Genomic DNA, 56384 nt, shown 5'->3' on the forward strand with positions numbered 1-56384 from the left:
CTGCTGTTCGACAAGGACGGCGCGCTGATCATCAACCTCGAAGACGACATCGTCGCGGCCTGCCTGATGTGCCGTGATGGTCAAGTCGTCCGCAAAAACGGCTAAGGAGCACGACAATGGAAGACATGCTGATTTCCCACGGCATCTATAACCTGATCATTTTCGTGCTGGCCATCTATGTGGGCTACCACGTGGTGTGGAACGTCACCCCGGCGCTGCACACCCCATTGATGGCGGTCACCAATGCCATCTCGGCAATCGTGATCGTCGGCGCCATGCTGGCCGCAGCCCTGACCGTGACCCCGGCCGGCAAGTTGATGGGCACGCTGGCCGTAGCCCTTGCCGCAGTCAACGTGTTCGGTGGCTTCCTGGTCACCCGCCGCATGCTTGAGATGTTCAAGAAGAAAACCAAGAACGAGGCGAAGAAGTAAGCATGAGCATGAATCTGGTAACGCTCCTCTACCTCGTCGCCTCGGTGTGCTTCATCCAGGCGCTCAAGGGCCTGTCGCACCCGACCACCTCGCGGCGCGGCAATTTGTTCGGCATGATCGGCATGGGGCTCGCCATCCTCACTACGGTTGGCCTCATTTATAAACTCGGGGCTGAACTTGCCACCGCCGGTATCGGCTATGTCATCGTCGGCCTGCTGGTCGGCGGCACCGCCGGCTCGATCATGGCCAAGCGCGTCGAGATGACCAAGATGCCCGAACTGGTCGCCTTCATGCACAGCATGATCGGCCTGGCCGCGGTATTCATCGCCATTGCCGCCGTATTGGAGCCGCAGTCGATGGGCATTGTGGCTGCCATCAGCGACCCGATCCCTACCGGTAACCGCCTGGAACTGTTCCTCGGCGCTGCCATCGGTGCCATTACCTTCTCCGGCTCGGTGATCGCCTTTGGCAAGCTGTCGGGCAAGTACAAGTTCCGCCTGTTCCAGGGCGCACCGGTACAGTTCGCTGGCCAGCACAAACTGAACCTGATCCTCGGCCTGACAACCATCGCCCTAGGCTTGCTGTTCACTTTCACTGGCCACTACAGTGCCTTCACTCTGATGCTGGTCCTGGCCTTCATCATGGGTGTGCTGATCATTATTCCGATCGGCGGCGCCGACATGCCAGTGGTGGTGTCGATGCTCAACAGCTACTCGGGCTGGGCAGCGGCCGGCATCGGCTTCTCGCTGAACAACTCGATGCTGATCATCGCCGGCTCCCTGGTAGGTTCGTCCGGTGCCATCCTCTCGTACATCATGTGCAAGGCGATGAACCGTTCGTTCTTCAACGTCATCCTCGGCGGCTTCGGTGGCGATACCGACACTGGCGCGGCGCAAGGTTCGCAAGAACAGCGGCCGGTGAAGTCCGGCTCGGCTGACGATGCCACCTTCCTGCTCAGCAACGCCGACAGCGTGATCATCGTTCCGGGCTACGGCCTGGCGGTGGCCCGCGCCCAGCACGCGCTGAAAGAGCTGACCGAGAAGCTTACCCACAACGGCGTGACCGTGAAGTACGCGATTCACCCGGTGGCGGGCCGTATGCCCGGGCACATGAACGTACTGCTGGCCGAGGCTGAAGTGCCGTACGATCAGGTATTCGAGATGGAAGACATCAACGCCGAGTTCGGCCAGGCCGACGTGGTGCTGGTGCTGGGCGCCAACGACGTGGTCAACCCGGCGGCGAAGAACGATCCCAAGTCGCCAATCGCCGGCATGCCGATCCTCGAAGCGTTCAAGGCCAAGACCATCATCGTCAACAAACGCTCCATGGCCAGTGGCTATGCCGGCCTGGACAACGAACTGTTCTATCTGGACAAGACCATGATGGTGTTCGGTGACGCCAAGAAGGTCATCGAGGACATGGTCAAGGCGGTGGAGTGACAACAGTCGCTACAAACCCGCTGATATAAAGGAAGCCCCGGTCAGAATCTGCCGGGGCTTTTCTTTTGTTGATCCGGATCAACGGCTCAAATACAAGGCTTCTCATACGACCATGGTCGTGGGACGGCAATGGGCGAAATCTCTAGACTGCGCTGCAGTAGTTTCAGTAGCCCGAGATAACAATCCATGTACCGTGATCGTATCCGCTTGTCCTCCCTGCACAGCAAGGTAATGAGTGCGGCTGATGCCGCTGGTCTGATCGAGGACGGCATGACTGTCGGCATGAGCGGCTTCACCCGCGCCGGCGAAGCCAAGGCCGTACCGCATGCACTGGCCGAACGTGCCAAGCAATCGCCACTGAAAATCAGCCTGATGACCGGCGCCAGCCTGGGCAATGACCTGGACAAACAACTGACCGAGGCCGGTGTACTGGCCCGCCGCATGCCGTTCCAGGTCGACAGCACCCTGCGCAAAGCCATCAATGACGGCCAGGTGATGTTCATCGACCAGCACCTGTCGGAAACCGTCGAGCAACTGCGCAACCAGCAGCTGAAGCTGCCGGACATCGCGGTCATCGAAGCCGTGGCCATTACCGAGCAAGGCCACATCGTGCCAACCACTTCGGTGGGCAACTCGGCCAGCTTCGCGATCTTCGCCAAGCAAGTGATTGTGGAGATCAACCTCTCGCACAACACCAACCTCGAAGGCCTGCACGACATCTATATCCCAACCTACCGCCCGACCCGTACGCCAATCCCGCTGGTCAAGGTCGACGACCGCATCGGCAGCACCGCGATCCCGATCGACCCGGCCAAGATCGTCGGTATCGTCATCAGCGATCAGCCGGACTCGCCGTCCACTGTGCTGCCGCCAGATGACGAAACCCAGGGCATCGCCGACCACCTGATCAACTTCCTCAAGAAGGAAGTGGACGCAGGCCGCATGACCAACAAGCTTGGCCCGCTGCAGGCCGGCATTGGCAGCATTGCCAACGCGGTGATGTGCGGCCTGATCGCGTCACCGTTCGAAGACCTGACCATGTACTCCGAAGTACTGCAGGACTCCACCTTCGACCTGATCGACGCCGGCAAGCTGAGCTTCGCCTCGGGCAGCTCGATCACCCTGTCGACGCGCCGCAATGCCGATGTATTCGGTAACCTGGAGCGCTACAAGGACAAGCTGGTACTACGCCCGCAAGAGATCTCCAACCACCCGGAAGTGGTACGTCGCCTGGGCATCATCGGTATCAACACCGCACTGGAGTTCGATATCTACGGCAACGTCAACTCCACCCACGTCTGCGGCACCAGGATGATGAACGGCATCGGTGGCTCCGGCGACTTCGCCCGTAATGCTCACCTGGCGGTCTTCGTCACCAAGTCGATTGCCAAAGGTGGCGCGATTTCCAGCGTGGTACCAATGGTCAGCCATGTCGACCACACCGAGCACGACGTGGACATACTGGTCACCGAGCAGGGGCTGGCGGACCTGCGTGGCCTGGCGCCGCGCGAGCGGGCGCGGGCGATCATCGACAACTGCGTGCACCCAGACTACCGCGCTGCACTGAACGATTACTTCGACCGCGCCTGCCAGCGTGGCGGCCATACCCCGCACATCCTGCGTGAAGCCCTGAGCTGGCACGAAAACCTGGAAGAAACCGGGCGCATGCTGGCTAGCTGATCCAGTCGTAGCAAGAACAGCGGCTTTCCCCCCGCTGTTCCGCTAACGCGACCTGTAGGAGCGGCCGCGTGTCGCGATGGGCTGCACAGCAGCCCCCTGCAATCTCCGCTGTATTGCTGACATTCTCGGTTCCACTTCCGACCTTGTCACGACACGCGACCGGGTCAGCAAATCTGTGCCACGCAGTTAACGTTTAAAACTGTTCTACTGTACTGGTATTTTAACCCTTCCCCGCCTTTCTAAAACCTCAACCGCAGTAAAACGCACCATATGTGTGCAGACCGGTACAGTTGCGCCTATTTCGAGTGCAACAGTAGGGTTACACAGTTAACTGAGCCATCCTCTTTCACCTGAACTGTATCTACTGTTATGGACGACAGAGGAGGATCATTGGCATCAGTTAAATCACTACCTAATCCCGCCATAAGCGGAAGGATGAAGCATCATGGAACGTACCCTCAGTTCCGGTCTGGTTTTTGAAAGCAACGCCCAGCAATCCAACGCCTCGATGCCACTGCGCGCATTGTCGACCCTGCTGCTGTGGCAGCGTCGTATGACCAGCCGTCGTCAACTGGCTCGCCTGGACTCCCGCCTGCTTGCAGATGCCGGTATCAGCGAGTCGCAGCGTTACGAAGAGCTGAGCAAGCCTTTCTGGCGCTAAGCTCCCGGCTTGCCGGCTTCGCCGGCACCGTGAATTCCTCAAACCCGTTGCAGGTGACTGCAGCGGGTTTTTTATTGCCCGACAGACGCGCAGTAGCGTGCTTCAGATTGCGACAGGTACAGTTTTACAGAAACTTAAATAAACCATAACAGTTACCTGGCATTGCGGTCGTTGTCATCTCTAGGCAGCACTGCGTGGTACGCTTGGCCTAACCGTCTGCTAGAACCAGTTGATGAAAACGTACCGTGACGCGCCCTGCAAACGTCCGATACAGCAGAACCAACCTGACCTACCCAGGAGTCCACAATCATGAACCGTAAACACCTGCTTGGCGCCGTCCTGCTGCTAGGCTTGGCCGGCACTGCCAACGCCACCAGTTTCGTTGTCACCACCGACGCGGTAGTGGGCGCCGTTGCTGCCTCCACCGACGCCACTTCCGACGTGAGCTCTTCGTTCCGCGACGACAAGATTGTCCAGGCAGCCCGCGATGACGCTGCCAGCTTCGTCGGCACTCAGGGCGCTATCCGCGGCGCCCGACTGGAAAGCGCCTTTGTACACATCCGTTCGAACATGCCGGCCCTGCAAGCCAGCGATGCACAACTGGCCCAGGCCATCCTGGCACTCTGATACGCGCCATGCACAACAGGTGCGTTGGCTTCGGCCCTCGCACCTGAGGTAGGCTTCGCCGTTCATTTTTCCAGCCTTCAAGAAAGCTCATGCGTTATCTGTTGCCGTTGCTGTTCGCCACCGCAGGCATGGCCAGCGCCCATGCCATGGATACCACCACACAAAGCCTGGTCATCACCGGCTATGTCACCAGCCAGGTCACAACCGCACCGTTCGATCGCAAACTGGTCACCCAGGCCCGCGACGATGCCGCCGCATTCGTTGCCAGCGACGGGCAGATCCGTGGTGCACGCCTGGAAGCCGCCTTGGAATCATTACGCCACAATTGCGCACGACACGCCGTCGGCGATCTGGAACTGGCGCAGGCAATTCTCGTCCAATAACTACACCTGACTCCCTGTATTTTTCGGAGATGCTCCATGCGCAAACCGCTGATTGCCGCTTCCCTCGGCATGCTGCTGCTGGCCGACCTGGCCCAGGCACAGACCCTGGTGGCCACCAGCAACATCATCGTGCGTGCCTTTGGCCGTTCGATCGACTTCACCTCGGACACCACCACATCGATCCGCGACTCCAAAGTGGTGCGCGAAGCCCACGACGACGCTGCAAGCTTCGTCGCCAGCAACGGTGACATCCGCGGCGTCCAACTCGAGGCCGCCTTCAATACCCTGCGCGAGCGCGTACCGGAAGCGCGCAGCGCCAGCGACCAGGTACTGGCTGAAGCCATACTCGCACTGTGAAGCGCGTGCGTGCCTGGCTGCTCGGCTGCGCCCTGACGCTGCTCGGCACGCCCGCCTTGGCCGACCTGCAGCTTGAGCTGCAGGCCTCCGGCCTCGACCCGCAACAAGCACAAGCCTCCCAAGCCCTGCTCGACGAGGCAGTGGGCAAGCTGCCACCGCGTTTCAAGCAGCAGCTGGACCGCCGCGTGCGGGTCAGCTGGAGCGACAGCATGCCGCCCGACACTTACGGGCAGGCATCACTGATATCCACCCTCGAGCTCAACCGCCGCTTGCTGCCCAGCCTCACCGATGGCAGCGCCGCCAGCGAGCGCACCAATCGCCCACATGGCACGGTGCGTGAAGAGCTGCTGGCCACCGTGCTGCACGAGCTCACCCATCTCTACGACCGTGCCCGCCTGTGGCCCAGCGCCGAAAAATCAGTGATTGCACGCTGCAAGCGCCAGCAAGGCACGCTAGGCAAGGTCGGCCTGCCGGAAGAATGCCGCGGCCAGGCCGACCGCCGCTTCACCCTGAGCGACGACCCACGCCTGCTCGACCTGGCCGGGTGGCAGCAGTACGTGGGCCGACGTGGCGAGCGCGAACAGCACAATGGCCAATTCGTGCGCAGCCCCGACAGCTATGAGTTGAGCAGCCCCAAGGAATACATCGCGGTCAACATGGAGTATTTCCTCCTCGACCCGAGCTACAGCTGCCGTCGCCCGGCGCTGTACCAATACCTTCACGAACACTTCGGCTGGGCACCGCAACAGAGCACCTGTGCCAAAGGCTTACCCTTCATCAATGCCGGCAGCGACTTCGCCCGCCAGCCGCTAGGTGAAATCGACCCGGAGCGGGTCTACGAAGTGGACTACCTGCTGGCTGAAGCCAATCAGAACCTGGCCAGCCGTTGGGGGCACAGCATGCTGCGCCTGGTGATCTGCAAGCCGGGCCGCCCACGCGGACCAGATTGCCGCTTGGACCTCGACCAAAGCCTGGTGCTGTCGTACCGCGCCTTCGTCAACGACGTGCAACTGTCCAGCTGGGACGGCCTGGTCGGCAACTACCCGTCGCGGCTATTCGTGCTGCCGCTGGGCCAGGTGATCGACGAATACACCAAGACCGAGCTGCGCAGCCTGGCCTCGGTGCCCTTGAAGCTCAACCGCGACGAAATCGAGAACCTGGTGCGCCAGGCCGCCGAGATGCACTGGAGCTATGACGGCAACTACTGGTTCCTGTCCAACAACTGTGCAGTGGAGTCATTGAAGCTGCTGCGCAGCGGCACCGCCAATCCGCGCCTCAACGACCTGGACAGCATCATGCCCAACGGTTTGCTGGCCGTGCTCAAGGGCAGGGGGCTGGCAGACACCAGCGTGCTTGATAACCCACGCGAAGCGCTACGCCTGGGCTACCGCTTCGATTCTTATCGCGACCGCTACCAGGCGATGTTCGAGGTGCTGAGAAAGCAGTTGCCAATCAAGCAAGCGCTGGTCGAGGACTGGCTGGCCCTCGATGCCGAGCAGCGCCGTAGCTGGTTCACCAAGGCTGACCTGCGCACCAGCGCGGCGCTGCTTCTGCTTGAGCAGGCCAGCTTGCGCCGGCAGCTTCTGCTGGCCCAGGACGAGGTCAAGCAGCGCTACCTGAATGCCGCAGCATTGAAAGATGGCAGCATCAACAAAGCCGATGCCACGCTCAAGCAAATGCTTGCCAACAGCGGTTTTCTAAGCCGCCCGGCAGAGTTGCTCGATTCCAAAGGCTACGGGCTGCCGCAGCCAGAAGAGCGCAAGCACCTCGAGCAGGTGAGCAGAGAGCGGCAGGCACAGCTGTTGCGCTTGAGCACCAGCCTGGACAAAGAGGTGAGGGCGCTGCTGGAGCCGTCGCGAGCCAAGGAAATTGCAGCGGTCGAGGCCAACGTGAAGCAGATCGGCGAGCACTTGCGGGCGTTGCACAAGGCTGCTGGCGGTCTGCAGTTGTGATGCATGCAGGGGCTGGCCCTCTCGCGGGCAAGCCCGTTCCTACAGGCTCTCCTCGTTTTCCGAGGGTAAATCCTCATCCAGATGCAACCAGGGCAACCGGCTGCCCACCCAGATATGCCGGTTGGCTCGCACCCATTCAGGGTGATCCAGCGTCGCCACCGTCACATCGATCGTCTGCGGGCTATGCGTGGTCACCAGCGCCACATGCGCCCCACACTGCCCACAGAAGTAGCGGCTGCAACTGGCTGGCGCCACATAGCAGTTCGGCTCGCCCGTTAACCACTGGAACCCGGAACGGGGCAGGGTAAGCCAGGTGACCACCAGTCCACCGCTGACCCGCCTGCAGATCGAACAATGACAGTGGGCAATGTCCGTCAGGTTGCCCTCCAGCCGATAGCGCACGGCACCACAATGGCAGCCACCTTCGGTTACATCCTGCATCACCTACCTCTCGTCACCTTTGCTTCAGCGAAAGCTGGCTGAAAGCTTGCCCTTTTAGGATAGCGCCCACTACCGGCACAAGACCGGTCAGCCAGGGCACCCGGTCAATACCGCGCCCGGCCCAATCAACAACAACAATGGTGATTCTGATGTATTCCTGTGCCCGCCTTTTCGTAGTCCCCCTCCGCATGCTCCCCGCACAGCGCGCTACGCGCTGATACGCCCGAATCGACTGTCCTTTCGCCGCGCCACGCCTGGAGTATTGCCATGCTGACCTTCCTCGGCTTTGCCATGGTCATCACTTTCATGTACCTGATCATGAGCAAGCGCCTGTCGGCCTTGATCGCGCTGATTCTGGTACCGATCCTGTTCGCCCTGTTCGGTGGTTTTTCCGCCAAGATCGGCCCCATGATGCTAGAGGGCATCAGCAAGCTCGCACCTACCGGCGTGATGCTGATGTTCGCCATCCTCTATTTCGCCCTGATGATCGATTCCGGCCTCTTCGACCCGGCCGTGCGCAAGATCCTCAAGCTGGTCAAGGGCGACCCGCTGAAAGTCTCGGTCGGAACCGCTGTACTGGCCCTGGTGGTTTCGCTGGACGGTGACGGCGCCACCACCTACATGATCTGCTGCGCCGCCATGCTGCCGATGTACAGCCGCCTGGGCATGAGCCCGCGGATCATGGCCGGCCTGATCATCCTAGCCGGCGGTGTGATGAACATGACCCCGTGGGGTGGCCCGACCGCGCGTGCTGCCAGCGCCCTGCACGTAGACCCGTCAGACATCTTCGTGCCGATGATCCCGGCCATGCTGTTCGGTGTGCTGGCGATCCTGGCCATTGCCTACATGTATGGCAAGCGCGAACGTGCCCGCCTGGGCGAACTGCATCTGCCTACCGACGACATCGACCACAGCGAAATCACCGTCTCGCAGTACCCGGACGCACGTCGGCCCAAACTGCTGTACTTCAACGGTGCCCTGACCGCCGCCCTGATGGCCGCACTGATCGCCGGTGTACTGCCGCTGCCAGTGCTGTTCATGATTGCCTTCAGTATCGCCATGATCGTCAACTACCCATGCCTGCAACAACAGAAGGACCGCATTGCTGCCCACGCCGGCAGCGTGCTGGCCGTAACCGGGCTGATCTTCGCCGCCGGCATCTTCACCGGTATCCTGTCCGGCACCGGCATGGTCGACGCCATGTCCAAGAGCCTGCTGGCGGTCATCCCTGAAGCGCTAGGCCCATACCTGGCTGTAATCACCGCGATCGTGAGCATGCCGTTCACCTTCTTCATGTCCAACGACGCGTTCTACTACGGCGTGCTGCCGGTGCTGGCCGAAGCCGCCAGCCACTACGGCATCACCCCCGTGGAAATGGCCCGTGCGTCGATCGTCGGGCAGCCGGTACACCTGCTCAGCCCGCTGGTACCCTCCACCTACCTGCTGGTGGCCCTGGCCGGTATCGAATTCGGCGATCATCAGCGCTTCACGCTCAAGTGGGCAGTGCTGGTATGCCTGTGCATAATGCTCGGCGCACTGCTGATGGGGATTTTCCCGCTGTTCAGTAGTCTTTAATACATCCGTATCACGTACGCGACGCGCCCTGACCGGGGCGCGTTGCCATTACCGCTCGAAGGAAAATACATGGAATGGCTGACCAGCCCGGAAATCTGGGTTGCCTTTTTCACCCTTACCGCGCTTGAGATCGTCCTCGGTATCGACAACATCATCATGATCTCGATTCTGGTCAGCCGCATGCCCAAGCACATGCAGCCACGCACCCGGATCTTCGGCCTGGCCCTGGCCATGGTCACCCGTATCCTGCTGCTGCTGTCGATTACCTGGGTCATGCGCCTTACCGCCGACCTGTTCGTGGTATTCGGCCAAGGCATCTCGGGCCGTGACCTGATTTTGTTCTTCGGTGGCCTGTTCCTGCTGTGGAAGAGCTCGCAGGAGATCTACCACGGCCTGGAAGGCGAGGACGAGAACGCAGAGGAGCCCAAAGGCGCAGGTGGCAAGTTCTTCTACACCATCATCCAGATCGCCATCATCGACATCGTGTTCTCGCTGGACTCGGTGATCACCGCAGTGGGCATGGTGTCCCACGTGCCGGTGATGATCGCCGCCATCGTCGTGGCCGTGCTGGTGATGATGCTGTGCGCCGGCGCCATCAGCAATTTCATCGACAAGCACCCGTCGTTGAAGATGCTCGCGCTGTCGTTCCTGATCGTGGTCGGTACCGTACTGATCGCCGAAGCGTTCGATGTGCATGTGCCGAAGGGCTATGTCTACTTCGCCATGGCCTTCTCGCTGGGGGTGGAAGCCATCAATATACGCATGCGCACCGCCATGGCCCGCAAGGAAGGCAAAGATCATGAACCGGTGAAACTGCGCAAAGACATTCCGGGTCAATAAGGCCAAGGAAGCGCAGTACAGCAAGGGCCCTTCGCGGGGCCCTTTTTCATGCCCGTTTTTTTTCTGTGCGTGATCACTGTGGGGGCTTGCTCGCGAAGCGACCCGCACAGGCAATCATTCATTTCAGATCTGTTTCAAATAAATGACTGCCATGCGAAGCTGGCGACAGCTGGGCAAAACAACTAAAGCTTTGAGTGAGCACTGAAAATTCTTCAAACGCTCACGTTTCATTTCTTGGCCCGATGGGCCTTTGCAACAGGGGGCCTTCGCCATGCTGACCCTGCTCAACCTGCTCTCGGCCGTGACGCTTCTGGTCTGGGGTACCCACATTGTGCGTACCGGCATCCTCCGGGTATTCGGCTCAAACTTGCGGCGCATCATCAGCCAGAACATGGACAAGCGCCCGCTGGCATTCATCGCCGGAATTCTGGTCACGGCCATGGTTCAAAGCAGCAACGCCACGGCCATGTTGGTCACCTCGTTCGTCGGCCAGGGTCTGATGGCCATGACCCCGGCCTTGGCGATCATGCTGGGTGCCGACGTGGGTACCGCACTGATGGCCCGGGTACTGACCTTCGACCTGTCCTGGCTGTCGCCGCTGCTGATCTTCCTTGGCGTGATCTTCTTCCTTTCGCGCAAGCAGACACGGGCCGGCCAACTGGGTCGGGTGGGCATCGGGCTTGGCCTGATCATCCTGGCACTTGAACTTATCGTGCAGGCAGCTGCGCCAATCACCCATGCCCAGGGCGTGAAAGTGCTGTTTGCCTCACTGACCGGCGACATCATGCTCGACGCTCTGGTCGGGGCAATGTTCGCCATGATTTCCTATTCCAGCCTGGCTGCGGTTCTGCTCACCGCAACCCTGGCCGGCGCCGAACTGATCAGCTTGCCGGTAGCCATTGGGCTGGTGGTCGGCGCCAACATCGGCAGCGGGCTGCTGGCTTTCATCAGTACCAGCATGCAGAACGGCGCCGGGCGTCGGGTGGCCTTGGGCAGCTTGCTGTACAAGCTGATCGGCCTGGTGCTGATCATCCCTGTGCTGCACCCGCTGGTGGAATGGATGGACTCGCTGAGTTTCAGCCCTCAGGAACTGGTCATCGGTTTTCACCTGCTCTACAACACGCTGCGCTGTCTGATCATGCTGCCCACCGTCAAACCGATGGGGCGACTGTGCAACGTCCTGCTGCCTGAACGGGAAACCGGCAATGGCCAGATGCGTCCGCGCCACCTCGACGTCTCGGCCTTGGAAACGCCCAGCCTGGCCCTGGCCAACGCCGCCCGCGAGACTTTGCGCCTGGGGGACATCGTCGACAGCCTGCTCGAAGCCATGCTTGGAGCCCTGCGTGGTACCCAGACCGCCTTGCCACAGCAAGTTCGCGCCTTGGGCGAAGACGCCGAAGTCCTGTACAGCGCAATCAAGCTGTACCTGGCGCAGATGTCACGGGAAGACCTCAGCGAGCAGGACAACCGCCGCTGGGCCGAAATCATAGAGCTGGCAATTAACCTCAAACTCGCCTGTGACCTGATCGAACGCATGCTGCGCAAGGTCCAGCAGCAGAAAACCAGCCAGCGCCGGGAATTCTCCCGGGTAGGCCTGGAAGAGCTGTCCGGCCTTCAGGAGCAATTGCTGGCCAACCTGCGCCTGGGCCTGTCAGTGTTCCTCAGTGCAGACCCGGAAAGCGCCCGCTTGCTGCTGCGGGAAAAGCGCCGGTTCCGTGCCCAGGAACGGCGCCTCGCCCACGCCCATGTCAGCCGCCTGCAGCGCAAGGTCGTGCAAAGTATCGAAACCAGTTCGCTACACTTGGAGCTGATCGCCGACATGAAGCGGTTGAACTCTTTGTTCTGTAGCAGTGCCTATGTGGTACTGGGCGGCTCGGACACCGGAGGGCTGATGCTCGACAGTGTGCCCGATGAAGCCCGCCAGCCGTGATTTCTCCTAGCTGAGGACCCTCGCTCGCCCATGCGTTGCCTGATGTTCGTTTGCCTGCTGATCTGCAGCCTGCCCTCGTTCGCCCTCGACCGCTCGCGGGTTGAAGGCTACCTGTTGCCTAATGGTCTGCAGGTCATCCTGAAAAACGGTTACGAACGTGACCATGTGGCGATTCGTCTGGTGGTCGGCGTGGGCCTGGATGATTTCGACTGCGAGCAGAAAGAGCTGCCACACCTGCTTGAGCACCTGTTGTTCAGTGGTATCGACGAAACAGGCGAAGGCGGGCTGGAAGAGCGCTTGCAAGCGCTTGGCGGCGAGTGGAACGCCTATACCAGCAGTGCCGACACCACCTTTGTCATCGAGGCCCCGGCGCGCAACCAGCGTAAGGTCCTCGACCTGCTGTTGGCAGTCATCCGCGATACCCGCATCGACGCCAAGACCTTGGCCACCGCCAAGCGCATCATAGAGCGCGAAGATGGCGGCCACTATGGCCACCTGCAGCGCTGGCTCGATCGCCAGGATATCGGCCACCCCGCCAGCGACCAGTTGGCCACCGAGCTGGGCCTGAAATGCCCGGAGCGCTCCAACCTCGACGACATGACCTTGGCGCAAGTACAGGCTTTGCGTGACCGCTGGTACGCGGCCAACAACATGACCCTGATCATGGTCGGTGGCCTCGACCGCCTGCTTCCGGCCTATCTGGAGCGGTCGTTTGGCGAACTGCCCGCCACTGAACCAGAAGAGCGTCGCAACCTTGAAAGCATCACCCGACAGGCCGAGCAGCGTCGCAACCTGACCCGCGGCTGGCTGGGCGATGGCGTCAAACTGCACTGGCTGTTCATCGAGCCGGTGCTGGACAACGACCACCAAGCCACACTCGACCTGCTGTCGCGCTACCTGGACTGGGCGCTGTACGACCAGCTGCGCCTGCGCAACGAGCTATCCTACGGCCCCTCCGTGCAGCGTGAGAGCTTTGGCGACACCGGCCTGCTCAGCCTCAATGCGGACCTTGAGCGCGATGACATCGACAAGGCCATCAAGGTGATGCAGGGCATGTTCGACCACCTGCGCAAGGAAGGGCTGGACCCGGACACCTTCGCCCGCATCAAGGAAGCCAGCATCGGCAAGGAAAGCTGGAGCACCCAAGGCAACAGTGCCTTGGCCGACTACTACTGGGGGGCGCTGAACGACTATACCGAAGGGCGCTTTGCCAACCCGGTGCGCAAGCTGCGCCAGGTCAGCCTGGAACAGGCCAACGAGGCGCTGAAGGCTCTGCTCAAGGAAGATGGCTATGTGCGCATCGAAAAGCCGTTGCTAGGCTATGACGAGCTTTACGGACTGATGGCCTTGCTTGTAGGGCTGGTCCTGGCGGCGGGGCTGTTGCGCTGGCGGCGGCAAGGGCCTGAACGGCCCAGTGGTGCTACACGGCGGCAGTGAATCGGCGGTATCCTTTTGCCAGTACTTGCCCTTTCGCGGGGTTGCCCGCGCAGAAGCTGGCACAGCCACCTCACTTTTCTGTTGTAGCCCCCAATGCCCCAAATCCCCCATATCGTCCAGCGCATCATCGAACTACTCAAGCGCTACCCCGGCATCATCGCGCTCGGCGGTTTCCTCTCTGGTATCGGCAGCTTCATCCTGGTCGACCGCCAAGCCGGCCTGGCCAGCTGGGTCGCTGTGCTCATGCTGGTCAGCTGGGTCTGGCTGATGCTGGAGAACACCCTCACCGGGCTGTTCGCGCGCACTTTCAACCGCGAGATCCCTCAGCCGCTGTTGCGCTACGCAACGCAGATGATCCACCAGGAAACGCTGTTCTTCGTGCTGCCGTTCTTTTTCATCACAACCACCTGGAACAGCGGTCAGCTGGTCTTCACCGGCTTGCTCGGCGCAGCCGGCCTGGTTTCGATCATCGACCCGCTGTACTACAAGTGGCTGGCACCGCGGCGCTGGCTGTTCCTGGCGCTGCATACCCTGACGTTGTTCGCTGCTCTGCTGACCGCGCTCCCGATCATCCTGCACCTGACCACCGCACAAAGCTTCAAGCTGGCCCTGATCGCGGCCATGGTCCTGTCGTTCCCCAGCCTGGCCAGCAGCTTCCCGATCAACAATTGGCGCCGCGCGGTGGCACTGGTGCTGGTTACCCTGTCGGTCGGTGCCGGGGGCTGGCTGCTGCGCTCTTGGGTACCGCCGGCAACCCTGTGGATGACCGAGGTGGCGGTGAGTACCGAAGTGCTGAACCGCCAACCCGGCGACTCACTGGACGAAATTGCTGCCAGCCGCATCCGCAGCAGTGGCCTGTATGCCTATACCGCCATCAACGCACCACGCGGCCTGAACGAACGGATCTACCATGTGTGGCAAAAGGACGGCAAGGAGGTCGACCGCATTGCCCTGGACATCCACGGCGGGCGCAAGGAAGGCTATCGGGCCTGGACCCACAAGCAGAACTTCCCACCCAACCCGGTAGGCAAGTGGCAGGTGAGGGTGCTGACCGAGGATGGGCAAGTGATCGGTGTGCTGCGCTTCAAGGTGGTCAATGATGCACCAGCGGGTAATTGACACCCTGCCTAGCGCCGGAGCAGCCTTGTGCTGCGAAAGGGTCGGTACAGCACGCCACTTCCGTGCGCGCTCACGACCGCTTCGCAACTCGAGGCTGCTCCAGGTCACGGTTGCCAAGCGTGCACACAGCACATAATCACCAAACAGCCCCTGCCCCCTGCGCTATGATCAGCCCCTAAGCCTTAGCGCCGAGTCAATTGCATGGAGCCTATGACCACCCCCTGCGCCACCCTGGACACCAGCAGCCAACCGGCCTGCCTGCGTATTACCGGTGACTGGACCTTGGCACACTACGCCAACCTCAAGCGCGAGAGCGAGCGCCTGCGCACGCAGTGCGCTGCCGACACCGTCGCCGATCTCAGCCAGTTGGGCCGCCTGGACACCGCCGGCGCTTCGCTGCTGGCCGAACTGCTAGGCTCCGAGCGCCTGTCGCGCTGCACCCACGAACTGCCTGAGGCCAGCCGGGCGCTGCTGAAGAATGTCTACTGCTCGGTCCAGGATTACTGCATCCCGGTCAAGGAGGCCGAGCGCAATGTGCTGTTGCAGCTGCTGGAGCGTATCGGTTGCGCCGTCGGCACGCTCTGGCAGGACAGCATGCAATTGCTTGGTTTCGTCGGTGTGATTCTCGAAACCTTGCTGCGCCGCGCTTTCCAGCCACATCGCTGGCGCTTCACTCCTGTAGTGGCACACATTGAACAGACTGGGCTGGATGCCGCGCCCATCGTTGCGTTGCTGACATTCCTGGTGGGCGCCGTAGTCGCTTTCCTTGGCGCCACGGTGCTGGCTGACTTCGGCGCGACCATTTTTACCGTCGACCTGGTTGCGTTCTCGTTCCTGCGCGAGTTCGCCGTGCTGCTGACAGCCATTCTCATGGCCGGCCGCACTGCCAGCGCGTTCACCGCGCAAATCGGCTCGATGAAGGCCAATGAAGAAATTGACGCCATCCGCACGCTGGGCCTCAACCCCATGGAGCTGCTGGTGGTGCCGCGGGTACTGGCCCTGCTGATTTCGCTACCGTTGCTCACCTTTGTCGCGATGATCTGCGGCATCGTTGGGGGTGCGGTGGTATGCGCCCTGACACTGGATATTTCACCGGCCATGTTCCTGTCGCTGCTGCAAAGCGACATTGGCGTGCAGCACTTCCTGGTAGGCCTGGCCAAGGCACCGTTCTTCGCCTTCCTGATCGCCGCCATCGGCTGCCTGGAAGGCTTCAAGGTCAGCGGCAGCGCCGAGTCGGTGGGGGCACACACGACCTCGGCAGTGGTGCAGTCGATTTTTGTGGTCATCGTGCTGGATGCGGTGGCAGCACTGTTCTTCATGGAGATGGGCTGGTGAGTGGCCAGGATTGCGTAATCGAAGCCCGCGGCATCTGCAACCGCTTCGGCCGCCAGGTGGTACATGAAAACCTTGACCTTGACCTGTACCGTGGCGAAATCCTCGCCGTGGTAGGGGGCTCAGGCAGCGGCAAGTCGGTGCTTCTGCGCAGCATCATTGGCCTGCGCCGCCCCAATCAAGGGCAGATCAAGGTGCTCGGCCAGGACCTGGCCGGCTTGCGCGAAGAACAGCGTTCACTGGTCGAACGGCGCTTTGGCGTGTTGTTCCAGAAGGGCGCGCTGTTCTCTTCGCTGACGGTGACCGAAAACGTGGCCTTGCCGCTGATCGAGCACGCCGGGCTGTCTCGTAGTGATGCCGAGCACCTGGCCGGGGTGAAACTGGCCCTTGCCGGGTTGCCGATCTCGGCTGCCGACAAGTACCCGGCCTCGCTGTCGGGGGGCATGATCAAGCGCGCAGCGCTGGCCCGTGCCTTGGCCCTGGATCCGGACATCCTGTTCCTCGACGAACCCACAGCTGGCCTGGACCCGATCGGTGCGGCAGCATTTGACCAGTTGATCCTTACCCTGCGCGATGCGCTGGGCCTATCGGTGTTCCTGATCACCCACGACCTCGACACCCTGTACACCATCACCGACCGCATCGCGGTGCTGTCGCAAAAGAAGGTCCTGGTGGCCGGCCCGCTGGCCGAGGTCGAGAAGACCAACGACACCTGGATCCAAGAATACTTTCACGGCCCACGCGGGCGCGCAGCCGAACAGGCTGCCACCCGTGCCGGGCAGGAGCGCTGAGCAATGGAAACCCGAGCCCATCACGTCCTCATCGGCCTGATCACCGTTCTGGTGGTGACCGGGGCCATGCTGTTCGGCCTGTGGCTGGCCAAATCCAGTGTCGACGACGCCTTCAAGGATTACGAAGTGGTGTTCAACGAAGCCGTGTCCGGCCTTTCCCCCGGCAGCACGGTGCAGTACAACGGCATCAAGGTGGGCGACGTGTCCACCCTGCGACTGGACCCGAAAGACCCGCGTCGGGTATTGGCACGGGTGCGCCTGAGCGCCGATACCCCCGTGAAGGAAGACACCCAGGCCAAACTGACCCTGGCCGGCGTCACCGGCAACTCGTTCATCCAGCTCAGCGGTGGCACCCCGCAAAGCCCCGAGCTTAAAGGCAAGGATGGCAAGCTGCCGGTGATCATCGCGTCGCCATCGCCAATTTCGCGCCTGCTCAACGACAGCAGCGACCTGGTGACCAACATCAACCTGTTGCTACACAACGCCAACCAGATGTTCTCCGAGGACAACATAGGCCACCTCAGTAACACCCTGGCCAACCTCGACAAGACCACCGGCGCCTTTGCCGGGCAGCACGGCAGCATCGCCGAGGCCATCGCACAGCTGGTGCAGGTGGGCAAGCAGGCCGGCGCCACTCTGGCCGAAACCCAGGCGCTGATGCGCAATGCCAACGGCCTGCTGGCTAGCGAAGGCAAACAGGCGATCGGCAGTGCCGAACAGGCCATGCAGTCACTGGCCCAAAGCACGGCAACCATCAATAACCTGCTCCAGAACAACAGCGAGGCTATTGGTGACGGCGCCCAGAGCCTGAACCAGCTTGCCCCGGCCATTCGTGAACTGCGCGAAACCCTTAACGCACTCAAAGGCATTTCCCGGCAACTGGAGGCCGACCCAAGCGGCTACCTGCTTGGCCGCGACAACAACAAGGAGTTCCAGCCATGAATCCGTCGCTGCGCCTGCTGACCCTGGCGGCCTCGCTGAGCCTGGCCAGTGCCTGCTCGATCCTGCCGAAGAGCGAACCTGTGGACCTTTATCGCCTGCCGGTAAATCAACCTAGCCGCACGGCACCGGCGCTGGACTGGTCATTGCGCCTGAACAAGCCACTGGCCAGTGAAGTGTTGGCGGGGCCAAGGATTGCCGTGATTCCCCAAGGCAATGTGGTGAGCAGCTACAAGGGCGCGCGCTGGAGCGATGCGGCCCCGGTACTGCTGCGCAACCGCTTGCTCGATGGGTTCCAGCGAGAGGGCCAGGTACAGCGCCTGAGCGCCGACGACAGCAACCTGCAGGCTGACTACGAGTTGGCCGGCGAGCTGCAGGCATTTCAGAGTGAATACCGCACAGATGGGGGAGTGGAGGTGGTGATCCGCTATGACGCTCGCTTGGTCCAGGGCCGCAACCAACGCATCCTGGCCAGCAAGCGCTTCGAAATCCGCCAACCGCTGGACGATACACGGGTATCAGCAGTGGTCGCCGGCTTCGGCCAGGCCAGCGACCAACTGGTGGGGCAAGTCGTGAACTGGACCATCACCCAGGCCAATCAGGCACAACTGAAGGTTCAGGCAAAGAACCAATAGCAGACAAAGATCGCCGCGATCACGCCGGACAACTCGGCCAGCAGTGCGCAGCCCACTGCATGGCGCACGCGCTGGATGCCCACGGCACCAAAGTACACCGCCAGCACATAGAAGGTTGTTTCGGTACTGCCCTGGATAGTCGCCGCCAGCAGCGCCGGGAAACTGTCCACGCCGTGGGTCTGCATGGTCTCGATCAGCATCGCCCGTGCAGCGCTGCCAGAGAGCGGTTTGACCAGCGCCGTCGGCAAGCCTTCGACGAAGCGTGTATCCATGCCCATCCAGTTCACCGCATGGCGAATGCCTTCCAAGGCCAGCTCAAGGGCACCTGACGCACGTAGCACACCCACCGCCACCAACATCGCCACCAGGTAGGGCAACAGGTTCCTGGCCACATCAAAGCCTTCCTTGGCACCTTCGACAAAGGCTTCATATACCTGCACGCGTCTCAGGGCGCCGATCACCAGGAACAGCATGATCACGCCAAACAACGTGAGGTTGCCCAACACTGACGACAGACTTGCCAGCGCAGCCGCCGACAACGTGCCAAGAAAAGCCATGAAACCACCCAGCAGCAAGGCACCGGGAATGAAGTAGGCGAGCACGACCGGGTCCCACAGGCGCAAGCGCTGCATCACCGCCACTGACAGCAGGCCGACCACGGTCGAGACGCTGGTAGCCAGCAAGATTGGCAGGAACACCATGGCCGGATCTGCCGCACCTTGCTGGGCCCGATACATGAAGATGGTCACCGGCAGCAGGGTCAGCGACGAGGCGTTGAGCACAAGGAACAGAATCTGCGCATTGCTTGCCGTAGTGCTGCTGGGGTTCAGCTCCTGCAGCGCCCGCATGGCCTTCAGGCCTATCGGCGTGGCGGCATTGTCCAGGCCCAGGCCATTGGCAGCGAAGTTCATGGTGATCAGGCCCAGGGCCGGGTGGCCGGGCGGCACCTCCGGCATAAGACGGGCGAACAACGGGCCCAGCACCTTGGCCAGCCATTCGACGATGCCGGCTTTTTCGGCGATTTTGAGAAAGCCCAGCCACAGGGTCAGCGTGCCGAACAGCAACACCATTACCTCGACCGACAGTTTGGCCATGGCAAAGATGCTTTCGACCATTGCCGCGAAGATGCCAGCGTTGCCACCTACCAGCCATTGGGCCAGGGCGGACACCGCCGCCACCAGGAAAAATCCGAGCCAAAGGCCGTTGAGCATCCGTATGTTCCCCCTGAAAAGTGCCCGAATAATAGCGTATCGCAGCCTGTGACTGGCGATCGCGAGCCTTTGCAGGCGCGGCTCAAGATCACGCAGATAACAAAAAGCCCCGACAAGTCGGGGCTCTTGGTCAAACAGCCATCAGGCTCAGCGCTTGGCGGTTTCGCCAACCACTACAGCTTCCCGCTTCTCGGCCATCAGCGAGGCATAGTACTTCTCGCCCTTGGCGGCGTCGTACATGCCTTCCCAGCGAGCAATGACCAACGCAGCCAAGGCGTTGCCCACAACGTTCAGCGCAGTCCGGGCCATGTCCATGATGCGGTCCACACCGGCGATGAAGGCCAGGCCTTCCAGCGGGATACCCACGCTGCCCAGGGTGGCCAGCAGTACCACGAACGATACGCCCGGCACACCAGCGATGCCTTTGGAGGTAACCATCAGGGTCAGTACCAGCAGCAGTTGCTGGCTCCACGACAGGTCGATACCGTACAGCTGGGCAATGAAGATCGCCGCGATGCTCTGGTACAGGGTCGAACCGTCGAGGTTGAACGAGTAGCCGGTCGGTACCACGAACGAGCAGATCGACTTTGGCGCACCGTACTTCTCCATCTTCTCGATCACCCGCGGCAGTACGGTTTCCGAACTGGAGGTGGAGTAGGCCAGGATCAGCTCATCTTTCATGATGCGCATGATCTTGATCACCGAGAAGCCGAACACGCGGGCCACCAGGCCCAGTACCATGAAGGCGAAGAAAGCGATCGCGAAGTACACCAGGAGCACCAGCTTGGCCAGCGGCAGCAGCGAGCTGAAACCGAAGTTGGCCACGGTCACGGCAATCAGGGCGAACACGCCGATCGGGGCGTAGTTCATGATCATGTGAGTGACCTTGAACATGGTTTCCGAAACGGCCTGGAAGGTACGAACCAGCGGGTCACGCAACTCTGCCTGCAGGCTCGACAGACCCAGGCCGAACATCACCGAGAAGAAGATGATTGGCAACATTTCGCCACGCATCAGCGCTGCGAAGATGTTCGACGGGATCAGGTTCAGCAGGGTTTCGATGAACGCGTGCTCATGCTGCACTTCGGCCGCTGTCGCCTGGTACTTGGAGATGTCCACAGTGCCCAGAGTGCTCATGTCGATGCCGGCGCCCGGGTGGAACAGGTTGGCCAGCACCAGGCCTACGACGATGGCGATCGTGGTCACCACTTCGAAGTAGATGATGGTCTTCAGCCCGATGCTGCCCAGTTTCTTCGCGTCGCCAACACCGGCGATACCCACGATCAGCGACGAAATCACGATCGGGACGACGATCATCTTGATCAGGCGGATGAAGATGTCACCAGCGGGCTGAAGGACGTTGCTGATCCACCATGCCTTTTCTGCACTGAAATGATTCAGTAGCGCGCCGATTGCAACACCCAGGACCAGACCGATAACGATCTGCCAGGCGAGGCTCAGTTTTGCCTTCTTCATGTCTTTACCCTTTGTTTTAGTGGTCATGGCACCTGGCGGAAACACGCGTAACAGAGCCATAGGCAAGGTCACGAGCAGTAAGGTCTTCCGTCAGGCGACGTCATGTAAGGACACCGCAGGCGAGCGACAGGGCGCTCTGGCCAGCGAAAAAGGCGGCAACTATTGCGACGGCAAGGGGCGAAAGCTAATGCCGGAAACGCATGACGCATGCCGTTTATGCATACTGTTTTCGACCTAGTTGGCAGCTTCGCAAGTGCTTGATTTATAACATTCGGAATCCCGAACAAGACCAAACCGCCATATTTCGGCAGATTTGGCGGTACAGATTGGGCACGAAGGATGGCCTGTTCGACAATCCGAATGGCGGAAATGCCACTTGTAGAAGCGCCGAGAAGTCCGAAAAAAAATTGATGTACGGTCGAGACAAAATGTGTCTCAGGGGAAAAAACGCGCAAGGGAAGCGACGTTTCCTACATGGCTCCTCGGAAGTCAGGTCTGGCAAGGCATCCCTGTGACACCGCCGACCTGAAACTTCCGATTTCGCCTTTCCTGACCCGGCCCATTACTGGAGGCACTCCCTGTACCCCTAGGCCTCTCCGATCCTGGAACAATCAGAGCAGCCCGGCCCCTTGGTCATGTGCTACCCCTCCTCGGGGCGGCGCATCATAGAAGGCTGAACTATAGAAAGCTTCAGCTTCTATTACGTGACAGTGAGTGACCTTTCATCCATGCCGGCAATAAATGCTCAGTACCAGTTCGGGTCACGCTTGAGCTGCTCCTGCAGCATTGCCTTCATGCCGTCGTCAGGTTTGCCCAGCCAGCGGTACTGCGCATGACGGGTGGGCGACTTGTCGCTCGGCAAACCTTCGGGCACCTCCACGAGCATCCCGTAGGCATCATCCTTGTCCCAGCTGAACGCCACGATCAGCCGCTTATAGGTGCAATTGTCCTGCTTTTCGCACAGCGGTCCGACCAGAAACTTGTCGCCGTCTTCAGTAACCGCAGACATCTGCTGCTGGGCACTGCCGGTCAGGTTGACCACCCAATCGGGCAGGCGTTCCTCGCCTTCGATGGTGTCCTGCCAGGTTTCCCGGTACTCCGGGTCCGAGCCGAGCAGCTGGTCAACCCGAGCCTGGCCGTCATTGGCCGCCATGGCCGCCGCGCTACAGCCCAGCAACAGGGCGGCGACCACGGCTGAACGAAGCTTCCTGCCCATCTTTAACCTCGTCCGCGTCCAAAGAAGAAGGAGGCTACAAACAACACCAGGAAGACAATGAACAGGATCTTGGCGATACCTGTTGCAGCGCCCGCGATACCACCGAAGCCCAGTACGGCGGCGACAATGGCGATGATGAGAAAAGTGATAGCCCAACTCAGCATGGTAGTTCTCCTTTCTTTTGCGGAATCGATCCGGCCGTCAGGTCAAAAAACCCAACGCTCCTGGGGAACAACTTTTTCCACAGTGGCCGGTGAGGCAATGGCCTGGCTAGCTGGCTGCCAGTCAGCGGCCTTGGCCAAGGTGTTGGCACGAGTTACCTGAATCTGCGTCAACAGGGCAGTTTGAGCTGCCACCTGCTCAGCCAGACGCGCCGTCTGCAAGCTGTAATAGAAGAGGCCAGCGGCCAAGGTCAGCAGCATCGCCATGCCGAGTGTCAGCACCTGGCGCAAAGGCAGTGCGGCGCTCTGCGAGCGGTTGACGGGTTGGCGATTCATGCTGGCTCCTCCTGCTGTAATTTTTGTTCAAACCTGAACAGGTAATTGCAGCCTGCATGCCAGCCTTTTGATTTTTATAAAATCGTTATAAATCAACTAGTTATACAATAAGCAACTACACCACGAGGACGTATCCTGCACGATGGCGCCTGTGGGTTCGTGCGAATTGCACGATCAGCCTTCGACCTTGGTGGCCACCTTCAGCAGGTCAGCATCCACGCCCCGTACGCCGATGATTTGCCGGGCGATCTCCACAGCGATGGTTTTCTGCTCCGCGCTAACCACCTCGCCCGAGAGCCGCACCATGCCTGCTTCGCTGGCCACCTTCAGGTTCAGGCCATCGAGGTTGCGACTGAAGCGATAGCTGCTCTGGATCTTGTCGACGACCCAGCTGTCGCTTGGTTGCGGCCCGGTTGGCGCGCCCACTGGTGTTTCCCGCGCCTTAGCCATGGCGGCGGTATCGAGGCTGACCAGGTTGTTGACCAGATACACGCCGTCGGTGGTACGCGCCAGCACGCCCGCCAGCTCCTTGGCTTCGGCACTGTCGACCTTGCCACGCAACGTCACCACACCCTCACTGCTTTGTACTTCTATAGGTGCCTTTTCGGTGGTACGGCTCCACAACAGCCGAGCACGCACCACAGCCGCCAGGGTCACGTCTTCCAGGCGCTGGGCGTAGGCACGCAGCTCCAGCGGACGCTCCACCAGTTGGGTATTAAGCTGCAGCAGGTTCTCTACCTGTTCGATACCCCGGGTAGCACGGGCCACGTCCTCGGCCAACTGCCGCTCGACCTCGTTCTCCACCTCACCGGAAAGCCGCGCCTGCTTGCCGTTCACTTCAACCTTGATACGAAATGGGTCGAGCATCCGGTTCAGTGACAAAGCGGTTTGCAGGGCGCCTTCCAGGCGCGCGTCCTGCACAGGGTCGGCGAATGCTGGGGTAAATATTGGCAGCAGGGTGGCGGCCAAAACGGCTGTACGCAGGGAAAAGGGCATGACAGTGCCTCCTTCGTGGGCAAAATCTGAAAATCATCGCAACCAATGTGCCAGCGCGTGCCTCTAAGCAAATCATTGAAGAATCGCGGCTCGTGGGCATCGTTTGGCCATTGGCTAGCATGCAAAGGACAGAATCCTTCAGAATTGACCATGCAACTTGCCCGATTTTTCCCACACTAAATAAAGATCTATCCTAAGGAGCACAGGAAATGGAATCAGCCCAGGACAACCAAGGCCGCATTCTGCTGGTGGATGACGAGTCCGCAATCCTGCGCACCTTCCGCTACTGCCTGGAAGACGAGGGCTACAGTGTGGCCACGGCCAACAGTGCCGCCCAGGCAGAGAGCCTGCTGCAACGCCAGGTGTTCGACCTGTGCTTCCTCGATTTGCGCCTGGGTGAAGACAACGGCCTCGACGTGCTGGCGCAAATGCGTATCCAGGCCCCGTGGATGCGGGTGGTGATCGTCACTGCGCACTCGGCGATCGACACCGCAGTAGACGCCATACAGGCCGGCGCTGCCGACTACCTGGTCAAACCGTGCAGCCCCGACCAGTTGCGCCTGGCCACCGCCAAGCAACTGGAGGTGCGCCAGCTTTCTGCGCGCCTGGAAGCCTTGGAAGGTGAAGTACGCAAGCCCAAGGACGGCCTGGATTCCCATAGCCCGGCCATGATGTCGGTGCTTGAAACTGCCCGCCAAGTCGCCATCACCGACGCCAACATCCTCATCCTTGGAGAATCGGGTACCGGCAAGGGCGAGCTGGCTCGTGCCATTCATGGCTGGAGCAAGCGTGCACGCAAAGCCTGTGTGACCATCAACTGCCCGTCGCTTAACGCCGAGCTGATGGAAAGCGAGCTATTCGGCCATACCCGCGGCGCCTTCACCGGCGCCAGCGAAAGCACCCTGGGACGGGTGAACCAGGCTGACGGGGGCACACTCTTCCTCGACGAGATCGGCGATTTCCCGCTGACCTTGCAACCCAAACTGCTGCGCTTCATTCAGGACAAGGAATACGAACGTGTCGGCGACCCGGTTACCCGACGTGCCGATGTGCGTATCCTGGCTGCCACCAACCTAAACCTCGAAGAGATGGTGCGCGAAAGCCGCTTCCGCGAAGACCTGCTGTATCGCTTGAACGTGATTACCCTGCACCTGCCCCCCCTGCGCGAGCGCAGTGAAGACATCCTCATCCTGGCCGACCGTTTCCTCGCCCGTTTCGTCAAGGAATACTCCCGACCCGCCCGTGGTTTCAGTGATGAGGCGCGCGCCGCCCTGCTCAATTACCGCTGGCCCGGCAACATTCGCGAACTGCGCAACGTAGTGGAACGGGCCAGCATCATCTGCCCGCAGGAACGCGTGGAAATCAGCCACCTGGGCATGGGCGAACAACCCGCCGGCAATGCCCCACGCGTAGGTGCCGCGCTTAGCCTGGATGAGCTGGAACGTGCCCATATCGGTGCCGTACTGGCCGCCAGCGATACCCTCGACCAAGCCGCCAAGACCTTGGGCATCGATGCTTCTACCCTGTACCGCAAGCGCAAGCAGTACAACCTATGAAATGGCCGCCCATGAAGCTGCGCACGCGGCTTTTCCTTAGTATCTCGGCGCTCATCACTGTGGCGTTGCTAGGGCTGCTGCTGGGCCTGGTCAGCATGCTGCAGATGGCTACAGTGCAACAGCAGCTGGTGCGCGATACCACCCATGCCCTGGAAGTGGGGCTGAAGTTGCGCCAGAACCTGGGCGAACAGCTGATGCTTATTCTCGATGAAAACACCGCCCCGGAAAGCCTACGGCTGCTGCAGGACAACTTCCAGGACCTGCTCAACCAAGGGCTGGAGCAAGGTGGTGAGCGCACCGGTTTCAGCAAGGCCAGCAGCAATTACCAGTCCTTCCTCCAGACCTATCGCGACAGCGCCACACCCGCTCGCAGCATGGGTGTCGATCAGCCGCTTGGGGCTGCGTTCAATCAGGTGCGCACCGACCTGATCGATACCCACAAGCAGGCATTGGACCTGATTACCCGTAGCGAGGAACGCACCCGTGACCGCGCCTTGCTGGTCAGTAGTGTACTCGGCCTGATGGGGCTGGTGGTATTGGTACTGGGCTTTATCACCGCGCACAACATCGCCCGGCGTTTCGGCCAACCGATCGAAGCCTTGGCCAAGGCAGCCGACCAACTGGGCAAGGGCAATTTCGACGTTACCTTGCCAGTCACCCAGGCCGCCGAGCTTAACCAGCTGACCCGCCGTTTTGGTCTGATGGCCGATGCCTTGCGCAAGCACCAGGCCACCAACGTTGACGAACTGTTGGCCGGCCAGCAGCGTTTACAAGCCGTGCTTGACAGCATCGACGACGGCCTGCTGATCATCGACCGCCAGGGCCGCCTCGAGCACCTCAACCCGGTGGCACAGCGTCAGCTGGGCTGGAACGACAGCCGCGTGGGCAGCAGCCTGGTCGAAGCCTTGCAGCGCCCCGAGCTTGAGCAACAACTGCGCCAGGTTCTGCGCGGGGGCAGCCTCGACCGCCCACCGGACGACCTGAACATGGAGGTCGATGAAGAATCACGTCTGCTCACCTACAGCCTGACCCCCGTCAGCCACCCGCAGGGGCCAATCCTCGGCGCGGTGATGGTGCTGCACGATGTGACCGAGCAAAGGGCCTTCGAGCGGGTGCGCAGCGAATTCGTGCTGCGCGCCTCCCACGAACTGCGTACCCCGGTGACCGGCATGCACATGGCCTTCGGCCTGCTGCGCGAGCGGGTAAAGTTCCCGCCCGAGGCCCGCGAGTACGACCTGCTGGAAACCATCGGCGAAGAAATGCAGCGCCTGACCCAACTGATCAATGACCTGCTCAACTTCTCCCGTTATCAGAGCGGGTTGCAAAAGCTCGAGCTGGCCCCCTGTGCCATCGACGAACTGCTGGAGCAGGCGCAATTGCGCTTTGCCGAACAGGCTGCGAACAAGCAGATCGAACTGATCAAGGAACTGGACCCGCCGCTACCGCGTATCCAGGCCGACGTCGCCCAACTGGACCGGGTGCTGGACAACCTGCTGCACAACGCCATCCGCCACACTGCCAACGGCGGGCGCATACGCCTGCATGCCCGACGCCATGGGGAACGGGTGATCATCAGCGTCGAGGACAACGGCGAGGGCATTTCCTATGGGCAGCAAGGGCGCATCTTCGAGCCCTTCGTGCAGGTAGGTCGCAAGAAAGGCGGTGCTGGGCTGGGTCTGGCGCTGTGCAAGGAGATTGTGCAGTTGCACGGAGGGCGCATGGGCGTGTTTTCTCGGCCGGGGCAGGGGACCCAGTTCTACATGGCGTTGCCGGTCTGACTGCTTTACCGCACCTACACCCGCCGCGGCAGGTGTCCGCGAGTCACCAACTCGGCAAACTGCCGGGCGTTCAGCGGCCGGGCAAACAGCCAGCCCTGGCCATAATTGACCCCCTCGCTGTTCAGCAGGACCGCCTGGTCCTCGAACTCGATACCTTCGGCAATTACCCGCAGGTGCAAGTCATGGGCCATGCGGATGATATGCGGGGCCACGCCGCTACTGGCGGCATCGTGGCCCAGAGCGTCGATGAATGCCTTGTCGATCTTCAGGCAGTCCACTGGCAGGGTTTGCAGGTAGGCCAGGCTGCAATAACCGGTACCAAAATCGTCGATCAGCACCTGGTGCCCCACGGCGCGTAGCGCCTGCAGGTTGTCACGGGCGACCACCACGTCGATCAGGCCGCGCTCGGTCACCTCGAAGGCAATCTGGCTGGGTGCCACTCGATGCAAGGCCAACAAGCGCGCCGCCACCCGGCCAATACGTGGCACCATGACATCGCAGGCCGCCAGGTTTATCGATATGTATAGCTTGGGGTGCGAGCGCAGTAGCTGTCCTAGCTGTTCAAGCACGCGCTGCAGGACAAAGTCGGTGATCTGGCGAATCTGCCCGGTATTTTCCGCCAGCGGGATGAACAGGTCCGGGCTGGTCAGGGTGCCGTCCGGGCGACGCCAGCGCACCAAGGCCTCGGCGCCCACACAGCGCCGGCTGTCGAGCTCGATGATTGGCTGGTAGAGCACCTGCAGCTCTCCACGACGCAAGGCATTCTGCAACTCTGAGCTCATCGACCGCCGTTGCAAAATCAACTGGAGTACCAACCAACCGATGCAGCAGGCCGCCAGCACGCTACCGGGGAACAGCAACCAGAGCATGCCGTTCATCCTCAGCGGCAGACTGGCCCTGGGGGCGATCAACACCAACTGGTAATCCGGCGACTTGGTCGGCATTCGGTAGATCAGCCGGTCGCTGAGTTCCAGTAGCGACTTGTGGCTGGTCGACCAGGCCGAGGGCGGTGGCCAAACCTGTGGCGGGCCGAGCACCGGAATGGCCCGGGCGCCGTTGTCCAGCACCACCACCAGGCTGCCGCCCGGGGGCAGGTCCACCACATCGGTCAAATGCCCACGGGAGGTGGAAACCAGAAACTTGCCACGGCCCAGCATCAGTGCTGCCAGGTTCTCGTTCGGCTCGGTGGTGGTGTTAAGCCAGTAGCTGTACGTCGGCCCTTGGATATCCGGCGCCCGCAAGGGAACGAACGCTCGCTCATCACCGCGGTTGGAGCAGGCAACATCACCATCCACATAAGCAGCTTCATAGATGAACCGCGAGTTCAGGCCAACCTGTTGCAAGGCTGCCAGCATCGCCGGGCTGCATCCGCGCAGGGGTTGGGCCTGCAGCAGGTCGACCCCTTCGCGCAACTGGCCGAACACCTGTTCCAGCCGTTCCAGAAAACGCTCGCCCTGGGCATTCATCTGTTCGCTTTCGCTTTGTTTCATTTGTTGCAGGGCAATGCCGATGCTGGCAGAGAGCAACACCGCGGCGCTGGCCAGCGCTGCCAAAGTGGCCAGCATCCAGGGACGGTAAAAAATTTGGCGCAGCAAGGCGATGAAGGCTGACATCAAAGGCATCCAGTTGATAACCAAGGTATAGCAACTGAATCAAGAATCACCCTCACCGTTTGGCGCTTCGCTGCAATCCACCCACGCTCTTTGTAGAAGCAGCCTTATGGTTGCGATGAGACCATTAACGTCGATACAACTGCGTCGACCTAACCCGCCTCTTCGCAGCGCAAGGCTGCTGCAACTAATACCCCGCCCGCCGTGACTCAACGCATGCGGTTAAGTACCTGCAGCATCGCTGCTGTCTGCGCATCCGGCATGCCGTCGAAGCGCTGCGGGCGGAAGCGCATCTGGAACGCGGCGATCACATGGCGTGTGGCTACATCCAGCACGCCGGTCTGATCGATCTGATAGCCAAACCGTGCCAGCTCCTGCTGGTACCAGCCAACGCTTGGCGGGTTGACGCTGAAGTAGGCCTGCTGCCGTGCCACGGCGCTGGCATCCGGCCAGACACCCAGCCCGGCATCGGCCAGGCGCTTCCACGGGAACAATGGTCCCGGGTCCAGCTTGCGCAGCGGGGCGATGTCACTGTGGCCGATGATATGGCGTGGTTCGATGTTGTTGCGTTTGACAATGTCCTTGAGCAGCGCGATCAGCGACTGGATCTGCGCCTCGCTGTAAGGGTGCCAGACCCGGCCGTTCGGGGTATTGGTGAAGCCCGGGTTGACGATCTCGATACCAATGGACGAGGAGTTCAGCCAGGTGCGCCCCTGCCACTGGCTATCACCGGCATGCCAGGCACGACGGTTTTCATCCACCAGTTGATACACCGTGGCCGGGCCATCGCCGATCAGATAATGGCTGCTGACCTCACCATGGGTAAGCAGCGCCAGGGATCGCTCCAGCGAAGCATTGGTGTAATGCAGGACAACGAACTGGATGCGGTTGTCCTGATTGGCAGAAGGATGACTGCGGTCGATGCGCAGGCCCGTCGAGCAACCGGCAACAGACAACAGCAAAAAGGAAATCAGGGTTTTTTTAAGCGTGGAAAGCACGTCAGTGGCCTCAGCGTATGAGCGCTACAGTATAACGTGCTCACCTGCGCTGTGCCTGCCGAAGAGACGGTGGCTGGCTAGCCTTGCTCGACGCGATTACGCCCATGCTCCTTTGCCCGGTACAGCGCTGCATCGGCTCGCTTGAGCACCTGGTTACTGCGTTCGCCGGAACGGAATGCGCCCAGGCCGATGGAGGTGGTGATCACCACCCGCTCACCCTTGAAGTGGAATGGGCAGGCTTCGACTGTGGCGCGCAACACCTCGGCCATTTGCGCGGCGACTGCCGGCGTGGTCTGCGGCAGCAGCAGGACGAATTCCTCGCCGCCAAACCGGGCGATGAAATCACGACCCCGCAGGCGCTTGCGCAACTGGTCGGCAACGATCTTGAGGACCTTGTCCCCAGCCAGATGCCCATAGTTGTCGTTGATGCGCTTGAAATGGTCCAGGTCAAGAATCGCCATCGCCAGGTGGCCGCCGTTTTCTTGCCAGTCGAGCATTTCGCGTTCGACCCGCTCGCTCCAGGCCGCACGGTTGGGCAGGCCGGTGAGCGGGTCCAGCAGGGCTTTCTGGCGCTGCTCTTCCAAGTGCTCGCGATAGCCAAGCGCCTCATGCTCCATGCTCGCCACCCGCTCCGACAAGCCTTGCAGGCGACCGGCCAATTCCTGCTCGCGGCGATCACGCTCGTGCTTGTGCTCGTCCATGGTCACCAGCAAGCCTTCCAGGCGGTTTTCCAGAATGTGCTTGAGGCTGTCTACATCAGCGGCACCTTGCACGCTGCTCTGCAGGCCGTCGACGTGCTCACGCAATTGGCTATCCAGCTCCCGGGCAGCGGTGCTGTTGTCAGCATGGCCGGCGCTGGCCTCGTGCAGATGGCTCTGGAAACCTTCCAGGCGTTCGTTGAGCTGCTGCAGGTAGGTTTCGAATTCGTGCTGGCCGCTGTCGGTGATTGCCAGCATGAGTACTGCCAAGTCATCCAGCACCGGGATCAGCTCATACCAGTTCAATCCGCGGGCAACCCGCTCGCGCATTTCCCGCGCCTGGGCCTTGTGTCGCTCGGGCAGGCTGAGGTCATCGAGCAGACCGATCAGGGTCTGCTCGATGTGCGCGGCAACCTGGCTGTATGGCGGCTCCACTGCATAAGGCAGGGCATAGGGGCCGTCTTCACCAAAGATTTCTTCAAGGGCTTGTAAGGGTTCTGCTTCAGCCAATGCCTCGCTGGCAGCAACTGCAGCGTCCGGCACTGGCGCTTTAAGCTGTGGCAACGGGGCTGGCGGCATTTCGGTCGTTTCGATCAGCGCCGGGCCAAATGCCTCCAGCTCAAGCTCGGGCGCTTCGGCCACCTCGGCAGTCGGAGCAGCAGGGGCCGCCAGCGGTTGTAGCGCATCGACGTCATCGGGCCGCGAGGGCTCGATACTGCCAGCTGCCAAGGGCACAACCTCTGCAACTGGCAACGCCACCGGGGCAAGCTCTGCGCCTACCTGTGCATCTTCCTCGCGGCTTCCAAACAACCGCTGCAGAAAACCCGGCCGGGCTTCTTCACCCGTCTTGCCAAGGGCCGACAGCGCGCGCCCCTGCAAGCCACTCAACTCGCCCAACAGTGGCGGCAGCTCGCGTGACTGGGCAACCCCGCCGTCGAGCTTCTTCGCCAGCTTCTTCAATGACCGCGAAATATCGCTGGGTAACGGGAGACCTTGCAGTTGGCTAACCAGTGCGGTCAGCGCATCGCTGACCTGGTTCATGCGGGCTTCGCGACGCTGTTCAGAATCCAGTACAGCTTTCTCAAGGCGCGGAATCAAACCGGCGAGGCCGGCGTCCATGTTGCCGCTGCGAATGACGTCGCGCATTTCCTTCATGCATTCGTCTACCACCTTGTCACTGCCTTCGGCAGCCAGGGTGGTACGCACCAGGCCGCGACGCAGCAGGTCAAGACGGGCATCCCAACGGCGTTCGAGCTTTTCTTGCTGCTCGATGCTTTTAAGGTATTTTTCTTTCCAGCGCTCAGCGTCTTCAGTCATGCCCAGGTCCGCAAACGGTGATGGCAATTAGCTCAAAACCGGCAGCGTATCCACAGTCAATGCATCAGGCAATCGAATCTCGACAGCAACGGGAAGGTGGTCCGAAATTGGCTGCGCCAGCACCTCTACACGCTCCAGCGTGAGGCTTGAGCTGAGCAGAATATGATCAAGACAACGCTGCGGTCGCCAGCTGGGGAAAGTGGCCTCGACTTGTGGGGCGACCAGGCCCAGGTCGCGCAGCGGCGAGTGCTCGAGCAGATCGGTGGCGTGGGTGTTCATGTCGCCCATTAGCACCTGGTGACGGTAACCGCCAATCAGCTCGCGGATATAACCCAACTGCAGGGCGCGTGTCTTGGCCCCCAATGCCAGGTGCATCATCACCACTATCAGTGCATCGTCGCCTTCGCCAAACCGCACCAGGATCGCACCACGCCCGGCCGGGCCAGGCAACGGATGGTCTTCGAGCAGTTGCGGCTTCAGGCGGCTGAGCACGCCGTTGCTGTGCTGGGCAAAACGCCCAAGGTTGCGGTTTAGCTGCTGGTACCAATAGGGGAAGGCCCCCAAGTGGGCCAGGTGTTCGACCTGGTTGACGTAGCCCGAGCGCAGGCTGCCACCATCGGCCTCCTGCAAGGCCACCAGATCAAAGTCGCCCAGCAGCCTGCCGATTTTCTGCAGGTTGCCGGCACGCCCGTTATGCGGCAGCAGGTGCTGCCAGCTACGCGTCAGGTAATGGCGGTAGCGCTCGGTGCTTATACCCACCTGGATGTTGAAACTGAGCAGCCGCAGACGGCCATCCTCAGGCAGGCCCGGGGCCTGCAGGTGATGTTCGTTGACCTGCGGCTCGTGCAGGCCAATGCCACGCGTAGCTCTGAAGCGGGGCATGGGTTATGCCGCCTACTTGGCGGCGCGCTCCTTGTCGATCAACTGGTCGGCGACATTCAGCACGCCTTCCGGTCCGCCGGCAGTACCCAGGTCGAAGCGGTACTTACCGTTGACGACCAGGCTCGGTACGCCAGTGATTTCATACTTCTTCGCCAGTTCCTTGGCCTGTTTGACCTGGCCCTTGATGGCGAACGAGTCGAAGGTGGCGAGGAACTTGTCCTTGTCCACGCCTTGAGTGGCGAGGAAGTCGGCCATGTCGTTCTTGTCGGTCAGGCGTTTGTGCTGGTTCTGAATGGCATCGAACACCGCAGCATGCACCTTGTGCTCGACGCCCATGGCTTCTAGGGTCAGGAACATCTGGCCGTGTGCATCCCACGGGCCACCGAACATGGCCGGTACGCGCTTGAAGTTGACGTCCTTGGGCAGCTTTTCAGCCCAAGGATTGATGGTCGGCTCGAAGTGGTAGCAGTGCGGGCAGCCGTACCAGAACAGCTCGACGACTTCGATCTTGCCGGGCACGGAAACCGGAACAGGGTTGCTCAGCTCGATGTATTCCTTGCCAGCAACAGGCTCGGCGGCCTGAACGGCAGTCATACCGAATACGCTGGCGGCGACCAGCGCAGCGCTGAGAATCAGTTTACGCATGCTTTACTCCTGAGCAGTCATGGGTCGCCACGACGCGACCTGTACTGAGACAGGCCGGGAAGGGCTCGAGTTCTGTAGTGTAACGGCTGCGGACGGAAAAAAGGGCAGCCCGGCCGCCCTTTCATCATTGGCCTACAACATTAACCGAAGGTTAATGCAGGCCCTGGATGTAGCTGGCCAACGCTTCGATGTCGTGGTTGCTCAGCTTGCCAGCGATGGTGCGCATGGTCATGGCATCGCCATCGTTGGTGCGGTTGCCTTCGCGGAAGTCAGTGAGCTGCTTGGCCACGTACTGCGAGTGCTGCCCGCTCAGGTGCGGGAAGCCGGCCAGGGCGATGCCCGCGCCGTTAGGCGAGTGACAGCCAGTGCAGGCTGGCATGCCCTTCTCCAGGTCGCCGCCGTTGAACAGCGCACGGCCGCGCTCGACCAGCTTGGGATCGGCGGCACCCACGCTGCCTTTCTGGCTGGAGAAGTAGGCGGCGATATCGGCCAGATCCTGGTCGCTGAATGCGGTCAGCATGCCGGTCATTTCCAGCACGGTACGCTTGCCCGACTTGATATCGTGCAGTTGTTTTTCGAGATAGCGCTGGCCTTGGCCAGCCAGTTTCGGGAAGTTCGGTGCCAGGCTGTTACCGTCGGGATTGTGGCAGGCGCCACAGACGGCGGTCTTGGCCTGGCCAGCGGCGGCATCGCCTTTGATAGGTTGCGCAGCAGTGGCCGCACCAGCGACACCCAAGGTCAACAGCAGACTCACGACTAGTTTGTTCATCAGCTAATCCAACACGGCTAAGGGTGAAATGTTATGTATCGGGACTGCCGCTCATCCAAAGGATGACCAAACGGTAGTCCTCGGCACTGCAGTCCATGCACAATCCACGCGGCGGCATAGCCTTGAAACCCTGGGTCACGTGCTTCACCAGTACATCCATGCCTTGCGCCAGCCTTGGCTCCCAAGCTGCCCGGTCACCCCGTCTGGGTGCCTGTGGCAACTGCCCGGTGTGACAGCCCGCACACGTGCGGTTGTACAACACCTCGGGATCCTGTGTAGCCTGTGCGCTGAAAAACGGCAGGAACATACCGACAGCAAGCAGCCATTTCGCCATGCGGAACGACCTTCAGGGTTGGGGGCCGCGCTGCGTTCTGTTGCGCGAGCTATTGTTCGACACCCCATGCCCGTTCTCCTTCGCTGGGAGAATGAGCACACAAAAACTGGGGCATTATATACTTCCGCCATCCAAACGGAAACGACACCGCTTGCCAGGCTTGGCTCTACAAAGTCAGGCAACACCCACATCGGATATCCCATGCAAGTCAAGAACCCCATCCTCGGCCTCTGCCAGAAAGCCAAATTCGCCCTCAGCGCAGCCAAGGTCGAACAATGCCCGGACGACCAGGGTTACGAGGTGGCTTTTGCCGGCCGTTCCAACGCCGGCAAATCCAGCGCCCTCAATACCCTGACTCATGCCAGCCTGGCGCGTACCTCGAAAACTCCCGGGCGCACCCAGCTGTTGAATTTCTTCAGTCTGGACGATGAACGGCGTTTGGTCGACCTGCCGGGCTATGGTTATGCAAAAGTCCCGATTCCGCTCAAGCAGCACTGGCAGAAACACTTGGAAGCCTACCTGGGCAGCCGTGAGTGCCTGCGTGGCGTGATCCTGATGATGGACGTGCGTCACCCGATGACCGACTTCGACAAGATGATGCTCGACTGGGCCAAGGCCAGCAGCATGCCGATGCACATCCTGCTGACCAAGGCCGACAAGCTGACCCACGGCGCGGGCAAGAACACACTGCTGAAAGTGCAGTCGGAAATCCGCAAGGGCTGGGGGGATGGCGTTACTATCCAGCTGTTCTCGGCACCCAAGCGCCTGGGCGTGGAAGACGCCTACCGAGTGCTGGCGGACTGGATGGAACTGGAAGACAAGCCGGTCATTTGATGCTTTGCGCCTGAACCGTAGGAGCGGGTTTACCCGCGAAAGGGCCGGGCCTGCTCTCCACCTGCCGTTCATCGTTGCCGCCACTACCGTATTCGCGGGTAAACCCGCTCCTACACCTGATCGGGGTTGGACACGCTTTGGTGAGTGGGCGCAGGCCCTTGTAGGAGCGGGTTTACCCGTGAATGCAGCGGTGAATTCGACATCGCATTCGCGGGTAAACCCGCTCCTACAAGGGCTCAGTACAAGCCATCCAGCAAATTCCGGGCAAAAAAAACCCCGGACTTCGTATGGGGAGGGGGAAGTTCGGGGTCCAAGTCCGGACCGCTAGGGCGGGGTCCAGATATCTGCCAACACTTAACACAACATAGGAGCATCGAAGGGCTTCACCAGCCATTCAGTTACTCTGAGTTCCGCTTCACCGGTTTAGTTCCGAAGCCCATAAAACTATTTGCGATAGTTTCATGAAACTTAAGCATCCACGGCACTGAGCAGTGCCAGGATCCGCGTCACTACGCCGCAGATCCTACACAGTTTTACCTGCTCAATCAGTGAGCTTCGTCCCAATTCGCACCAACGCCTGCTTCGACAAGCAGCGGCACATCCAGCTGGGCGGCCTGACTCATGTGCTGGCGAATTTCATCTCTCACCTGCTGCACCAGGTCCTCGCGTACCTCAAGCACCAGTTCGTCGTGCACCTGCAGGATCACCCGGGCATCCAGCCCGCTCTCGCTCAACCAGTTATCCACTTTGACCATGGCCCGCTTGATGATGTCGGCAGCAGTACCCTGCATCGGCGCGTTGATCGCCGTGCGCTCGGCGCCCTTGCGCAGGGCAGGGTTCTTGGCATTGATGTCAGGCAGGTACAGCCGGCGGCCAAACAGGGTTTCGACAAAGCCTTGTTCGGCCGCCTGGGCACGAGTGCGCTCCATATAGGCCAGCACGCCGGGGTAACGGGCAAAATAGCGGTCGATGTAGTCCTGCGACTGCTTGCGGTCGACGCCGATCTGCTTGGCCAGGCCAAAGGCACTCATGCCGTAGATCAGGCCGAAGTTGATAGCCTTGGCACTGCGGCGCTGGTCGGTAGTGACGTCTTCCAGGGCCACACCGAACACTTCGGCTGCCGTGGCGCGGTGCACGTCCAAGTCGTTGCGGAAGGCATGCAGCAAGCCTTCGTCCTTGGCCAGATGGGCCATGATGCGCAGCTCGATCTGTGAATAGTCTGCCGCCAGCAGCTTGTAACCCGGGCTGGCGACGAAGGCCTGGCGGATACGCCGGCCTTCAGCGGTGCGGATCGGGATGTTCTGCAGGTTCGGGTCGCTCGACGACAACCGGCCGGTGGCCGCCACGGCCTGCTGGTAGGAGGTATGGATACGCCCGGTGCGCGGGTTGATCTGCCCCGGTAACTTGTCGGTATAGGTGCTCTTGAGCTTGCTCAGGCTGCGGTACTGCATCAGCACCTCTGGCAGCGGATAACCTTGCTCGGCCAGTTCGTCGAGCACTGCTTCGGCGGTGGATGGCTGGCCCTTGGCAGTCTTGCTCAGCACCGGCATGCCCAGCTTGTCGTAAAGGATCGCGCCCAGCTGCTTGGGCGAGCCGAGGTTGAACGCCTCACCGGCGAGCTCGTAGGCACGCAGCTCAAGCTCAGCCATCTTAACGCCCAGCTCACCGCTCTGTACTTTCAACAGTTCGGCATCGACCAGAGCACCCTGGCGCTCGATCCTGGCCAGCACCGGCACCAGCGGCATCTCGATATCCATCAGCACTGGTTGCACGCTCGGCGTTTGTGCCAGGCGGGCCTGCAATGCGTGGTGCAGGCGCAGGGTGATATCGGCGTCTTCGGCGGCGTAGGGGCCGGCCTTGTCCAGGTTGATCTGGTTGAAGGTAAGCTGCTTGGCACCCTTACCGGCGATGTCCTCGAAGGCAATCGTGGTGTGGTCGAGGTACTTCTGCGCCAGGCTGTCCATGTCATGACGGGTGGCGGTGGAGTTCAGCACGTACGACTCGAGCATGGTGTCGTAGGCCACACCGCGCATCTCGATGGCGGGGGAGCCATTGGCGAGGATGTTGATGTCGTACTTGGCGTTCTGCCCGACCTTGGCCTTGGCCGGGTCCTCCAGCAGTGGTTTCAGCGCCAGCAGCACGGCCTCGCGGTCCAGCTGGACCGGCGCGCCTTCGTAATCGTGGGCCAGCGGCACATAGGCCGCTTCATGCGGCTCGACTGCGAAGGACAGGCCGACCAACTGCGCCTGCTGGGCGTCCAGGCCGGTGGTCTCGGTGTCGAAGGCAAACAGCGGTGCCTGGCGCAGCTTCTCCAGCCAGGCGTCGAAACGGGCCTGGTCGAGAATGGTTTCGTATTTGGGCTCGACCTTGGCCGCAGGCTCCACGGCCGGGGCAACATCGTCACCGGCCTTGGCCGCATCGCGCTGCACTTCGGCGACCCAGCTCTTGAACTCCATCTCGGTGTACAACGCCAGCAGCGCCTCGCGGTCAGGTTCACCGCACACCAGCGCCTCGACCTCCACATCCAGCGGCACGTCAACCTTGATGGTGGCCAGTTCGTAGGACAGGAATGCCGCGTCGCGGTGCTCCTCCAGCTTGGCCGGCAAGGTCTTGGCGCCGCGAATGGCCAGCGCTGGCACTTTGTCCAGGTTGGCGTAAAGGTCGCTGAGACCGCCGCCGATGCCGGTCAACAGCCCCACCGCCGTTTTTTCGCCCACGCCCGGCACGCCGGGGATGTTGTCGACCTTGTCACCCATCAGGGCCAGGAAGTCGATAATGTGTTCCGGGCCGACGCCGAATTTCTCGTGCACGCCAGCCACGTCCAGCACGCTTCCGGTCATGGTGTTGACCAAGGTAATGTGCCCGTCCACCAATTGCGCCATGTCCTTGTCGCCGGTCGAGATGATCACCGGGCGACCCAGGGCGGCGCTGCTGCGCGCCAAGGTGCCGATCACGTCGTCAGCCTCGACACCCTCCACGCACAGCAGCGGGTAGCCCAGTGCCTTGACGCTGGCGTGCAGCGGCTCGATCTGTCCCCGCAGGTCGTCCGGCATACTGGGGCGGTTGGCCTTGTACTCGGCGAACATGGCATCGCGGAAGGTGCCGCCCTTGGCGTCGAACACCACGGCGAACAGGCTGTCGGGGTATTGCTTGCGCAAGCTCTTGAGCATGTTCAGCACACCCTTCACCGCACCGGTCGGCATGCCCTTGGACGTGGTCAGCGGTGGCAGCGCGTGGAAGGCGCGATAAAGGTAGGAGGAACCGTCCACCAGGACGAGGGGCGCTTGGCTCATGAGCAGAATCAACCTTTTCGACGGGTCCGGCGCTAGAATAGCCAGAATCATTGACGACAAAGGGACTAGGTTATCATGCGCACACTCAATCGCCTGTTACTGCTCGGCCTGTTGGCAACCACGCCTGTCGTCACCCTGGCGGCGGACGACGCCCCCTCGGCCGATCCCGAGGTGACCATTCGCACGGAAGGCGATAGAACCATCCAGGAATACCGGCAGAACGGCTTCCTGTATGCGATCAAGATCACGCCGAAAAACGGCAAGCCTTATTTTCTGGTACGCGCCGATGGCACTGATGCCAATTTCATTCGATCCGACCAGCCGGACATGCTGATTCCGTCCTGGAAGATCTTCGAGTGGTAAGCTGACGCGCACCGTTCACATCAACCCGGCACTTCCCGGCGGAAGTGCCCGTATGGGCAATTTTTCATCATGTCAGTCTTCACCCCCGTGACCCGGCCTGAGCTGGAAACCTTTCTGGCGCCGTACGAGCTGGGCCGTCTGCTCGACTTCCAGGGCATTGCCGCCGGTACCGAGAACAGCAATTTCTTCGTCAGCCTCGAACAGGGGGAGTTCGTCCTGACGCTGATCGAGCGTGGGCCCAGCGAGGACATGCCGTTCTTCATCGAGCTGCTCGACACCCTGCACGCCGCCGACATGCCGGTGCCCTATGCCATTCGTGACCGCGACGGCAACGGCCTGCGCGAGCTGTGCGGCAAGCCGGCATTGCTGCAGCCCAGGCTGTCGGGCAAGCACATCAAGGCCCCCAACAACCAGCACTGCGCCCAGGTCGGCGAGCTACTGGCACACATTCACCTGGCCACCCGCGAGCACATCATCGAGCGCCGCACCGACCGCGGTCTGGACTGGATGCTGGCCTCGGGTGCCGAGCTACTGCCACGCCTGACTGCAGAGCAAGCCGCATTGCTGCAGCCGGCGCTGGACGAAATCAGCGCACACAAGGCGCAGATTCTGGCCTTGCCGCGGGCAAACCTGCATGCCGACCTGTTCCGCGACAATGTGATGTTCGAAGGCACCCACCTGACCGGTGTGATCGACTTCTACAATGCCTGCTCCGGGCCGATGCTGTATGACATCGCCATCACCGTGAACGACTGGTGCCTGGATGAGCAGGGGGCAGTAGATGCACCACGCGCCCAGGCGCTGCTGGCAGCCTATGCGGCGCTGCGGCCGTTCACTGCAGCCGAAGCCGAGCTGTGGCCGGAAATGTTGCGGGTAGGCTGCGTGCGTTTCTGGCTGTCGCGCCTGATTGCGGCCGAGTCGTTTGCCGGAATGGATGTGATGATCCACGATCCGAGCGAGTTCGAAGTACGTCTGGCGCAACGCCAGCAGGTGGCTTTTCACCTGCCGTTCGCGCTGTAGACCGCGTCTGCTTCTTCGCGGGTGAACCCGCTCCTACAGGGATAGCGACAGCCTTGAGGGCTGTGCAGTACCTGTGGAAGCGGGTTCACCCGCGAAGGAGCCGGTACAGGCTTACAACTGTTCCAGGCAGCCTGCCAGGTCACCGCCCAGCTTCTCGAGCAAGCGCTCATACCCTTTGCCATCTACCGGATCGGTGCCACCCAAGGCATCCAGCTCGGCCAGGCGCACAGGCAAACCGGCAGTCAGGGTCTCGGCCAGGCGCGGCCGCAGTGGCGGCTCGCTGAACACACAGGTCTTGCCCACTTCCTGAAGACGCTGGCGCATGGCCGCCACATGTTGCGCCCCGGGCTGCACCTCGGATGCCACGCTGAACACGCCCGCGTGCTTCAAGCCATACTCAGCCTCAAAATAATCGAAGGCTTCGTGGAAGACGAAGTACGGCTTGCCGGCAATACCGGCCACCCGAGCCTTGATACGCTCATCCAACGCATCCAGGCGTTCATCGAAGGCCTTCAGGTTGCTCTGATAGCGAGCCGCATTGGCCGGATCGACCTTGGCCAGGTCAGCCGCCATTTTTGCTGCGATTACTCGCGCATTGACCGACGATAGCCACAAGTGTGCATCAAGACTGCCCGGGCGGTGGTCATGGTCGTGGTCGCTGTGGTCTTCTTCCTCATGGGAATGGCTGTCCTCGCCAAAGTGGCGCAACTTCATGCCCGGCAGCGCCTGAACAGCCACTGTGGCCTTGCTGCGGCTTCCCAGCACACGCGGAAGGAAGTTCTCCATGTCCGGGCCGATCCAGTACAGCAGGTCGGCATCGCCAACCCGCCGCACGTCAGAGGGGCGCAGCGCATAATGGTGGGGTGAAGCTCCGGGCGGCAGCAGCACGTCAGGGCTGCCAAGACCATCCTGCACGGCAGCGGCAATCTGCTGCAGGGGCTTGATACTGGTGAGCACACGCACGTCGGCCTGCGCGGAGAATGCGATGAAAGCGACAAACAGAACCAGGAATCGGGACACGGTGAATACTCGAGTCGTCAGAAACAGGTAACATAATAACGTCTCTGTCCAGAACCGTCGCTGCCCATGTCCATCACACCGCTGGCCAACCGTCCTCACGACCACTCCCATTGCGTACACAGCGCACTGGCTGAAGCCGACGCCTTGTGCACCCGCCAGGGCCTGCGCCTGACCGCCCTGCGCCGCCGTGTGCTGGAGCTGGTGTGGCAAAGCCACAAGCCGCTGGGCGCCTACGACATCCTCGCGGTGCTCAGTGAGCAGGACGGCCGCCGCGCCGCGCCGCCCACGGTGTACCGCGCGCTGGACTTCCTTCTGGAAAACGGCCTGGTGCATCGCATCGCGTCGCTCAACGCCTTCATCGGCTGCAGCCACCCCGAGCACGTGCACCAAGGCCAGTTTCTGATCTGTCGGGCCTGCCATGTGGCCATCGAGCTTGAGCAGAGCAGCATCAGCGAGGCGATCATCAACAGCGCCAAAGGCGTGGGTTTCACGGTCGAGACCCAGACCGTGGAAGTGGTCGGCCTGTGCGGTAGCTGCCGGAGCACGGCATGAGCGACGCCCTGATTCGCCTGGAGCAGGTCGGCGTCACCTTTGGCGGCGAGGCGGTGCTCGACAGCATCGACCTGTCGGTCGCCCCAGGCCAGATCGTCACCCTGATTGGCCCTAACGGGGCGGGCAAGACTACCCTGGTGCGCGCCGTACTTGGCCTGCTCAAGCCACATCGTGGCAAGGTATGGCGCAAGCCCAAGCTGCGCATTGGCTACATGCCGCAGAAGATTCAGGTTGATGCCACGCTGCCGTTGTCGGTGCTGCGCTTCCTGCGCCTGGTGCCCGGTGTAGACCGCGCGGCAGCCTTGTCGGCGCTGCAGGAAGTGGGTGCCGAGCAAGTCATCGACAGCCCGATCCAGACTATTTCCGGCGGCGAAATGCAACGCGTGCTGCTGGCCCGCGCCCTGCTGCGCGAACCCCAGTTGCTGGTGCTCGACGAACCGGTACAAGGAGTAGACGTAGTCGGCCAGACCGAGCTTTACAACCTCATCACCCGCCTGCGTGACCGCCACGGCTGCGGCGTGCTGATGGTGTCCCACGACCTGCATCTGGTCATGAGCACTACCGACCAGGTGGTGTGCCTGAACCGCCACGTGTGCTGCTCGGGCCACCCTGAGCAAGTCAGCGGTGATCCGGCATTCGTCGAGCTGTTCGGCAAGACAGCACCGAGCCTGGCCATCTACCACCATCATCACGACCACAGCCACGACCTGCATGGCTCGGTAGTCGCCCCTGGCACCCATGTTCACGGAGAGCACTGCAAGCATGGCTGACTTTCTTCTCTACGCCTTGCTTGCCGGCTTGTCCCTGGCACTGGTTGCAGGCCCACTGGGCTCCTTCGTGGTATGGCGGCGCATGGCCTATTTTGGCGACACCCTGTCTCATGCCGCGCTGCTCGGTGTGGCCCTGGGCTTTGCCCTGGACGTCAGCCCGGCACTGGCAGTAACCGTGGGCTGCCTGTTGCTGGCGATTCTGCTGGTGACATTGCAGCAACGCCAGCCGCTGGCCTCCGACACCCTCCTGGGCATCCTGGCCCCCAGCACCTTGTCGCTGGGCCTGGTGGTGCTGAGCTTCATGCACGATGTGCGCATCGACCTGATGGCTTACCTGTTCGGCGATCTGCTGGCCATCAGCCCCACCGACCTGGCCTGGATCCTCGGCGGCAGTGCACTGGTCCTGCTGCTGCTCGCTGCGCTGTGGCGGCCGCTGCTGGCGGTTACCGTGCACGAAGAACTGGCCATGGTCGAAGGCCTGCCCGTGGCCGGGCTGCGCATGGCGCTGATGCTGCTGATCGCAGTGGTGATTGCGGTAGCCATGAAAATCGTTGGCGTTTTGCTGATCACCTCACTGCTGATCATCCCTGCGGCTGCGGCACAGCGGCACGCCCGCTCACCAGAGCAGATGGCCTTGGGTGCCAGCCTGCTGGGCGTCTCTGCGGTCTGCGGCGGCCTGGCCATGTCCTGGTTCAAGGACACCCCCGCCGGGCCGTCGATCGTGGTCTGCGCCGCGGTGCTATTCTTGCTGAGCCTGGCCCTGCCAAAACGCTGAAAAGCAGGGCGTGTGCAGGCACGCCTTGCAACCTTTGGCCGGTAAAGGGTCTGTAAGGCCTATTTTCGAGCGTGCGCACCTGGGTGTAGACTTGCTCGCTTTTTGCGCAAATAGAGAGTCGCAGGAATGAAGCCGTTCGCCTCCCGTTATCTGCTTGTTGCCGCGTTTTCCCTGATCCTGGCTGCCTGCTCCAATGCGCCGGTCGACCAGGCCACCGCACCTGCCCAAGCAGATGCCTGGCAGCAGTTGCAACAGAACATCGCCAGCAACGAGCTGGCTACCGCCGAAGACCAGCTTGCAGCACTGCAGGCCCAGTCGCCGGATGATGCACGCCTGGAGCAATACCAGCGCCAACTGGCCGAAGCCTACCTGCAACGCAGCCAGATCGTCCTGCAGAAGGGCGATGTGAACGCGGCAGCTACTGCGCTGGCCCGTGCCCGGGCACTGATGCCGCAGGCGCCAGCAGTGACCGGCGGGGACGCCGTGACCCAGGCCCGCAAGGCCGAGCTGGAAAAGGCCGAGGCTGCGCTGAAGGCCGCCGAAGCCAAGCCCAAGGCACGCATCATCGACCCGACAGCGTCGAGCACCGTGGTGGCCTTGAAGACCACCGACAGCCGCGGGCTGCGCCGCCAACTGGACGACATTGCCGCGGATGTGGTGAATTACCAGTGTGAGGTGGTATTCCAGGTGCCGCGCACCGAGGATGCACCTTGGCTGAAGACCTTGCTGGAAAAACGCGTGCGCAAGATCGACGATGGGTTCGAGCTGAAGCAGAAGCATGAAATCCAGCGCTCGTTGCCGGCACAGGTGGTACTGGTCCCGCATCGGCAGTAAAAGCTTCGCGGGTAAATCCGCTCCTACAGCAGGAGCGGGTTTACCCGCGAAAAGGTCTTATCAGGCAGGAACAGCTTCAGCAGCCGCCTCCCGTTCCCACACCCGGTGACCTTCTACCGCTTTGACAAAGGCATCCACTGCCTTCTGCTCATCCCCAAGCAACAGCCCCTTGTCCTCCTTGAGCCCCAAAGATTTCACCAATTCCTTGGTCAGCACCAGCGCCTTCAGGTGCTTGTAACCCTCCAGCAAGAAATGCTTGGCCAATCCGCTAGCCGCCAGCGCATCCGTAGAAGCCTTGCCCGCAGGCACGACAATCCCGTCGAACATGATCGAAGGCATCCCCTCCATCGACGCCGCTACTGGCAATTGCTTGCCATCCGCCGCCTTCACCGGCGCCGAGGTAGGCCCCAGCAGCATTGGCCGGGCACTGTGCGCTTCCAGGGCCTTGACCAGTTTGTCCACGCTGCCAGCGTCCACGCCATCTGCCACCAGCACGGCAATCTTGCGCCCCTTGATACCCACTGAACCTGGGTGGTTCATCTGGCTCAACGCAGGCGATTGCGCCAGCTGGCTACCCTTCACCTGCACCGTACCCGCTTTCGGCGCAGGGAGGCCCAGGTTGGCCGCAACCGCCGCCGCCAGCTTCAAGTCGATGTTGGCAAGAATTTCATTCACTTCCCGGGCACGGATATGTTCACGCTCCACTTTGCCCAACTCGAAGCTGTAAGCCTTGATGATGTGCTGTTGCTCGGTCGGGCTCATGCTCTGGAAGAACAGCCGCGCCTGCGAGAAGTGATCGCCGAACGACTCACTGCGCTGGCGAATCTTGTGCGCATCGATACGCTCCTGATAGCTCTCGAAGCCGCCGTCTTGCGCCGCAGGCGGGGTTTCCTTCGGCCAGCCGCCGTCAATCGAGTTGGGCTCGTAGGAAGCCCGGCCCTTGTGCACGACGTGCTGGTGCAGCGCATCACGCTGGTTGTTGTGGTTCGGCGATACCGGCCGGTTGATCGGTATCTGGTGGAAGTTCGGCCCACCCAGGCGGCTGATCTGGGTATCGGTGTACGAGAACAGTCGGCCCTGCAGCAGCGGGTCGTTGGTAAAGTCGATACCCGGTACGATATGGCCGGGGCAGAACGCAACCTGTTCGACTTCGGCAAAGAAATTGTCCGGGTTGCGGTTGAGCACCATCTTGCCCAGCGGCGTGACGGGTACCAGTTCCTCGGGGATGATCTTGGTCGGGTCCAACAGGTCGAAGTCGAATTTGTGTTCGTCAGCCTCAGGCACAATCTGCACGCCCAGTTCCCATTCCGGGTAGTCGCCGGTTTCGATGGCTTCCCATAGGTCACGGCGCTGGAAGTCGGTGTCCTTGCCCGCCAGTTTCTGGGCTTCGTCCCACAGCAGGGAATGCACGCCCTGGCTTGGTTTCCAATGAAACTTGACGAAGCTGGCCACGCCCTCGGCATTGATCAGGCGGAAAGTATGCACGCCAAAGCCTTCCATCATTCGAAGGCTGCGCGGGATGGCGCGGTCAGACATGGCCCACATGACCATATGAGCCGACTCCGGCACCAGCGAGACGAAATCCCAGAAGGTGTCATGAGCTGAACCACCGGTAGGTATCTCGTTGTGTGGCTCTGGCTTGACCGCGTGGACAAAATCGGGGAACTTGATGGCATCCTGGATGAAAAACACCGGCATGTTGTTGCCAACCAAGTCGAAATTGCCTTCATCTGTATAGAACTTGACGGCAAAGCCACGCACATCTCGCACCGTATCGCCAGAACCGCGTGGGCCCTGAACCGTCGAGAAGCGGACAAAAACCGGGGTGATCTTTTCCGGATCTTGCAGGAAGCCGGCCTTGGTCAGCTCGGCGTGATTGCCATAGCTCTGGAAGAACCCGTGTGCCCCGGTACCGCGGGCGTGCACGATGCGCTCGGGGATTCGCTCATGGTCAAAGTGGGTGATCTTCTCGCGCATGATGAAGTCTTCAAGCAGCGACGGCCCGCGATCACCCGCCTTGAGGGAGTTCTGGTTGTCAGCAATGCGCACGCCTTGGTTGGTGCGCAGCGCATGCCCGGTCGCATCGCTGCGGTCGGCCTCCAGGCTCTGCAGCTTGGCATTGGTATTGGCCCGGTCGGGGGTCTGGGTGCCGGCGGCCTCGCTGTGCTTGGGCGCATCCGTTTTCTTGCTGGGCATGATCGGCTCTCCTCATCAGTCTTAAGGCGTGCCCGTTCAGGGCTTGTGCAAGTAGTGACTGGAGGGCGTTGCCGAGCGTTCAATCAGGATTACCGGTTGTCGCGATATGCCCGATGGATTGGTGCATGACGAAATAAATGCTAAGAACAGCTATGGGAAAAGGCTAAAATGCGCGACCCCAGCTAACCGCTGCCCCAAATTTCAATGCGCCCCACAAGGTTCGCTACGTGATCGAGTTCCAACAGGTACATAAAACCTACCGCGTTGCCGGTAGGGAAATCCCCGCACTGAATCCGACCAGCCTGACCATCGAAGATGGCCAGGTGTTCGGCCTGATCGGCCATTCCGGCGCCGGCAAAAGCACCATGCTGCGCCTGATCAACCGCCTGGAGGAGCCCTCCGGCGGCACGATCATCGTCGACGGCGAAGACGTCACCGCGTTCAACGCCAGCCAGTTGCGCGGCTTCCGCCAGCAGGTCGGGATGATTTTCCAGCACTTCAACCTGCTGGCCTCCAAGACCGTCGCCGACAACGTCGCCCTGCCACTGGCCCTGGCCGGTGAGCTGTCGCGCAGCGAAATCGACAAGCGCGTCACCGAGCTACTGGCTCGCGTTGGCCTGTCGGAGCACGCCAAAAAGTACCCGGCGCAGCTGTCCGGCGGCCAGAAGCAGCGCGTCGGCATCGCCCGCGCCCTGTCCACCAACCCGAAGATCCTGCTATGCGACGAGGCCACCAGTGCCCTCGACCCGCAAACCACGGCCTCGGTCCTGCAACTGCTGGCCGAGATCAACCGTGAACTGAAGCTGACCATCGTGCTGATCACCCACGAGATGGACGTGATCCGCCGTGTCTGCGACTGCGTGGCAGTGATGGACGCCGGTAAGATCGTCGAGCAAGGCTCGGTGGCCGAGGTGTTCCTGCACCCGCAGCACCCCACCACCAAGCGCTTCGTCCAGGAAGACGAGCAGGTCGACGAAGGCGAGCAGCGCGACGACTTTGCCCACGTTCCAGGCCGTATCGTACGCCTGACCTTCCAGGGCGACGCCACCTACGCGCCGCTGCTGGGCACCGTAGCCCGCGAAACCGGTGTCGACTACAGCATCCTCGCCGGGCGTATCGACCGCATCAAGGATGTCCCCTATGGCCAGCTCACTCTCGCCCTGATCGGCGGAGACATGGAAGCGGCGTTCGCCCGCTTCAAGGCAGCTGACGTACATATGGAGGTACTGCGTTGATGGACGCTCTGAGTTTCTTTGCCAATGTCGACTGGGCCGAAATCTGGCTGGCCACCGTCGATACCATGATCATGCTGTTCGGCTCGCTGTTCTTCACCGTGCTGCTGGGCCTGCCACTGGGTGTGCTGCTGTTCCTCTGCGGGCCAAAGCAGATGTTCGAACAAAAAGGCGTCTATGCGCTGCTGTCGCTGGTGGTCAACATCCTGCGCTCGCTGCCATTCATCATTTTGCTGATCGTGATGATCCCGTTCACCGTGCTGATCACCGGTACCTCGCTGGGCGTTGCAGGCGCCATCCCGCCGCTGGTGGTGGGTGCCACGCCGTTCTTTGCACGCCTGGTTGAAACCGCCCTGCGTGAAGTGGACCGCGGCATCATCGAGGCCACCCAGTCGATGGGCGCCACCACCCGCCAGATCATCACCAGTGCGCTGCTGCCGGAGGCCCGTCCGGGCATCTTCGCGGCCATTACCGTGACCGCCATCACCCTGGTTTCTTACACCGCCATGGCCGGTGTGGTGGGTGCCGGTGGCCTTGGCGACCTGGCTATCCGCTTCGGTTACCAGCGTTTCCAGACCGATGTGATGGTAGTGACCGTGGTACTGCTGCTGGTACTGGTTCAAGTCCTGCAGAGCGTGGGCGACAAACTGGTCGTGCATTTTTCCCGTAAGTAACCCCAATGGGGTCGGCCTGGCCGACCCGTTCGGGGGCCGTCGCGGCCCTCACAAGGAGTGATCAATGAAGAAGCTGCTTGCTGTCGCTGCCGCTGTCGCGGCCTTCTCGGCCCAGGCCGATACCCTCACCGTCGCCGCCACCCCGGTGCCGCACGCCGAGATCCTCAACTTCGTCAAACCACAACTGGCGAAAGAAGGCGTAGAGCTGAAGGTCAAGGAATTCACCGACTACATCCAGCCGAACGTGCAGGTGGCCGAAAAGCGCCTGGACGCCAACTTCTTCCAGCACCAGCCTTACCTGGATGAGTTCAACAAGGCCAAGGGCACCAGCCTGGTGAGCGTGGCCGGCGTGCACATCGAGCCACTGGGCGTGTATTCGACCAAGATCAAGAAGCTGGACGAGCTGTCCTCCGGTGCCACCGTGGTCATCCCCAACGACGCCACCAACGGCGGCCGCGCCTTGCTGCTGCTGGACAAGGCTGGTGTGATCAAGCTCAAGGACAACAAGAACATCCTGTCGACCGTGAAGGATGTTGCCGAAAACCCGAAAAACGTGAAGTTCCGTGAGCTGGAAGCCGCCACCATCCCGCGTGTGCTGACCCAGGTAGATGCAGCCCTGATCAACACCAACTACGCGCTGGAAGCCAAGCTGAACCCGGAAAAAGACGCGCTGGCCATCGAGGGCAGCGACTCGCCTTACGTGAACATCCTGGTTGCCCGCCCGGACAACAAGGACTCGGACGACATGAAGAAACTGGCGGCTGCACTGCACTCGCCCGAGGTGAAGCAGTTCATCATCGAGAAGTACAAAGGCGCTGTGGTTCCGGCGTTCTGAGCCGACCTATCACGCTCTATTCTTCGCGGGTAAACCCGCCCCTACACACATCGTTGTAGGAGCGGGTTTACCCGCGAAGCGTTTGGGGCTGACTCAATCCCGCTTGACCAGCCCAGGCAACTGCGCCCCCAGCTTCTGGTTGTTGAACGGCGCCCGAATGAACCCCCGCTGTCGCCCATCCGGCCCGACAATCGCCAGGTTACCGCTGTGATCCACGGTATACCCCGGCTTGCTGGTATCCGCCGGAATGAACGGAATGCTCAAGGCATTGGCCAGCTTCTGGGTATCCTCGATCGACCCCGCCACCCCGACAAAGTCCTTGTCGAAATAGCTCAGATACTGCTTCAGCTGGTTCGACGTGTCGCGGTTAGGGTCCACACTCACCAACACCACCTGCAGCCGGTCGACGGCATCCTTGGGCAGCTCGCTCTTCACCTGGCGCAGCTGGGCCAGGGTGGTCGGGCAGATATCCGGGCAGTAGGTGTAGCCAAAGAACAGCAGCGACCATTTGCCCTTGAGGTCATCCATCTGCACCGGCTGGCCGTCCTGGTTGGTCATGGTGACATCGGCCACGGCGCGGCTCTGAGGCAGCAGAATGATGCCCGCATCGATCAGCTCGGCAGGGTTGGGCTGGTCACGACCATTAAGCACTTTGTTGACGGTCAGGCCCATGATCAACGCGACCAGGGCAACGAGGATGAAGACGGTTTTCTGGGTTCGGGTCATAGGTTCAGCAACAGGTAGTGGTCAAGAAGCAACGCAATGAACAGCGCGAACAGGTAGCCGATAGAGTACTTGAAGGTGCCGATCGCCGCGTGCGGCCGGCTGCTACGGTACAACACCCAGGCCCATTGCAGGAAGCGCAGGCCCAAAGCCAGGGCACAGGCCAGGTACAGCGGGCCACTCATGTGGATGGCATACGGCAGCAGGCTCACTGCCAGCAAGATCAGGGTGTACAGCAGGATATGCAGCTTGGTGTAGTACTCGCCGTGGGTCACCGGCAACATCGGGATATCGGCCTTGGCGTATTCTTCCTTGCGGTGAATGGCCAGCGCCCAGAAATGCGGCGGGGTCCAGGCGAAAATGATCAGCACAAGCAGCAAGGGTTCGGCACTGACATGGCCGCTTACCGCCACCCAGCCGAGCAACGGCGGAGCGGCACCGGCCAGGCCACCGATGACGATGTTCTGGGGCGTGGCGCGCTTGAGAAAGCCAGTGTAGAGCACCGCATAACCGAGTAATGAGGCCAGGGTCAGCCAGGCGGTGAGGGCGTTGGTGAACATCAGCAGCAGGACCATGCCCAACAGGGCCAGGGCCAAGGCGAACAACAGCGCCGGCAGAGGCTCGACTCGGCCTTGGGCCAAAGGCCGTTTGTGGGTGCGCGCCATCAGCGCATCGATGCGCCGATCCACCACATGATTGACCACCGCCGCGCCACCCGCGCACAGGCCAATGCCCAGGTTGCCAAACAACAGCACGCTCCAGCTGACGCCCGCCCGGGTGGCCAGGAACATGCCCGCCAGCGAGGTGATCAGCATCAGCACCACCACCTTGGGCTTGGTCAGCTCAAGGTAATCGCGCCAGCGAGCCCGTCGTACGCTTAGAAGCGTCGCCACGAGTCGTTCCTCATATGATGGGAAATGCCCACCCCGACCACGGGCCGCAGACGCCAGCCATGGCCGACACCCACTCGAACCTTGTCGACCACTCGAATGCGGTAGTTCACCAGCACCATGCTCAGCAGCAGCATCGCCCCGCCGGCATTGTGCGCAACAGCCACCGCCAGCGGCAGGTGGAACACCACGTTGCTGATGCCCAGGCCCACTTGCAGGGCCAGCGCCAGCAGCACCAGCCGCGCCAGGCCGGGGAGACCACAGCGGTGCAGCTTCCAGCTGAGCATCAGCAGCACGCAGGTCACCAGCAGCGCGCCCAGCCTGTGGCTGATGTGGATGGCCGTGCGCGCATCACTGTCCAGCTGTCCGCCCAGGTAATTGGGGCCGACGTGCTGGGTCAGGTGGAAGCCGTTGCTGAAGTCCGCCGCCGGCCACCACTGGCCATGGCAAGTCGGCAGGTCGATGCAGGCCACGGCGGCGTAGTTGGCGCTGACCCAACCGCCCAGGGCGATCTGGCCGATTACCACCAGCAGCGCCAGCGCAGCGATCCGGCGCAGGCTCAGCGGCAGTTTAGGCAAGGGCGCAAAGGCCCGGGACAGACGCAGAGACAACAGGAACAGCAAGCTCAACGTGGTAAAGCCACCCAGCAAGTGCGCCGTGACCACCTGCGGCCATAGCTTCAGGGTGACCGTCCACATACCGAAGGCTGCCTGGGCCAGCACCACACCCAGTAGCAGCATCGGCAGGCGATAAGGCTGCCCATCACGGGCATGCCGGCGCATTGCCTGGAAAGCGAGCAGGGCGATCACCACGGCCAGGCTACCGGCAAAGTAGCGGTGGACCATCTCGGCCCAGCCCTTGGCAGCTTCCACCGGGTGCTCAGGAAAGTGCAGCTCGGCATGGGCCAACTGCGCTTCACTCTTGGGCACGCTGATAAACCCATAGCACCCCGGCCAGTCGGGGCAACCGAGGCCGGCGTGGGTCAGGCGGGTATAGGCACCGAGCAGGACGACCAGCAGTGCCAGCAGGGTGGCGAACACAGCAAGGCGAAATCCAGGTCTGGCCATGGCAGGCTCCTAGCCGATGTTGGACAGCTTGAGCAGGTGGCGCAGGTCATCCAGCACGTGCTTGCCGTTGACCTTGCCGTCGTAGCGCAGCACCAGGTTGCCGTGCGGGTCGACGATCCACAGCTGCGGGCCGGGCTCGGCAACCTTCTGCTGGTAACGTTGTGCATCCAGCGGGTAGCGCTGCAACTGCGGGTACTCGCGGCCGAGCAGTGCCTGATAGTCGGCACTCAGCGGCTGGGCGGCGGCCAGCGCGTGGCTGGCGCGGCTGGCATCACGCCCCAGCCCGACCTGAACCTGCCGAGCCAGGTACACCAGGCGCTGACAGTCTTCGGTGCAAGCCTGGGGTGCGCTGACCAGCAACTGCCAGCGATCGTCCTGCCCCGCCACGCCGAGATCGGCACGGCTTTCCCCATTGCCAATCATGGCGCCATGGTAGCTGCGGCCTTCCGGCACCCAGAATTTGAGCTTGTACATGCTGGTAGCCAGAACCATCGGCCCAAGCACCACCAGCAGAATAAGCAACAGCTGCAAACGCCCACGGGCTCTGGGTTTGCTACGTTCAGGCGCGTCCAGTGGAGTGGCGGTGGCCATGGCGTTTCTCCTTGTTTTGGTGCCAGCCGAAGTAGAGGTAGAGCAGAACCAAAGCGGTCGCCAGGGCAAACCACTGCACGGCATAGCCCACGTGTTTTTCGGGGCTCATGGCGACAACCGGCCAGTCCAGGCGATAGCTCGCCGGGCCCGGTTCCAGGCGCAATTCCTGGGCGAAGCCTTCACGATCAAGCTGTTGCCATAGCAGCGCGGCATCGATAGCGGTCAACAGATGTGGCCATTGCCCGCCGATGGGGTCCGGGTGCAGCTGGAAGGTGCTGCCAGGCGCGACATACACAGAGGTATCCAGCGCCAAGGCCTGGGCAGGGGTTTCGAAGTGCACCGGCACCCGGCGGTCCATCCATGGCAGCCAGCCACGATTGATCAGCAACCACAGGCCGCTGGCTTGGTCGTGAAAGGGCTGCAGCAGCTCGACACCGGCTTTACCGTCGCGCATGCGGTTGTCCAGCAGCACGCTGTGCTCGGCGTCGAAGCGCCCATACAGGTGCACGCGGCGGAAGGCGTTGTCTTCTTGTGAGAGGAGCTGGGCGGCGGCGATCGGCGCTTCAATCCGCCGTTCTGCATAGGTGGCCAGCAGCACGCGCTTTTCCTCGGCACGGCCGAGTTGCCAGCAACCAAGCGCAATCAACCCCGGCAGCAGTGCAAGCACCACCAGCGTCGGTACCCAGCCTGGGCGAAACGGCCTCACAGGCGCCTCGCTATACTTATCCACATCACCGCATCCCCCCGGAGTAACGCCATGCTCAAGGCCGCGATTGTCCTGATGCTGTTGGCCACCATTGCCAGCCTGTTCAGTGGCCTGGTGTTTCTGGTCAAAGATGATGAAAACTCGACCCGTCTGCTAAAGGCCCTGACTGTACGGGTGACCCTGGCAGCCCTGACCATAGGCCTGGTCGCCTGGGGCTTGATCAGCGGTCAATTGGTCTCCCAAGCCCCTTTCTGAAGTTCTCACCCGCCCCTACAGGGTTTTCGTATTCACAACACATAGACAAAGATGAACAACCCCACCCACACCACATCGACGAAGTGCCAGTACCAACTGGCCGCCTCGAAGCCGAAGTGTTTTTCCGGGTTGAAATGCCCGCGCAGAATGCGCACGAACATCACAATCAGAATGATCGTGCCCAATGTCACGTGGGCACCGTGGAAGCCGGTCAGCATGAAAAACGTCGCACCGTAGATTCCTGAGCCCAGTGTCAGCCCCAGCTTGGTATAGGCCTCGTAGTACTCGAAGGCCTGCAGCGCGATAAAACTGATGCCCAGGACAATGGTCAGCGCCATCCAGAATTTCAGCGGACCGCGGTGGTCACGGCGCAAGGCGTGGTGGGCAATGGTGATTGTCACACTGGAACTGACCAGCAGGATGGTGTTGATCAGCGGCAGGTGCCACGGGTCGATCACCTCCTTGGGGGGAGGGAACAGCTTGGGGTCGGGGGTGTGCAGCAGCGGCCAGGTGAATTCGAAGGTTGGCCACAGCATGTGCGCAACACCTTTGGCCCCTTCGCCACCCAGCCAAGGTCCCGCCAGTACGCGTACATAGAACAGCGCACCGAAGAAGGCCAGGAAGAACATCACTTCGGAGAAGATGAACCAGCTCATGCCCCAGCGGAACGAGCGGTCCAGCTGCGGGCTGTACAACCCGGCGCGGCTCTCCTTGACCACTGCCCCAAACCAGCCGAACAGCATGTAGGCCAGAAACAACGCACCCACGAAGAAAATCAGCGGCCCGTGCGAATCCGGGTGGCCCGCCTTCATGTCGTTGAACCAGGTGCCCAGGCCGAATACCGTGATGAACATGCCGATGGTGGCGATGATCGGCCATTTGCTCTGCGCCGGAACGTAGTAATGCTCATGACTTGCCATTGCTGTTCTCCTTCCCTTAACGGGCGCCCTGGACGTCCTGGGCCGCGACATGCGCGACCGGCGGGTGGCGAGCGGTGATGTCGAACAAGGTGTAGGCCAGCGTCAGGTGCTTCACGCTGGCCGGCAGGTCGCGGTCGACGATAAAGCGCACTGGCATCTCGATACGTTCGCCGGGCTGCAGCACCTGCTGGGTAAAGCAGAAGCACTCGGTCTTGTGGAAGTAGGCCGCGGCCTCGGCCGGGGTAATGCTGGGTATTGCCTGTGCACTCATCGGCCGGTCGGTCGGGTTGTGGGCAATGAAGATCATCTGATTCACCGCCCCCGGGTTGACCTCCAGTTGGTCGGCAGTGGAGTAGAAGTCCCAGACCATGTCGCTGGCATTGGTCGACATGAACTGCACCCGCACCGCACGGGTCGGGTCACTGACCTGGCTACCTTCGTATTGGCCGCCGGTCTTGCCGTTGATACCGAAGGCTCTGCACATCACGTCGTAGATCGGCACCAGCGCGAAGCCGAACGCGAACATCACCACCGTCAGCATCAACAGGCGCGTTACCAGGCGTTTCACCGACAGGCCGTTCATGGCGGGTTCCTATTTCACTTCCGGGGGTGTCTGGAAGGTGTGGTAGGGCGCAGGCGAAGGTATCGACCACTCAAGGCCCTCGGCGCCATCCCAGGGTTTTGCCGGTGCCGGCGCGCCCCCGCGGATGCACTTGATGACAATGAACAGGAAGAAGATCTGCGTGGCGCCGAACATGAACGCGCCGATCGACGACACCATGTTGAAATCGGCGAACTGCAGGTTGTAGTCGGGGATGCGCCGCGGCATGCCGGCCAAACCTACGAAGTGCATGGGGAAGAAGGCCATGTTCATGCCGACGAACGACAGCCAGAAGTGCAGTTTGCCGAGAGTTTCGTCGTACATGTGGCCAGTCCATTTCGGCAGCCAGTAGTAGGCCGAGGCGAAGATGCCGAAGATTGCACCGGGTACCAGTACGTAATGGAAATGCGCCACCACGAAGTAAGTGTCGTGGTACTGGAAGTCCGCCGGGGCGATCGCCAGCATCAGCCCGGAGAAACCACCGATGGTGAACAGGATGACAAAGGCGATGGCGAACAGCATCGGCGTTTCGAAGGTGAGCGAACCTTCCCACATGGTGCTGACCCAGTTGAATACCTTCACCCCGGTGGGCACCGCAATCAGCATGGTGGCGTACATGAAGAACAACTCGCCGACCACCGGGATACCGACCACGAACATATGGTGGGCCCAGACGATGAATGACAGGAAGGCAATGGCGCCGGTGGCATACACCATCGAGGTATAACCGAACAGCGGCTTGCGCGAGAACGCCGGGATGATCGAGCTGACGGCGCCGAAGGCCGGCAGGATCATGATGTACACCTCAGGGTGACCGAAGAACCAGAACACATGCTGAAACAGCACCGGGTCACCGCCACCTGCGGCACTGAAAAAGCTGGTACCGAAGTGGATGTCCATCAGCATCATGGTTACCACGCCGGCCAGCACCGGCATCACCGCAATCAGCAGGAACGCGGTAATCAACCAGGTCCAGACGAACAGCGGCATTTTCATCAGCGTCATGCCGGGGGCACGCAGGTTGAGGATGGTGGCAATCACGTTGATCGCCCCCATGATCGAACTGATACCCATCAGGTGGATGGCGAAGATGAAGAAGGTGACGCTGGCTGGCGCATAGGTGGTGGAAAGGGGTGCGTAGAACGTCCAGCCAAAGTTTGGCCCTCCGCCCGGGCTGAACAGGGTCGATACCAGCAGCAGGAAGGCCGCCGGCAGCAGCCAGAAGCTGAAGTTGTTCATCCGTGGCAGTGCCATGTCGGGCGCGCCGACCATCAGCGGAATCATCCAGTTGGCCAGGCCGACGAAGGCCGGCATCACCGCGCCGAACACCATGATCAGGCCATGCATGGTAGTCATCTGGTTGAAGAATTCCGGCTCCACGATCTGCAAGCCAGGCTGGAACAGCTCGGCGCGGATCACCATCGCGAACGAGCCACCCAGCAGGAACATGATGAAACTGAACCACAGGTACATCGTGCCGATGTCTTTATGGTTGGTGGTCAGCACCCAGCGCATCAGGCCCTTGGCCGGGCCGTGCGCATGGTCGTGGCCGTGGGCGTGGTCGTCGATCACTGCACTCATGTCCTGTCTCCTGCAATCCATTGATTGCCGCGAGTAACCCGGTTCACTTGGCTTCTGCCTGCTTCAGCGCCAGCACGTCCTTCGGCGTGACCATGTCGCC

The 56384-nt window shown here is 61.4% G+C and carries 57 protein-coding genes (2 of these 57 running past the window's edge); 31 read left to right on the forward strand and 26 right to left on the reverse strand.

Annotation, left to right across the window (positions count from 1 at the left end; translation table 11 throughout):
* From J3A98_RS23670 to J3A98_RS23710, 9 genes are all read left to right on the forward strand, one after another.
* Positions 1-105 carry the end of a Re/Si-specific NAD(P)(+) transhydrogenase subunit alpha gene (locus J3A98_RS23670; protein WP_021784628.1) on the forward strand. Its footprint begins 1017 nt before the window's first position, so the window shows 105 of its 1122 coding nt (coding positions 1018-1122); its start codon lies off the left edge, out of view; it ends in the stop codon at positions 103-105.
* 11 nt (positions 106-116) lie between these two features.
* Positions 117-431, forward strand: a complete 315-nt coding sequence (locus tag J3A98_RS23675; RefSeq protein WP_003252914.1) for an NAD(P) transhydrogenase subunit alpha — start codon at positions 117-119, stop codon at positions 429-431.
* Between the two features lie 2 nt (positions 432-433).
* Entirely contained in the window at positions 434-1870 is a 1437-nt protein-coding gene (locus J3A98_RS23680) for an NAD(P)(+) transhydrogenase (Re/Si-specific) subunit beta (protein ID WP_003252919.1), read from the forward strand.
* A 186-nt stretch (positions 1871-2056) separates the two neighbouring features.
* Complete coding sequence (locus tag J3A98_RS23685; RefSeq protein ID WP_176683040.1) at positions 2057-3550, forward strand: acetyl-CoA hydrolase/transferase family protein; 1494 nt, start codon at positions 2057-2059, stop codon at positions 3548-3550.
* 445 nt (positions 3551-3995) lie between these two features.
* Positions 3996-4211 carry a DUF1127 domain-containing protein gene (locus tag J3A98_RS23690; protein ID WP_021784625.1) on the forward strand — a complete coding sequence of 72 codons (216 nt, stop codon included), beginning with the start codon at positions 3996-3998 and terminating at the stop codon, positions 4209-4211.
* A 309-nt stretch (positions 4212-4520) separates the two neighbouring features.
* Entirely contained in the window at positions 4521-4838 is a 318-nt protein-coding gene (locus J3A98_RS23695; protein WP_176683039.1) for a DUF2388 domain-containing protein, read from the forward strand.
* An 89-nt stretch (positions 4839-4927) separates the two neighbouring features.
* Positions 4928-5221, forward strand: coding sequence for a DUF2388 domain-containing protein (locus J3A98_RS23700; protein WP_176683038.1), 294 nt, complete (start codon positions 4928-4930; stop codon positions 5219-5221).
* Positions 5222-5257: 36 nt separating this feature from the next.
* The gene (locus J3A98_RS23705; protein WP_021784622.1) at positions 5258-5578 is read left to right on the forward strand and encodes a DUF2388 domain-containing protein; all 321 of its coding nucleotides are present in this window, start codon (positions 5258-5260) and stop codon (positions 5576-5578) included.
* Positions 5575-7530 carry a DUF4105 domain-containing protein gene (locus tag J3A98_RS23710; protein WP_209968861.1) on the forward strand — a complete coding sequence of 652 codons (1956 nt, stop codon included), beginning with the start codon at positions 5575-5577 and terminating at the stop codon, positions 7528-7530. The genes J3A98_RS23705 and J3A98_RS23710 overlap by 4 nt, the downstream gene beginning before the upstream one ends.
* Positions 7531-7569: 39 nt before the next feature.
* On the opposite strand, the gene J3A98_RS23715 is transcribed toward J3A98_RS23710, so the two are convergent.
* Entirely contained in the window at positions 7570-7971 is a 402-nt protein-coding gene (locus tag J3A98_RS23715; protein ID WP_209968864.1) for a GFA family protein, read from the reverse strand.
* A 267-nt stretch (positions 7972-8238) separates the two neighbouring features.
* On the opposite strand from J3A98_RS23715, the gene J3A98_RS23720 reads away from it, so the two are divergent.
* The 9 genes from J3A98_RS23720 to J3A98_RS23760 all read left to right on the forward strand — a co-directional run bounded on the left by J3A98_RS23720 (position 8239) and on the right by J3A98_RS23760 (position 18569).
* On the forward strand, positions 8239-9546 hold the full coding sequence (locus tag J3A98_RS23720; RefSeq protein ID WP_176683035.1) for a CitMHS family transporter: 1308 nt from the start codon (positions 8239-8241) through the stop codon (positions 9544-9546).
* A 69-nt stretch (positions 9547-9615) separates the two neighbouring features.
* Complete coding sequence (locus J3A98_RS23725; protein WP_176683034.1) at positions 9616-10386, forward strand: TerC family protein; 771 nt, start codon at positions 9616-9618, stop codon at positions 10384-10386.
* 271 nt (positions 10387-10657) lie between these two features.
* Positions 10658-12316 carry a Na/Pi cotransporter family protein gene (locus tag J3A98_RS23730; RefSeq protein ID WP_209968867.1) on the forward strand — a complete coding sequence of 553 codons (1659 nt, stop codon included), beginning with the start codon at positions 10658-10660 and terminating at the stop codon, positions 12314-12316.
* Between the two features lie 30 nt (positions 12317-12346).
* Positions 12347-13753 carry a pitrilysin family protein gene (locus J3A98_RS23735; RefSeq protein WP_176683032.1) on the forward strand — a complete coding sequence of 469 codons (1407 nt, stop codon included), beginning with the start codon at positions 12347-12349 and terminating at the stop codon, positions 13751-13753.
* Between the two features lie 93 nt (positions 13754-13846).
* Positions 13847-14872 (forward strand): DUF5924 family protein, encoded by a 1026-nt coding sequence (locus J3A98_RS23740; protein WP_209968871.1) that lies wholly within the window; start codon positions 13847-13849, stop codon positions 14870-14872.
* Between the two features lie 201 nt (positions 14873-15073).
* The gene (locus J3A98_RS23745; protein ID WP_209968874.1) at positions 15074-16207 is read left to right on the forward strand and encodes an MlaE family lipid ABC transporter permease subunit; all 1134 of its coding nucleotides are present in this window, start codon (positions 15074-15076) and stop codon (positions 16205-16207) included.
* Positions 16204-16995 (forward strand): ATP-binding cassette domain-containing protein, encoded by a 792-nt coding sequence (locus J3A98_RS23750; protein ID WP_176683029.1) that lies wholly within the window; start codon positions 16204-16206, stop codon positions 16993-16995. The genes J3A98_RS23745 and J3A98_RS23750 overlap by 4 nt, the downstream gene beginning before the upstream one ends.
* A 3-nt stretch (positions 16996-16998) precedes the next feature.
* Entirely contained in the window at positions 16999-17937 is a 939-nt protein-coding gene (locus J3A98_RS23755) for an MlaD family protein (protein WP_209968878.1), read from the forward strand.
* Positions 17934-18569 carry an ABC-type transport auxiliary lipoprotein family protein gene (locus tag J3A98_RS23760; RefSeq protein ID WP_176683027.1) on the forward strand — a complete coding sequence of 212 codons (636 nt, stop codon included), beginning with the start codon at positions 17934-17936 and terminating at the stop codon, positions 18567-18569. The genes J3A98_RS23755 and J3A98_RS23760 overlap by 4 nt, the downstream gene beginning before the upstream one ends.
* Here J3A98_RS23760 and J3A98_RS23765 read toward each other — a convergent pair.
* From J3A98_RS23765 to J3A98_RS23790, 6 genes are all read right to left on the reverse strand, one after another.
* A complete protein-coding gene (locus J3A98_RS23765; RefSeq protein ID WP_209968880.1) occupies positions 18551-19780 on the reverse strand; it encodes a spore maturation protein in 1230 nt (409 codons plus the stop codon). The genes J3A98_RS23760 and J3A98_RS23765 overlap by 19 nt on opposite strands.
* Positions 19781-19927: 147 nt before the next feature.
* Positions 19928-21256, reverse strand: a complete 1329-nt coding sequence (gltP, locus tag J3A98_RS23770) for a glutamate/aspartate:proton symporter GltP (RefSeq protein WP_209968883.1) — start codon at positions 21254-21256, stop codon at positions 19928-19930.
* Positions 21257-22001: 745 nt separating this feature from the next.
* Positions 22002-22472 (reverse strand): inhibitor of vertebrate lysozyme family protein, encoded by a 471-nt coding sequence (locus J3A98_RS23775; RefSeq protein ID WP_209968886.1) that lies wholly within the window; start codon positions 22470-22472, stop codon positions 22002-22004.
* Between the two features lie 2 nt (positions 22473-22474).
* Positions 22475-22636: a DUF1328 domain-containing protein gene (locus J3A98_RS23780; protein WP_003252966.1), complete on the reverse strand. Its 162-nt coding sequence runs from the start codon at positions 22634-22636 to the stop codon at positions 22475-22477.
* Between the two features lie 42 nt (positions 22637-22678).
* Positions 22679-22969: a hypothetical protein gene (locus J3A98_RS23785; RefSeq protein ID WP_209968889.1), complete on the reverse strand. Its 291-nt coding sequence runs from the start codon at positions 22967-22969 to the stop codon at positions 22679-22681.
* A 174-nt stretch (positions 22970-23143) separates the two neighbouring features.
* The gene (locus J3A98_RS23790; protein WP_209968893.1) at positions 23144-23965 is read right to left on the reverse strand and encodes a BON domain-containing protein; all 822 of its coding nucleotides are present in this window, start codon (positions 23963-23965) and stop codon (positions 23144-23146) included.
* Positions 23966-24174: 209 nt separating this feature from the next.
* Here J3A98_RS23790 and algB point away from each other — a divergent pair, with 209 nt between their 5' ends.
* Together algB and J3A98_RS23800 are read left to right on the forward strand one after the other, a co-directional pair.
* A complete protein-coding gene (algB, locus tag J3A98_RS23795; RefSeq protein WP_209968896.1) occupies positions 24175-25521 on the forward strand; it encodes a sigma-54 dependent transcriptional regulator in 1347 nt (448 codons plus the stop codon).
* Positions 25518-27299 (forward strand): KinB sensor domain-containing domain, encoded by a 1782-nt coding sequence (locus J3A98_RS23800; protein WP_209968899.1) that lies wholly within the window; start codon positions 25518-25520, stop codon positions 27297-27299. The genes algB and J3A98_RS23800 overlap by 4 nt, the downstream gene beginning before the upstream one ends.
* A gap of 14 nt (positions 27300-27313) precedes the next feature.
* Here J3A98_RS23800 and J3A98_RS23805 read toward each other — a convergent pair whose 3' ends face one another.
* From J3A98_RS23805 to J3A98_RS23835, 7 genes are all read right to left on the reverse strand, one after another.
* Entirely contained in the window at positions 27314-28912 is a 1599-nt protein-coding gene (locus J3A98_RS23805; protein WP_209968903.1) for an EAL domain-containing protein, read from the reverse strand.
* A gap of 206 nt (positions 28913-29118) precedes the next feature.
* Positions 29119-29907 (reverse strand): N-acetylmuramoyl-L-alanine amidase, encoded by a 789-nt coding sequence (locus J3A98_RS23810; protein ID WP_209968905.1) that lies wholly within the window; start codon positions 29905-29907, stop codon positions 29119-29121.
* A 77-nt stretch (positions 29908-29984) separates the two neighbouring features.
* Positions 29985-31922 (reverse strand): GGDEF domain-containing protein, encoded by a 1938-nt coding sequence (locus J3A98_RS23815; RefSeq protein ID WP_209968910.1) that lies wholly within the window; start codon positions 31920-31922, stop codon positions 29985-29987.
* A gap of 27 nt (positions 31923-31949) precedes the next feature.
* On the reverse strand, positions 31950-32804 hold the full coding sequence (locus J3A98_RS23820; protein ID WP_103443600.1) for an endonuclease/exonuclease/phosphatase family protein: 855 nt from the start codon (positions 32802-32804) through the stop codon (positions 31950-31952).
* Positions 32805-32816: 12 nt separating this feature from the next.
* Entirely contained in the window at positions 32817-33449 is a 633-nt protein-coding gene (gene dsbA / locus J3A98_RS23825) for a thiol:disulfide interchange protein DsbA (RefSeq protein ID WP_020191156.1), read from the reverse strand.
* A 151-nt stretch (positions 33450-33600) separates the two neighbouring features.
* Positions 33601-34218, reverse strand: a complete 618-nt coding sequence (locus J3A98_RS23830; protein ID WP_176683016.1) for a c-type cytochrome — start codon at positions 34216-34218, stop codon at positions 33601-33603.
* A gap of 31 nt (positions 34219-34249) precedes the next feature.
* Positions 34250-34552 carry a c-type cytochrome gene (locus tag J3A98_RS23835; RefSeq protein ID WP_209968914.1) on the reverse strand — a complete coding sequence of 101 codons (303 nt, stop codon included), beginning with the start codon at positions 34550-34552 and terminating at the stop codon, positions 34250-34252.
* Positions 34553-34753: 201 nt separating this feature from the next.
* On the opposite strand from J3A98_RS23835, the gene yihA reads away from it, so the two are divergent.
* The gene (gene yihA / locus J3A98_RS23840) at positions 34754-35386 is read left to right on the forward strand and encodes a ribosome biogenesis GTP-binding protein YihA/YsxC (RefSeq protein ID WP_003252993.1); all 633 of its coding nucleotides are present in this window, start codon (positions 34754-34756) and stop codon (positions 35384-35386) included.
* A 545-nt stretch (positions 35387-35931) separates the two neighbouring features.
* Here the strand turns inward: yihA and polA are convergent.
* The gene (gene polA / locus J3A98_RS23845; protein ID WP_209968917.1) at positions 35932-38679 is read right to left on the reverse strand and encodes a DNA polymerase I; all 2748 of its coding nucleotides are present in this window, start codon (positions 38677-38679) and stop codon (positions 35932-35934) included.
* 75 nt (positions 38680-38754) lie between these two features.
* Between polA and J3A98_RS23850 the strand changes: the two genes are divergently transcribed.
* Positions 38755-39042: a DUF2782 domain-containing protein gene (locus J3A98_RS23850; RefSeq protein WP_176683014.1), complete on the forward strand. Its 288-nt coding sequence runs from the start codon at positions 38755-38757 to the stop codon at positions 39040-39042.
* A 69-nt stretch (positions 39043-39111) separates the two neighbouring features.
* Positions 39112-40062, forward strand: coding sequence for a homoserine kinase (locus J3A98_RS23855; RefSeq protein WP_209968920.1), 951 nt, complete (start codon positions 39112-39114; stop codon positions 40060-40062).
* 111 nt (positions 40063-40173) lie between these two features.
* Here the strand turns inward: J3A98_RS23855 and J3A98_RS23860 are convergent, their stop codons facing one another.
* Complete coding sequence (locus J3A98_RS23860; protein WP_209968923.1) at positions 40174-41082, reverse strand: zinc ABC transporter substrate-binding protein; 909 nt, start codon at positions 41080-41082, stop codon at positions 40174-40176.
* A 66-nt stretch (positions 41083-41148) separates the two neighbouring features.
* Between J3A98_RS23860 and zur the strand changes: the two genes are divergently transcribed.
* The 4 genes from zur (at position 41149) to J3A98_RS23880 (ending at position 44013) form a co-directional block, all read left to right on the forward strand.
* A complete protein-coding gene (gene zur, locus J3A98_RS23865; protein ID WP_176683011.1) occupies positions 41149-41634 on the forward strand; it encodes a zinc uptake transcriptional repressor Zur in 486 nt (161 codons plus the stop codon).
* The gene (gene znuC / locus J3A98_RS23870; protein WP_209968926.1) at positions 41631-42404 is read left to right on the forward strand and encodes a zinc ABC transporter ATP-binding protein ZnuC; all 774 of its coding nucleotides are present in this window, start codon (positions 41631-41633) and stop codon (positions 42402-42404) included. Before zur ends, znuC begins: the two co-directional genes overlap by 4 nt.
* The gene (gene znuB / locus J3A98_RS23875) at positions 42397-43179 is read left to right on the forward strand and encodes a zinc ABC transporter permease subunit ZnuB (RefSeq protein WP_176683010.1); all 783 of its coding nucleotides are present in this window, start codon (positions 42397-42399) and stop codon (positions 43177-43179) included. Before znuC ends, znuB begins: the two co-directional genes overlap by 8 nt.
* 126 nt (positions 43180-43305) lie before the next feature.
* Positions 43306-44013 carry a PA5502 family lipoprotein gene (locus J3A98_RS23880; RefSeq protein WP_209968930.1) on the forward strand — a complete coding sequence of 236 codons (708 nt, stop codon included), beginning with the start codon at positions 43306-43308 and terminating at the stop codon, positions 44011-44013.
* Between the two features lie 60 nt (positions 44014-44073).
* Here the strand turns inward: J3A98_RS23880 and katE are convergent, their stop codons facing one another.
* Complete coding sequence (gene katE, locus J3A98_RS23885; RefSeq protein WP_209968934.1) at positions 44074-46209, reverse strand: catalase HPII; 2136 nt, start codon at positions 46207-46209, stop codon at positions 44074-44076.
* Positions 46210-46436: 227 nt separating this feature from the next.
* On the opposite strand from katE, the gene J3A98_RS23890 reads away from it, so the two are divergent.
* The 3 genes from J3A98_RS23890 to J3A98_RS23900 all read left to right on the forward strand — a co-directional run bounded on the left by J3A98_RS23890 (position 46437) and on the right by J3A98_RS23900 (position 48950).
* Positions 46437-47444 (forward strand): methionine ABC transporter ATP-binding protein, encoded by a 1008-nt coding sequence (locus J3A98_RS23890; protein ID WP_209968937.1) that lies wholly within the window; start codon positions 46437-46439, stop codon positions 47442-47444.
* Positions 47444-48115 carry a methionine ABC transporter permease gene (locus J3A98_RS23895; protein WP_021784592.1) on the forward strand — a complete coding sequence of 224 codons (672 nt, stop codon included), beginning with the start codon at positions 47444-47446 and terminating at the stop codon, positions 48113-48115. Before J3A98_RS23890 ends, J3A98_RS23895 begins: the two co-directional genes overlap by 1 nt.
* 64 nt (positions 48116-48179) lie before the next feature.
* Positions 48180-48950 carry a MetQ/NlpA family ABC transporter substrate-binding protein gene (locus J3A98_RS23900; protein ID WP_010951512.1) on the forward strand — a complete coding sequence of 257 codons (771 nt, stop codon included), beginning with the start codon at positions 48180-48182 and terminating at the stop codon, positions 48948-48950.
* Between the two features lie 93 nt (positions 48951-49043).
* On the opposite strand, the gene J3A98_RS23905 is transcribed toward J3A98_RS23900, so the two are convergent.
* From J3A98_RS23905 to J3A98_RS23925, 5 genes are read right to left on the reverse strand one after another with little or no spacing between them, the layout of a single operon-like run.
* Entirely contained in the window at positions 49044-49676 is a 633-nt protein-coding gene (locus J3A98_RS23905) for an SCO family protein (RefSeq protein WP_209968941.1), read from the reverse strand.
* Positions 49673-50566 (reverse strand): heme o synthase, encoded by an 894-nt coding sequence (cyoE, locus tag J3A98_RS23910; RefSeq protein ID WP_209968946.1) that lies wholly within the window; start codon positions 50564-50566, stop codon positions 49673-49675. The genes J3A98_RS23905 and cyoE overlap by 4 nt, the downstream gene beginning before the upstream one ends.
* On the reverse strand, positions 50551-51630 hold the full coding sequence (locus tag J3A98_RS23915; protein WP_020191166.1) for a COX15/CtaA family protein: 1080 nt from the start codon (positions 51628-51630) through the stop codon (positions 50551-50553). The genes cyoE and J3A98_RS23915 overlap by 16 nt, the downstream gene beginning before the upstream one ends.
* A 9-nt stretch (positions 51631-51639) precedes the next feature.
* Positions 51640-52221, reverse strand: coding sequence for a hypothetical protein (locus J3A98_RS23920; protein WP_209968950.1), 582 nt, complete (start codon positions 52219-52221; stop codon positions 51640-51642).
* Positions 52190-52927, reverse strand: coding sequence for an SURF1 family protein (locus J3A98_RS23925; RefSeq protein WP_209969946.1), 738 nt, complete (start codon positions 52925-52927; stop codon positions 52190-52192). The genes J3A98_RS23920 and J3A98_RS23925 overlap by 32 nt, the downstream gene beginning before the upstream one ends.
* 51 nt (positions 52928-52978) lie before the next feature.
* On the opposite strand from J3A98_RS23925, the gene J3A98_RS23930 reads away from it, so the two are divergent.
* A complete protein-coding gene (locus J3A98_RS23930) occupies positions 52979-53182 on the forward strand; it encodes a twin transmembrane helix small protein (RefSeq protein WP_176683003.1) in 204 nt (67 codons plus the stop codon).
* A 32-nt stretch (positions 53183-53214) separates the two neighbouring features.
* Here J3A98_RS23930 and J3A98_RS23935 read toward each other — a convergent pair whose 3' ends face one another.
* The 4 genes in view from J3A98_RS23935 to coxB are tightly spaced (at most 43 nt apart) and all read right to left on the reverse strand, a layout consistent with a single transcriptional unit that may run on beyond the window.
* On the reverse strand, positions 53215-54102 hold the full coding sequence (locus tag J3A98_RS23935) for a cytochrome c oxidase subunit 3 (protein ID WP_176683002.1): 888 nt from the start codon (positions 54100-54102) through the stop codon (positions 53215-53217).
* Between the two features lie 16 nt (positions 54103-54118).
* Positions 54119-54685, reverse strand: a complete 567-nt coding sequence (locus J3A98_RS23940; protein WP_176683001.1) for a cytochrome c oxidase assembly protein — start codon at positions 54683-54685, stop codon at positions 54119-54121.
* Positions 54686-54694: 9 nt separating this feature from the next.
* Positions 54695-56284, reverse strand: coding sequence for a cytochrome c oxidase subunit I (gene ctaD, locus J3A98_RS23945; RefSeq protein WP_014589242.1), 1590 nt, complete (start codon positions 56282-56284; stop codon positions 54695-54697).
* Between the two features lie 43 nt (positions 56285-56327).
* Positions 56328-56384, reverse strand: the final stretch of a protein-coding gene (coxB, locus tag J3A98_RS23950; RefSeq protein ID WP_209968952.1) for a cytochrome c oxidase subunit II. The gene runs 1071 nt beyond the window's last position; only the last 57 of its 1128 coding nucleotides appear in the window; the start codon falls outside the window, past its right edge; it ends in the stop codon at positions 56328-56330.

The organism is Pseudomonas sp. BP6, assembly GCF_017875935.1.
Classification (GTDB): domain Bacteria; phylum Pseudomonadota; class Gammaproteobacteria; order Pseudomonadales; family Pseudomonadaceae; genus Aquipseudomonas; species Aquipseudomonas putida_Y.

Bases quoted from the DNA above. Each gene is read 5' to 3' on its own strand.
- J3A98_RS23685 (WP_176683040.1), top strand. From the start codon at position 2,057: ATGTACCGTGATCGTATCCGCTTGTCCTCCCTGCACAGCAAGGTAATG.
- J3A98_RS23820 (WP_103443600.1), bottom strand. From the start codon at position 32,804: ATGCCCCGCTTCAGAGCTACGCGTGGCATTGGCCTGCACGAGCCGCAG.
- znuB (WP_176683010.1), top strand. From the start codon at position 42,397: ATGGCTGACTTTCTTCTCTACGCCTTGCTTGCCGGCTTGTCCCTGGCA.
- J3A98_RS23760 (WP_176683027.1), top strand. From the start codon at position 17,934: ATGAATCCGTCGCTGCGCCTGCTGACCCTGGCGGCCTCGCTGAGCCTG.
- J3A98_RS23800 (WP_209968899.1), top strand. From the start codon at position 25,518: ATGAAATGGCCGCCCATGAAGCTGCGCACGCGGCTTTTCCTTAGTATC.
- J3A98_RS23755 (WP_209968878.1), top strand. From the start codon at position 16,999: ATGGAAACCCGAGCCCATCACGTCCTCATCGGCCTGATCACCGTTCTG.
- J3A98_RS23915 (WP_020191166.1), bottom strand. From the start codon at position 51,630: ATGGCCAGACCTGGATTTCGCCTTGCTGTGTTCGCCACCCTGCTGGCA.
- J3A98_RS23935 (WP_176683002.1), bottom strand. From the start codon at position 54,102: ATGGCAAGTCATGAGCATTACTACGTTCCGGCGCAGAGCAAATGGCCG.
- J3A98_RS23690 (WP_021784625.1), top strand. From the start codon at position 3,996: ATGGAACGTACCCTCAGTTCCGGTCTGGTTTTTGAAAGCAACGCCCAG.
- J3A98_RS23765 (WP_209968880.1), bottom strand. From the start codon at position 19,780: ATGCTCAACGGCCTTTGGCTCGGATTTTTCCTGGTGGCGGCGGTGTCC.
- J3A98_RS23790 (WP_209968893.1), bottom strand. From the start codon at position 23,965: ATGCCCTTTTCCCTGCGTACAGCCGTTTTGGCCGCCACCCTGCTGCCA.
- J3A98_RS23715 (WP_209968864.1), bottom strand. From the start codon at position 7,971: ATGCAGGATGTAACCGAAGGTGGCTGCCATTGTGGTGCCGTGCGCTAT.
- J3A98_RS23745 (WP_209968874.1), top strand. From the start codon at position 15,074: ATGGAGCCTATGACCACCCCCTGCGCCACCCTGGACACCAGCAGCCAA.
- J3A98_RS23805 (WP_209968903.1), bottom strand. From the start codon at position 28,912: ATGTCAGCCTTCATCGCCTTGCTGCGCCAAATTTTTTACCGTCCCTGG.
- ctaD (WP_014589242.1), bottom strand. From the start codon at position 56,284: ATGAGTGCAGTGATCGACGACCACGCCCACGGCCACGACCATGCGCAC.
- J3A98_RS23855 (WP_209968920.1), top strand. From the start codon at position 39,112: ATGTCAGTCTTCACCCCCGTGACCCGGCCTGAGCTGGAAACCTTTCTG.
- J3A98_RS23895 (WP_021784592.1), top strand. From the start codon at position 47,444: ATGGACGCTCTGAGTTTCTTTGCCAATGTCGACTGGGCCGAAATCTGG.
- algB (WP_209968896.1), top strand. From the start codon at position 24,175: ATGGAATCAGCCCAGGACAACCAAGGCCGCATTCTGCTGGTGGATGAC.
- zur (WP_176683011.1), top strand. From the start codon at position 41,149: ATGTCCATCACACCGCTGGCCAACCGTCCTCACGACCACTCCCATTGC.
- dsbA (WP_020191156.1), bottom strand. From the start codon at position 33,449: ATGCGTAAACTGATTCTCAGCGCTGCGCTGGTCGCCGCCAGCGTATTC.
- gltP (WP_209968883.1), bottom strand. From the start codon at position 21,256: ATGAAGAAGGCAAAACTGAGCCTCGCCTGGCAGATCGTTATCGGTCTG.
- J3A98_RS23920 (WP_209968950.1), bottom strand. From the start codon at position 52,221: ATGGCCACCGCCACTCCACTGGACGCGCCTGAACGTAGCAAACCCAGA.
- J3A98_RS23900 (WP_010951512.1), top strand. From the start codon at position 48,180: ATGAAGAAGCTGCTTGCTGTCGCTGCCGCTGTCGCGGCCTTCTCGGCC.
- J3A98_RS23880 (WP_209968930.1), top strand. From the start codon at position 43,306: ATGAAGCCGTTCGCCTCCCGTTATCTGCTTGTTGCCGCGTTTTCCCTG.
- J3A98_RS23680 (WP_003252919.1), top strand. From the start codon at position 434: ATGAGCATGAATCTGGTAACGCTCCTCTACCTCGTCGCCTCGGTGTGC.
- J3A98_RS23775 (WP_209968886.1), bottom strand. From the start codon at position 22,472: ATGGGCAGGAAGCTTCGTTCAGCCGTGGTCGCCGCCCTGTTGCTGGGC.
- J3A98_RS23735 (WP_176683032.1), top strand. From the start codon at position 12,347: ATGCGTTGCCTGATGTTCGTTTGCCTGCTGATCTGCAGCCTGCCCTCG.
- J3A98_RS23850 (WP_176683014.1), top strand. From the start codon at position 38,755: ATGCGCACACTCAATCGCCTGTTACTGCTCGGCCTGTTGGCAACCACG.
- J3A98_RS23930 (WP_176683003.1), top strand. From the start codon at position 52,979: ATGCTCAAGGCCGCGATTGTCCTGATGCTGTTGGCCACCATTGCCAGC.
- J3A98_RS23675 (WP_003252914.1), top strand. From the start codon at position 117: ATGGAAGACATGCTGATTTCCCACGGCATCTATAACCTGATCATTTTC.
- J3A98_RS23830 (WP_176683016.1), bottom strand. From the start codon at position 34,218: ATGAACAAACTAGTCGTGAGTCTGCTGTTGACCTTGGGTGTCGCTGGT.
- J3A98_RS23705 (WP_021784622.1), top strand. From the start codon at position 5,258: ATGCGCAAACCGCTGATTGCCGCTTCCCTCGGCATGCTGCTGCTGGCC.
- J3A98_RS23940 (WP_176683001.1), bottom strand. From the start codon at position 54,685: ATGAACGGCCTGTCGGTGAAACGCCTGGTAACGCGCCTGTTGATGCTG.
- katE (WP_209968934.1), bottom strand. From the start codon at position 46,209: ATGCCCAGCAAGAAAACGGATGCGCCCAAGCACAGCGAGGCCGCCGGC.
- znuC (WP_209968926.1), top strand. From the start codon at position 41,631: ATGAGCGACGCCCTGATTCGCCTGGAGCAGGTCGGCGTCACCTTTGGC.
- J3A98_RS23720 (WP_176683035.1), top strand. From the start codon at position 8,239: ATGCTGACCTTCCTCGGCTTTGCCATGGTCATCACTTTCATGTACCTG.
- J3A98_RS23835 (WP_209968914.1), bottom strand. From the start codon at position 34,552: ATGGCGAAATGGCTGCTTGCTGTCGGTATGTTCCTGCCGTTTTTCAGC.
- polA (WP_209968917.1), bottom strand. From the start codon at position 38,679: ATGAGCCAAGCGCCCCTCGTCCTGGTGGACGGTTCCTCCTACCTTTAT.
- J3A98_RS23700 (WP_176683038.1), top strand. From the start codon at position 4,928: ATGCGTTATCTGTTGCCGTTGCTGTTCGCCACCGCAGGCATGGCCAGC.
- J3A98_RS23725 (WP_176683034.1), top strand. From the start codon at position 9,616: ATGGAATGGCTGACCAGCCCGGAAATCTGGGTTGCCTTTTTCACCCTT.
- J3A98_RS23905 (WP_209968941.1), bottom strand. From the start codon at position 49,676: ATGACCCGAACCCAGAAAACCGTCTTCATCCTCGTTGCCCTGGTCGCG.
- J3A98_RS23730 (WP_209968867.1), top strand. From the start codon at position 10,658: ATGCTGACCCTGCTCAACCTGCTCTCGGCCGTGACGCTTCTGGTCTGG.
- J3A98_RS23815 (WP_209968910.1), bottom strand. From the start codon at position 31,922: ATGACTGAAGACGCTGAGCGCTGGAAAGAAAAATACCTTAAAAGCATC.
- J3A98_RS23785 (WP_209968889.1), bottom strand. From the start codon at position 22,969: ATGAATCGCCAACCCGTCAACCGCTCGCAGAGCGCCGCACTGCCTTTG.
- yihA (WP_003252993.1), top strand. From the start codon at position 34,754: ATGCAAGTCAAGAACCCCATCCTCGGCCTCTGCCAGAAAGCCAAATTC.
- J3A98_RS23780 (WP_003252966.1), bottom strand. From the start codon at position 22,636: ATGCTGAGTTGGGCTATCACTTTTCTCATCATCGCCATTGTCGCCGCC.
- J3A98_RS23695 (WP_176683039.1), top strand. From the start codon at position 4,521: ATGAACCGTAAACACCTGCTTGGCGCCGTCCTGCTGCTAGGCTTGGCC.
- J3A98_RS23740 (WP_209968871.1), top strand. From the start codon at position 13,847: ATGCCCCAAATCCCCCATATCGTCCAGCGCATCATCGAACTACTCAAG.